General features: G+C 55.0%; 47 protein-coding genes, 1 tRNA gene, 1 other RNA gene and 1 pseudogene (1 of these 50 running past the window's edge). 38 read left to right on the forward strand and 12 right to left on the reverse strand.

From position 1 onward, the window contains the following. Positions 1–66 precede the first annotated feature (66 nt). The 3 genes from H586_RS0102870 to H586_RS19850 all read left to right on the forward strand — a co-directional run bounded on the left by H586_RS0102870 (position 67) and on the right by H586_RS19850 (position 1939). Positions 67–771 (forward strand): virion core protein, T7 gp14 family, encoded by a 705-nt coding sequence (locus H586_RS0102870; RefSeq protein ID WP_081701748.1) that lies wholly within the window; start codon positions 67–69, stop codon positions 769–771. Positions 772–1091: 320 nt separating this feature from the next. Further along, positions 1092–1415, forward strand: a complete 324-nt coding sequence (locus tag H586_RS20335) for a BRO-N domain-containing protein (RefSeq protein ID WP_034618496.1) — start codon at positions 1092–1094, stop codon at positions 1413–1415. Positions 1416–1549: 134 nt separating this feature from the next. Then, positions 1550–1939: a Rha family transcriptional regulator gene (locus tag H586_RS19850; protein ID WP_027181316.1), complete on the forward strand. Its 390-nt coding sequence runs from the start codon at positions 1550–1552 to the stop codon at positions 1937–1939. Here H586_RS19850 and H586_RS0102885 read toward each other — a convergent pair. From H586_RS0102885 to H586_RS0102890, 3 genes and pseudogenes are all read right to left on the reverse strand, one after another. Continuing rightward, a complete protein-coding gene (locus H586_RS0102885) occupies positions 1936–3501 on the reverse strand; it encodes a site-specific integrase (protein ID WP_162147941.1) in 1566 nt (521 codons plus the stop codon). The two genes, H586_RS19850 and H586_RS0102885, sit on opposite strands and share 4 nt — an antisense overlap. A gap of 57 nt (positions 3502–3558) precedes the next feature. Further along, a pseudogene (locus H586_RS21185) lies at positions 3559–3810 on the reverse strand (DUF6538 domain-containing protein); the annotation flags it as partial. A 72-nt stretch (positions 3811–3882) separates the two neighbouring features. After that, positions 3883–3978, reverse strand: a tRNA-Ser gene (locus H586_RS0102890). A 328-nt stretch (positions 3979–4306) separates the two neighbouring features. Between H586_RS0102890 and H586_RS0102895 the strand changes: the two genes are divergently transcribed. From H586_RS0102895 to H586_RS0102975, 17 genes are all read left to right on the forward strand, one after another. Continuing rightward, a complete protein-coding gene (locus H586_RS0102895; protein ID WP_027181318.1) occupies positions 4307–5299 on the forward strand; it encodes a Nif3-like dinuclear metal center hexameric protein in 993 nt (330 codons plus the stop codon). Between the two features lie 55 nt (positions 5300–5354). Next, positions 5355–6095: a zinc ribbon domain-containing protein gene (locus tag H586_RS0102900; RefSeq protein ID WP_027181319.1), complete on the forward strand. Its 741-nt coding sequence runs from the start codon at positions 5355–5357 to the stop codon at positions 6093–6095. 10 nt (positions 6096–6105) lie between these two features. Further along, an RNA gene (rnpB, locus tag H586_RS19910) (RNase P RNA component class A) lies at positions 6106–6466 on the forward strand. A 59-nt stretch (positions 6467–6525) separates the two neighbouring features. After that, positions 6526–7725, forward strand: coding sequence for a 2-C-methyl-D-erythritol 4-phosphate cytidylyltransferase (gene ispD / locus H586_RS0102905; RefSeq protein ID WP_027181320.1), 1200 nt, complete (start codon positions 6526–6528; stop codon positions 7723–7725). 113 nt (positions 7726–7838) lie between these two features. Then, positions 7839–9560: a long-chain-fatty-acid--CoA ligase gene (locus H586_RS0102910; RefSeq protein ID WP_034618553.1), complete on the forward strand. Its 1722-nt coding sequence runs from the start codon at positions 7839–7841 to the stop codon at positions 9558–9560. Continuing rightward, positions 9557–10069 carry a D-aminoacyl-tRNA deacylase gene (dtd, locus tag H586_RS20340; protein WP_081701763.1) on the forward strand — a complete coding sequence of 171 codons (513 nt, stop codon included), beginning with the start codon at positions 9557–9559 and terminating at the stop codon, positions 10067–10069. The genes H586_RS0102910 and dtd overlap by 4 nt, the downstream gene beginning before the upstream one ends. Then, positions 10035–11180 carry a PP2C family protein-serine/threonine phosphatase gene (locus H586_RS0102925; protein ID WP_011367662.1) on the forward strand — a complete coding sequence of 382 codons (1146 nt, stop codon included), beginning with the start codon at positions 10035–10037 and terminating at the stop codon, positions 11178–11180. The genes dtd and H586_RS0102925 overlap by 35 nt, the downstream gene beginning before the upstream one ends. Beyond that, positions 11161–11613 (forward strand): ATP-binding protein, encoded by a 453-nt coding sequence (locus H586_RS0102930; RefSeq protein WP_027181324.1) that lies wholly within the window; start codon positions 11161–11163, stop codon positions 11611–11613. The genes H586_RS0102925 and H586_RS0102930 overlap by 20 nt, the downstream gene beginning before the upstream one ends. Beyond that, positions 11595–11939: an STAS domain-containing protein gene (locus tag H586_RS0102935; protein WP_011367660.1), complete on the forward strand. Its 345-nt coding sequence runs from the start codon at positions 11595–11597 to the stop codon at positions 11937–11939. Before H586_RS0102930 ends, H586_RS0102935 begins: the two co-directional genes overlap by 19 nt. 63 nt (positions 11940–12002) lie before the next feature. Beyond that, positions 12003–13118, forward strand: a complete 1116-nt coding sequence (locus tag H586_RS0102940; RefSeq protein WP_027181325.1) for a FapA family protein — start codon at positions 12003–12005, stop codon at positions 13116–13118. Between the two features lie 26 nt (positions 13119–13144). Continuing rightward, on the forward strand, positions 13145–13900 hold the full coding sequence (locus H586_RS0102945; protein ID WP_011367658.1) for a motility protein A: 756 nt from the start codon (positions 13145–13147) through the stop codon (positions 13898–13900). 6 nt (positions 13901–13906) lie between these two features. Beyond that, positions 13907–14668 (forward strand): flagellar motor protein MotB, encoded by a 762-nt coding sequence (locus H586_RS0102950; protein ID WP_027181326.1) that lies wholly within the window; start codon positions 13907–13909, stop codon positions 14666–14668. Between the two features lie 4 nt (positions 14669–14672). After that, a complete protein-coding gene (locus H586_RS0102955; protein ID WP_027181327.1) occupies positions 14673–16385 on the forward strand; it encodes a CgeB family protein in 1713 nt (570 codons plus the stop codon). Continuing rightward, positions 16382–17803 (forward strand): glycosyltransferase family 9 protein, encoded by a 1422-nt coding sequence (locus tag H586_RS0102960; protein ID WP_034618500.1) that lies wholly within the window; start codon positions 16382–16384, stop codon positions 17801–17803. Before H586_RS0102955 ends, H586_RS0102960 begins: the two co-directional genes overlap by 4 nt. Positions 17804–17911: 108 nt before the next feature. Further along, positions 17912–19690, forward strand: coding sequence for a flagellar hook-length control protein FliK (locus H586_RS0102965; RefSeq protein ID WP_027181329.1), 1779 nt, complete (start codon positions 17912–17914; stop codon positions 19688–19690). A gap of 14 nt (positions 19691–19704) precedes the next feature. Further along, positions 19705–20505, forward strand: coding sequence for a flagellar hook assembly protein FlgD (locus tag H586_RS0102970; RefSeq protein ID WP_027181330.1), 801 nt, complete (start codon positions 19705–19707; stop codon positions 20503–20505). Positions 20506–20582: 77 nt separating this feature from the next. Then, on the forward strand, positions 20583–22226 hold the full coding sequence (locus H586_RS0102975) for a flagellar hook protein FlgE (RefSeq protein WP_011367652.1): 1644 nt from the start codon (positions 20583–20585) through the stop codon (positions 22224–22226). Positions 22227–22382: 156 nt separating this feature from the next. Here H586_RS0102975 and H586_RS0102980 read toward each other — a convergent pair whose 3' ends face one another. Beyond that, the gene (locus tag H586_RS0102980; RefSeq protein ID WP_027181331.1) at positions 22383–22763 is read right to left on the reverse strand and encodes a flagellar protein FlaG; all 381 of its coding nucleotides are present in this window, start codon (positions 22761–22763) and stop codon (positions 22383–22385) included. A 286-nt stretch (positions 22764–23049) separates the two neighbouring features. On the opposite strand from H586_RS0102980, the gene H586_RS0102985 reads away from it, so the two are divergent. Beyond that, the gene (locus H586_RS0102985) at positions 23050–23943 is read left to right on the forward strand and encodes a flagellin N-terminal helical domain-containing protein (RefSeq protein ID WP_011367650.1); all 894 of its coding nucleotides are present in this window, start codon (positions 23050–23052) and stop codon (positions 23941–23943) included. 98 nt (positions 23944–24041) lie between these two features. On the opposite strand, the gene rnc is transcribed toward H586_RS0102985, so the two are convergent. Beyond that, complete coding sequence (rnc, locus tag H586_RS0102990; RefSeq protein ID WP_011367649.1) at positions 24042–24731, reverse strand: ribonuclease III; 690 nt, start codon at positions 24729–24731, stop codon at positions 24042–24044. Between the two features lie 646 nt (positions 24732–25377). Here rnc and H586_RS0103000 point away from each other — a divergent pair. Beyond that, positions 25378–26442: a phosphotransacetylase family protein gene (locus H586_RS0103000; protein WP_011367648.1), complete on the forward strand. Its 1065-nt coding sequence runs from the start codon at positions 25378–25380 to the stop codon at positions 26440–26442. A 69-nt stretch (positions 26443–26511) separates the two neighbouring features. Here H586_RS0103000 and H586_RS20790 read toward each other — a convergent pair whose 3' ends face one another. Then, a complete protein-coding gene (locus tag H586_RS20790; RefSeq protein WP_011367647.1) occupies positions 26512–26688 on the reverse strand; it encodes a hypothetical protein in 177 nt (58 codons plus the stop codon). A 136-nt stretch (positions 26689–26824) separates the two neighbouring features. Here H586_RS20790 and H586_RS17940 point away from each other — a divergent pair, with 136 nt between their 5' ends. From H586_RS17940 to H586_RS0103020, 3 genes are all read left to right on the forward strand, one after another. Further along, positions 26825–28000, forward strand: coding sequence for an MFS transporter (locus H586_RS17940; protein ID WP_034618503.1), 1176 nt, complete (start codon positions 26825–26827; stop codon positions 27998–28000). A 125-nt stretch (positions 28001–28125) separates the two neighbouring features. Next, complete coding sequence (locus H586_RS0103015) at positions 28126–28491, forward strand: hypothetical protein (RefSeq protein WP_011367645.1); 366 nt, start codon at positions 28126–28128, stop codon at positions 28489–28491. 80 nt (positions 28492–28571) lie between these two features. Continuing rightward, positions 28572–31154 (forward strand): TIGR03960 family B12-binding radical SAM protein, encoded by a 2583-nt coding sequence (locus H586_RS0103020; RefSeq protein WP_027181333.1) that lies wholly within the window; start codon positions 28572–28574, stop codon positions 31152–31154. A gap of 125 nt (positions 31155–31279) precedes the next feature. Here H586_RS0103020 and H586_RS0103025 read toward each other — a convergent pair whose 3' ends face one another. Beyond that, positions 31280–33049, reverse strand: a complete 1770-nt coding sequence (locus tag H586_RS0103025; protein WP_162147942.1) for an STAS domain-containing protein — start codon at positions 33047–33049, stop codon at positions 31280–31282. A 210-nt stretch (positions 33050–33259) separates the two neighbouring features. Here H586_RS0103025 and H586_RS0103030 point away from each other — a divergent pair, with 210 nt between their 5' ends. The 12 genes from H586_RS0103030 (at position 33260) to H586_RS19860 (ending at position 49566) form a co-directional block, all read left to right on the forward strand. After that, entirely contained in the window at positions 33260–35878 is a 2619-nt protein-coding gene (locus H586_RS0103030; protein ID WP_027181335.1) for a M16 family metallopeptidase, read from the forward strand. Positions 35879–35999: 121 nt separating this feature from the next. Continuing rightward, the gene (ychF, locus tag H586_RS0103035; RefSeq protein WP_011367641.1) at positions 36000–37100 is read left to right on the forward strand and encodes a redox-regulated ATPase YchF; all 1101 of its coding nucleotides are present in this window, start codon (positions 36000–36002) and stop codon (positions 37098–37100) included. Between the two features lie 150 nt (positions 37101–37250). Beyond that, positions 37251–39974: an ATP-binding protein gene (locus H586_RS19855; RefSeq protein ID WP_051363832.1), complete on the forward strand. Its 2724-nt coding sequence runs from the start codon at positions 37251–37253 to the stop codon at positions 39972–39974. 198 nt (positions 39975–40172) lie between these two features. After that, positions 40173–40817 (forward strand): PAQR family membrane homeostasis protein TrhA, encoded by a 645-nt coding sequence (gene trhA, locus H586_RS0103050; RefSeq protein ID WP_027181337.1) that lies wholly within the window; start codon positions 40173–40175, stop codon positions 40815–40817. A gap of 128 nt (positions 40818–40945) precedes the next feature. Beyond that, positions 40946–42601, forward strand: coding sequence for a phosphoglucomutase (alpha-D-glucose-1,6-bisphosphate-dependent) (pgm, locus tag H586_RS0103055; protein ID WP_027181338.1), 1656 nt, complete (start codon positions 40946–40948; stop codon positions 42599–42601). Between the two features lie 150 nt (positions 42602–42751). After that, the gene (locus H586_RS0103060) at positions 42752–43165 is read left to right on the forward strand and encodes a response regulator (RefSeq protein WP_011367637.1); all 414 of its coding nucleotides are present in this window, start codon (positions 42752–42754) and stop codon (positions 43163–43165) included. 143 nt (positions 43166–43308) lie between these two features. Next, positions 43309–43692, forward strand: a complete 384-nt coding sequence (gene gcvH / locus H586_RS0103070; RefSeq protein WP_027181339.1) for a glycine cleavage system protein GcvH — start codon at positions 43309–43311, stop codon at positions 43690–43692. A gap of 18 nt (positions 43693–43710) precedes the next feature. Then, positions 43711–45042, forward strand: a complete 1332-nt coding sequence (gene gcvPA / locus H586_RS0103075) for an aminomethyl-transferring glycine dehydrogenase subunit GcvPA (protein WP_011367635.1) — start codon at positions 43711–43713, stop codon at positions 45040–45042. Further along, positions 45042–46487 carry an aminomethyl-transferring glycine dehydrogenase subunit GcvPB gene (gcvPB, locus tag H586_RS0103080; protein WP_011367634.1) on the forward strand — a complete coding sequence of 482 codons (1446 nt, stop codon included), beginning with the start codon at positions 45042–45044 and terminating at the stop codon, positions 46485–46487. Before gcvPA ends, gcvPB begins: the two co-directional genes overlap by 1 nt. Next, positions 46477–47859 (forward strand): dihydrolipoyl dehydrogenase family protein, encoded by a 1383-nt coding sequence (locus tag H586_RS0103085; RefSeq protein WP_011367633.1) that lies wholly within the window; start codon positions 46477–46479, stop codon positions 47857–47859. Before gcvPB ends, H586_RS0103085 begins: the two co-directional genes overlap by 11 nt. 132 nt (positions 47860–47991) lie before the next feature. Continuing rightward, positions 47992–49050, forward strand: coding sequence for an OmpA family protein (locus H586_RS0103090; protein ID WP_027181340.1), 1059 nt, complete (start codon positions 47992–47994; stop codon positions 49048–49050). An 84-nt stretch (positions 49051–49134) separates the two neighbouring features. Then, a complete protein-coding gene (locus tag H586_RS19860) occupies positions 49135–49566 on the forward strand; it encodes a hypothetical protein (protein WP_011367631.1) in 432 nt (143 codons plus the stop codon). A gap of 67 nt (positions 49567–49633) precedes the next feature. Here H586_RS19860 and H586_RS0103100 read toward each other — a convergent pair whose 3' ends face one another. The 5 genes from H586_RS0103100 to H586_RS0103120 all read right to left on the reverse strand — a co-directional run bounded on the left by H586_RS0103100 (position 49634) and on the right by H586_RS0103120 (position 56857). Beyond that, the gene (locus H586_RS0103100) at positions 49634–49846 is read right to left on the reverse strand and encodes a hypothetical protein (RefSeq protein WP_027181341.1); all 213 of its coding nucleotides are present in this window, start codon (positions 49844–49846) and stop codon (positions 49634–49636) included. 84 nt (positions 49847–49930) lie between these two features. Further along, a complete protein-coding gene (locus H586_RS0103105; RefSeq protein ID WP_027181342.1) occupies positions 49931–50269 on the reverse strand; it encodes an Hpt domain-containing protein in 339 nt (112 codons plus the stop codon). 139 nt (positions 50270–50408) lie between these two features. After that, positions 50409–51782, reverse strand: coding sequence for a sigma-54-dependent transcriptional regulator (locus H586_RS0103110; protein WP_011367628.1), 1374 nt, complete (start codon positions 51780–51782; stop codon positions 50409–50411). After that, the gene (locus H586_RS0103115; protein ID WP_011367627.1) at positions 51779–53524 is read right to left on the reverse strand and encodes a two-component system sensor histidine kinase NtrB; all 1746 of its coding nucleotides are present in this window, start codon (positions 53522–53524) and stop codon (positions 51779–51781) included. The genes H586_RS0103110 and H586_RS0103115 overlap by 4 nt, the downstream gene beginning before the upstream one ends. 195 nt (positions 53525–53719) lie before the next feature. Next, positions 53720–56857: an AsmA family protein gene (locus tag H586_RS0103120; RefSeq protein WP_162147943.1), complete on the reverse strand. Its 3138-nt coding sequence runs from the start codon at positions 56855–56857 to the stop codon at positions 53720–53722. A gap of 169 nt (positions 56858–57026) precedes the next feature. Between H586_RS0103120 and H586_RS0103125 the strand changes: the two genes are divergently transcribed. Continuing rightward, positions 57027–57671: the 5' portion of a D-2-hydroxyacid dehydrogenase gene (locus H586_RS0103125; RefSeq protein ID WP_011367625.1), read on the forward strand. 324 nt of this gene lie beyond the right edge of the window; only the first 645 of its 969 coding nucleotides appear in the window; its start codon is at positions 57027–57029; the stop codon falls past the right edge of the window.

Below are 57671 nucleotides of genomic sequence, written 5' to 3' on the forward strand. Positions count from 1 at the left end.
CTTCACAGCTACCTACCTCATAGCAACCCTTTAACAGTGTATCAAGATTGAGTAGGAGACAGGTCTATGTGTGAACCAGCTTCAGCTACAGCGGGAACCACAGCCGCAGTAGGTGGAACCACAGCAGGCACTACTGCCGCAGCGTCTACGATTACAGCGTCTCAAATGTTCATGTACTCCCTAGCCATTGCCGCCGCTTCTACAGCCGCCAACATGGTCGCTCAAAGTGAACAGGCGAATGCCATGAACTCATATCAAAGCGAAATGGCAGACAATTACAACAAGACAGCGGTCAAGAACGCCGAACTCGCCAACAAGGATTACATCGAACAGACAGCCGCTGAAAGCATTGCGCTCATGCAGAAGCAAGAGGCGGCAGCACAAGAAGTGCAACGGATTCAAAGGGAACGCCTTGAAAAGCAAGGGACGGCCTTAGCTTCAAGTGAGGCAGCAGGCCAGTCGCTCCAGTTCCTCATGGACGACTATCACAGACAAGAAGCCCTCTACAGGAATTCAGTAAAGCACCAACTTGATATGGACAAGGACGCATACGGCATATCCGTGAAAGGCTTCAGGAATACCGCCAAGAACCGAGGAACGGCTTCAGGTCGATACATCCCCAAGCCTGTCAACTTTCCTAATGTAGGTTCAATGGTCGGTGCGGCTTTGTCGATTGGAAGCAAGGGGCTTGGTTATTATGACCAGTACAAGCAACCGATATACGACCAGAACGGCAAATTCACAGGCCGCTATTCGCTGACAGGGAAATGATATGACAGCAACGGGACTGGCAAGCAGGAGAAGGATAAAGGTACGAAGACATGAACGAAGTGTGCAGACTGACACAATGGACACATAAGAGGTAGCCTTGTCGTTCTTCCTAGCTTGTCAGTCTTTTTATTGAAAGTGAATTTCAATTACAATTATTCGTGTATTTTTGTCTTTATCAGTGTTTTGTCTTCCCTCATGCTCTTAATGCCCTCAAGTGGCTAGGAGCGGGCTATTTGCTCCATATTTTGATTCTGAGGTGTTTTTGTCGTCTTCGCTTGTCATTCGTCGTGTTTTCTTTTTTAAGTCTTTAGAAGTGGAATATGGACGTTTTCCTTGTCGTCCTTGTTTCCGGTAAGGCGTCTGTGATTGCATTCGGTACCGTTCGCGTCCTCAAGGGTGAAGGTGGTGAAATCTGGTTCGTCGCCAAGGACGTATGTGATGCACTTGGTTTCAAATACGCCAGCGATGCTACCAAGTATCTGGATGAAGATGAGAAAGCTCTGATGAATAATCCGAGCTTGACCTCGAACCCCAACGGGCAAGTTACTCTCATCAACGAATCCGGCCTCTACTCCCTGATTCGCCGCTCCCGCAAGCCGGAAGCCAAGAGGTTCAAGAAGTGGCAACCTCGTGACCGTCCTTGAGAACAACAAGCCCATGACCACCAGCCTCAAGGTGGCTGAGGTGTTCGGGAAGAAACCTCGACTGCCCTACATCCTTCATTGAATCGAACTTTTGATTGAATGAGTATCCGGTGAAAGTTGGATTCGGAACCCGCATGGACCCCATGTACCTGATGACCCTTGATGGGTTCACCTTCTTGGCGATGGGATTCAACGGAGCGAGAGCCGCCGAGTTCAAGATCAAGTACATCGAAGCCCTTGAATGTTCGGTAGATTTTAGAAAGCCCAATTTTGGACTCTCTTCCTATTCCGTTCCCAACAAACGTCTTCCCTACCCCATGCACCTCATGACCTCGACGGCTTCACTTTCCTCGCAACGGGCTTCACCATTCCTGTCTTCCCGTTTCTCCTTCCCCTTAATCCTGCCAATCCCGCTGAAGATTCGACGCAGAAAGCCGCAAGTCAGCTTTCACATTTCGTTTCTAAGGCGCGTTTCGCCTCGTCCATATGAAATCCATCATGACGACTTCAAAAAGACGCTCTAACGGCTTTTAATCCATTGCTTTCCATGCGGCACAAGGGCGTCAAGCGTGATTTCCCTGTCCCAGTCCACTGGTTGAATGACATCGCGGAAGAGTGTGGATGCAGGGTAGCTGCCTTCATAGATTGCCGTGATGTCGTCGAACTCGCCTTTTTCGTGCCCTACGACTTCCTTCAGTTTGCGGCGGTCAATGTCGTGGAGCTTTGCCCAAGTGATGAACGTATGCCGGAAGGAATGGAAGGTAACGTTGCTGACTTCGCCTTCACCCGCGCCAACGCCGCAATCACGACGGAAGCGCGTGAACCACTGCGTCACGTTGGCGGAGACGTTGCCTTCGCGCTTGCTCAAGGTCTTGCGGGAGAACAGGTGTAGTTCGCCTTTTGACCTAAGTGCTTTCACGCGTTCAAGCAGGCCGAGCCTGATAAGGAACGGATGGACCGGGACAATGCGTTTGCCTGCGGCTGTCTTGAGTTCCTTGTCGCCTTCGTTGTTGATGTCGATGCAGGGAACGCCGTCGATTTCGCGGATGTCGTCCAGATGGAGCTGGCATATTTCTTCAACACGTGCGCCTGTAAACAGGGCGATAAGCGGTGCCCAGAATTGCCATGCTTTTGTGAACTTCTGCTTGCCCGTGGCCGTGCCTTGGTAAGGCGCGCTGTGGAACAGGGCTTTCAGTTCATCGCGGGTGAAAGCGCGGCGTTTGGCCTGCTTCGCCTTGAGGGTGTTCTTCTTGAAGGCCAACGCCACGTTGAGAGGCTTTGCCTTGTCCACGTAGCCCTCAAGCTCTGCCCAGTTGATGAATGAGCGCACATTGTCAAAGCGCGTCTTGATGGATTTTGGCTTGAGACGGTGGTTCTCAGGAATGTCCATTTTCAGGAGCTGCACCTTGCTCTTGCCCTTGTAATGACAGCGATAGCGGAGCGAGGGCAGCTTGACCAGTTCCTCGCGGTATTTCCGCATGTGGTCGCGGGTGATCTCGTGTGTCGGCAGTTTTTTGCCATTGGAAACCATTTCCGCGAACTGCCGAAGCTGCGGAGCCAAGTCCTTCACACTGGTGACTTTCCATTCACCGCTTTCCGTCTTGGTCTTGATGTACTTCTCAACGGCTTCGGTGATGGTGGGCGATTTGCGGGAAGGAGCGGCAGGTTGCTGCGTGACGACAACAGTCTTGCCTGTTTCAGCTTCCGAGAGCTTGCTGGCAAGCGGTGAAAAGTCAATGGAGCCAGCTTCGTCATACGCCTTGGCAATGCCTTTCATAAGGGCGTCGCACAGCTTCTTGTAGTCCGTGGATTTCTCCGAGACCTTGATGCCTTCCTGCTCCAGAATCCCGCTGACAAGATTCTTCACGCCGCGATAATCGGCATGTGCCGCCTGTTCGCGAATGTCCGAGGCAATGCGCTGGCGGGAAGCTAAGTGCTTTTCAAGCTCATTATCCTGCCAAGGTCTTTCCCGATTGACGCGCAACTCAAATTCATAGTTGAGCGTCTCCTTCATTTCCCTGTCTACAAGTTCCCGAATCTTTTCATCGGTAAGATGGTTTTGGAGTGTTTCATTCGCTTCAGTCATGGCCTTTCGGTTTCTGTTTTCAAGAGTAGTCGATTTCGTTTTCAGTCGTCGGATTTCCGAAAAGATGTCATGCGCCTTGGATGCCAGCCGCATAGCCTTTGGACGGGCTTCCTTCAGGTGCGAAGTGCCAAGGGAAAGACGATACTCAGTCCTTCCCAGCGTCGGCTGAAGGTCGGCTGGAATACGTATGCGGAAATATAATCCGCTTGGACGAGGAAGCAAGTAGGCAGGTGCGGCTGCGTTTGAGGCCGAATTTGAACCAATGGCAGGAGAACAAAACGACACAGGCTTATACCCCTTGTGTACCACCGCTGTGTACCAGCCGGTGCTTTGGGATATAAGCCTGCTAAAAATTCAGCTATTACAGCTGCTTATATGCGCTGGCGGAGAGGGTGGGATTCGAACCCACGTACGGGCTATTAACCCGTAACTCGATTTCGAGTCGAGCGCGTTACGGCCGGACTTCGCTACCTCTCCGCGTAAGAACGCTTGTGACGTTCAAGAGGCGGCATATTTAATTTATTTCCAAACACCATGCAAGCGAAAAAATGATTTTTTCGGAGCAGGAGTTATTTCAGGCACCTGCGCTTCATGCAATTCTTGACCTATCGAGCACGATAGTATATCTATTTCTGTCGTATTTTTGGGATCGGCGCACAGCTTTTTTTGATGCGCCCACCGGGCAGATTTTATTGACTCCTGCCAAGCACTGGGAGTCCGGCTGCTGGAATGCCAACGTGTTGCGCGGTGCTTTCACGTATACAAACGTCGAAGCGCCTTCTTTTTTTCGACGGAGAAGGTTCATATGCACCTGACTGACTTTATTCATATGATTGAACGCATAGCCCCCGTTTGCGGTGCTGCGGAATGGGATAACAGCGGTGTGCAGGTGGCTTCGAGGTGCACGGAAATACACAGCGTTGCAGTTGCGCTTGACCCTTCGGAAGCCAATATCGAAAAAGCAGTATCTCAGGGTGCCGATTTTTTTCTGACACACCACCCGCTTGCGTTCAAGCCTCAGCCGCTCTCAGGCAATGACAGTTATTTCAGGTCGGTTTCACAGCTTATCACAAATGATATCTGTCTGTATTCGGCGCATACCTCGCTGGATGCCAACCCCGCTGGCCCCGTCGGCTGGCTGGCAGAATCCCTGAAATTGCAGAACTGCAAAACGCTTGAGCCTACCGCCGCGAGCATGCAGCACAGAATCATCGCCCCCTCTGCGGACAGCGGCTCCATACCTGCAGTGATCGCCGGTTCCATCCGTTGCCGGCACATACAGGGTATCGGGCACGAATTCGAGTTTGACACTGAAGACATCGTTTATGAGACAGCAGCAGATCATATCAGGCAGGTTCTGCCCGCCGGAACGTCTCTTCTGAAAGCAGAGGAACGCGCCGGCAGGCGCGAACTGGGGCTGGGCATATCTGGTTCCCTCCCCTGCCGGCTGAGCTGGCACGAGTTTGTACAGCTGCTGGAAAAAAGTGTAGAAAGAACATTCTGGACAACATGCGGACCTGTTCCTGAAACTGTGGAAACAGTGGCGTACTGCACGGGGTCCGGCAGCTCTCTTGCCGAGACTGCCTTTGCCCGTGGCGCCGATGTTTTTATTACCGGTGACGTGAAATACCACACAGCACTGGACACGACAGGCTGCATCATTGATGTAGGTCATTTTTCACTGGAAGAAGAAATGATGCGCCGGTTTGCCGCCCTGCTGGCCGCCGGAGCACCCGATCTGGATATAACGTTCCTGCCTTCGCAGGATCCCATACGGCTTCATCCGGTTCACGGCTGAGCCGCAAAAGCCCCGGCTCCGCCGGATATTTTGAAGCCATCAGGAGGACACGACATTGAGCCTGTACCTTAAGCAGATTGAACAGCTTGTAGCATTGCAGAAGGTCGATAATGAAATTCTGGCCATCCGCAAAGACCTTGAACAGGCACCTAAAGAAGTTGAAGCCCTTATGGGTCGCTTCAACGCGCTTGAAACCCAGCGCAATCATCTGCTGGACAAGATAGAGCACCTGCGAGAACAGGAACGCCGTATCGTTACTGAAATTGAAGATGACTCTCTGCGGGTAAAGAAAAGTAAAAGCAAGCTGATGCTTGTGGGTAACACCAAAGAGTATCATGCAATGATGCGCGAGATGGACAACCTTGAAAAGGTAAACCGTCTGCGTGAAGAAGAAAAGATTACACTGATTGAAGAGCTGCAGCGTCAGAATGAAGCCATAACACAGCTGGAAGAAACATACACGGAAGTAAAAAAAGACCTTGAAGCCAAGCAGGCAACTCTGCAGGCGCGGCTTGAAGAGGCTGAAAAAGAGCTGGCCAAGCTTGATAAAAAGCGCGCTGCCGCCGGAAGTGTAGTTCCGGCTCCGGTGCTGGCCCGCTATGAATTTATCCGTGAACGCCTCGACCATCCTGTCATTGTTCCCGTGGTGGATGGTATATGTTCCGGCTGCCATATTGCCATTCCGCCCCAGAGCTTTATCGATTTGCAGAAAGGTACCCAGATTCTCAGCTGCACCAACTGCCAGCGGCTGATATACTGGTGCGAACATTTCTGCGATGATACTTCAGCAGAATAAAATGTATTCGGGAGCAGGACGAGCTGCCGCTGCGTGTCATTTGTACACGGAGAGGAAAGTCCGGGCTCCGCAGGGCAAGACGCTGGGTAACCCCCAGGTGAAGTGATTCACGGACAGTGCCACAGAAAACAAACCGCCTGCCATGCAGGTAAGGGTGAAACGGTGGGGTAAGAGCCCACCAGAGGTGACGGTGACGGCACCTGCTAGGTAAACCCCGTCTGGAGCAAGACCAAATAGGAAGGCGCCAAGGCCGGCCCGGCCGATGCCTTCGGGTAGGTTGCTTGAGGCTGCAGGTAACTGCAGCCCTAGAGGAATGGCAGCTGCTTCCCTTTATGGAAGAACAGAACCCGGCTTATAGTCCGGCTCCCGTCTGTACCAACACACAGGGGCGCTCATTGCGCCCCTGTTTTTTTCACAGAGAGACATAACCATGCACACATGGGCACTTCTTCTGGCGGCAGGCCAGAGCTCCAGAATAGCGGCAGCATGTCCGGGCGTCCGCAAACAGTTTCTGCTTTGGCAGAACGCCCCTCTTTTCTGGCATTCCGCAGTCATGCTTTCCCGCGTCAGTCGCATGCGGGGTATAATTTTTGTTTTTCCTGAGGACATGCTGGAAGAGGCAACCGCCATGGTCAGGGAACTGGATGCAGGCCGGGCACTGGGCATACCATGGAAAGCCGTATCAGGCGGTGTCCGTCGGCAGGATTCCGTCGCCAGAGGTCTCGGGCAGCTTCCGGCAGAGTGCGATACGGTGCTTGTGCATGATGCAGCAAGACCTTTTGCCAGCGCGTCACTTACCAACAGCATTCTGGATGCGTTGCAGGCCGGAGCTGAAGGAGTGGTGCCGGCACTGGCCGTTACCGACACTATAAAGGTGGTAGAAGACGGCGCGGTGCTTTCAACTCCGGACAGGACAAAACTCGTGGCCGTTCAGACTCCACAGGGTTTCAGCCTTCAGGCGCTGCTCGGTGCGCACCGTCATTGCGCAGAAAAAGCACTGGCCGTCACCGATGATGCATCCATGCTCGAACTGCTCGGACAACATACTGTCATAACAGTGGAAGGTGAGGCATCCAACATAAAAGTGACGCATCCGGAGGATCTGACCATGCTGCATTCTTCAGAAAAAAAGAATATGCAAGTCCCCTGTGTCGGATGGGGATACGACGTGCACCGGTTCGGTTCTGACGGCCGTCCCATGAAACTTGGCGGTGTGCCCATAGCAGGCGGCCCGGGCGTTATGGCGCATTCAGACGGTGACGTGCTGCTGCATGCCCTTACAGATGCCGTGCTCGGCTGCATGGGGCTGGGAGACATCGGCATGCTGTTTCCCGACACAGATGCGGCGTACGATAATGCTGATAGTGCCGTCATGCTGAACGAGGTGCTTGAAAAAGCCAGAAATGCAGGCCTGCTGATTACGCACGTTGATCTGACGATAATAACGCAGATTCCCAGAATCACACCATGGCGCGACCAGATACATAAAAATATCTGCAGAATCACCCGCCTGGACGCATCTTCTGTCAACCTGAAGGCGACAACAGAAGAAAAACTGGGCTTCACCGGGGAAAAGAAAGGGATAAAGGCAGTTGCGGCCGTGACCGCCCTGCGCCGAGTCTCTTCCTGACCGGCTTTTAGTTTTCCGCCTCTTGCACCCTGCGGTTCAACAATATAACATACAAAGACAACTCAGAAAATACGGAAATGCCCAACCAACCTGAACAGCAGCAGACGGCTATGATGACATCTGAAAATTCCACCGGCTTCCCGTGGCTTACCCATTACGACGAAGGGGTGCAGCCGAGCATTGAGTATAAAAAACACGCTCTCTTCGCTTTTCTGGATGAAGCAGCCGCGGAACACCCGCGCCGTACGGCCATCATATTCCGCAATTACAGGCTTAACTACAGAAAACTCAATGAGCTTGTGGAGATTGTTGCCGCAAATCTGCGCGCGCAAGGTCTGAGAGACGGAGACCGTGTTTCCATAATGCTGCCCAACCTGCCTCAGACGGTTATTGCCTTCTGGGCTGTACTCAAAGCAGGCGGCGTGGTGGTGATGACCAATCCGTTGTATATGGAAAAAGAACTGGTGCACCAGATACATGATTCCGGCGCCCGTTTCATGATCACACTGGATCTGGTCTGGCCGAAAATCAGTGAGCTTCGCGACAAACTGGGCATTGAGAAAATTTTTGTCACTAAAATTTCCGAAGCACTCCGCTTCCCGCTTAATATTCTTTACGATTTCAAATCACGTCGCGAGGGCACAGCAAAACAGGTTCCGTTTGACAACGAAACCCTGCTGCCGTGGAAAGTTCTTCTGAAAGGCAAAGAACGCTTCTGCACCCGGATCGATGACCCTGCCGAACGTCTGGCCCTTCTGCAATACACGGGCGGAACAACCGGCATCGCCAAAGGGGTCATGCTCACACACCACAATATCAGCGTCAACGTGCAGCAGTGCTGTGCCATGCTGCAGGAGCTGGTACACCAGAAACATACTTTCATGGGGCTGCTGCCGTATTTTCATGTATACGGGCTCACAACCTGCCTCATTTTTCCCACTTCTCTGGCGGCCACTATCATTCCCTTCCCCCGATATGTCCCCAAAGATGTTCTTGATGGCATAGCCAAACACAAACCCACCATTTTTCCGGGTGCTCCTTCTGTCTACATTTCACTTATGCAGCAGAAAGATGTTTCAAAATATGATCTGACCTCCATTGATTACTGCATTGCCGGTTCCGCTCCCATGCCTGTGGAACAGATGAAGCGGTTCAAAAAACTTACCGGTGCGGCCATCATCGAAGGCTTCGGACTTACAGAGGCATCGCCCATTACACATCTCAACCCCATACGCGGTCTCAATAAGCCGGGTTCCATCGGCGTTCCTTTTCCGGATACCGAAGCCCGTATTGTGGATATGGAAGTCGGTTCAGTGCCGCTGCCCCCCGGTAAAATCGGGGAGCTGATCATTAAAGGACCGCAGGTCATGCAAGGTTACTGGAACCGTCCGGACGAAACAGCAGGTACGCTCCGCAACGGCTGGCTGTACACCGGTGACATTGCCACCATGGACGAAGACGGCTATTTCTTTATTGTAGACCGCAAAAAAGATATGTTTATTGTGGGAGGCTACAATGTTTATCCCAGAGAGATCGACGAGGTGCTTTACGAGCATCCCAAGGTCAAGGAAGCCGTCAGTGTGGGTGTGCCCCACGCCACCCGCGGTGAAATAATCAAAGCCTACGTGGTACCCAAGTCAGGAGAAACCCTGACAAAGAACGAAGTAATAAGCCACTGCAGGGCTAAACTGGCCAACTACAAAGTGCCGCGGCAGGTCGAATTCAGAGAGGAATTGCCCAAGACGATTGTGGGCAAGGTGCTGCGCCGCGCTTTGCGCGCCGAGGAAGAAGAAAAGCTTCGGAAAAAGAAAAACACAAAAAGTGATGATCAATGAAACTGCTTCTTCAACGTGTAAATCAGGCCAGTGTTACTGTTGATAACGAGGTGATCGGCGAAATCCAGTGCGGCCTGCTGGTTCTTGCGGGCTTCGGAGTACAGGATCACCCCGCCCTGCCCGAAACGGACATGTGGAGTGCACTGATCCGTAAAATGCTTGACTTGCGCATCTTCCCTGACGGGCAAGGCAAAATGAACCTCGGTCTGCGCGACTATGGCGGCGAGTTGCTTCTGGTGCCGCAATTCACGCTATATGCCGATTGCCGCAAAGGCAAAAGGCCGTCCTTTACCGATGCAGCGCCCCCTGAGGTGGCACAAAAACTTTTTGACCGGCTGGTGTGCGATGCGCAGACCCTGCTGCAAAAAAAAGTAAGCACCGGTCGGTTTGGTGCGGAAATGTATGTGCAGCTTACCAACTGGGGGCCGGTAACCATCGAACTTTGCGGAAACGCCACCGGGGAACAGAACAGCCATGCCCGACAGCAGCTCCATCCTGATCGTCGATGATTCGCGTTCTGTCCGCAATGCGCTGGCTTCGCTGCTCAGAAAGAGCCATGCCATAGAACAGGCGGAAAACGGGGAACAGGCGCTTGCGTCCTATGCGCGCAACCGCCCCGATATCATCCTGCTGGATCTGAACATGCCCGGCATGAACGGTCTGGAAGTGCTGCGCACCATCCGCGAAGGCTTCGGTGATGATGAAACATACATTCTCATTCTCACTGCCGACGACAGTTCGGGCACCAAAACCCGCGGCCTCAGCCTGGGTGCCAACGACTTTCTTTCCAAACCATTCGATATCGCAGAACTGAGGGCAAGGGTGGGCGTGGCCGAGCGCCAGCGAAAGCTTACCCGCCAGCTCGTTGATTACGCCCGTCGCATTCAGAATGAGATAGACCTTGTGGCTTCTCTGCAAAGTAAACTCCTGCCCACTGCAACGCCCTACCTGCAGGGAATTCATATTGAAAGTCTGTACGAGCCATCCGGTGAAGCCAGCGGTGACTACTATGACTTTTTTCCGGTGCAGGAAGGCAGAAAAATCCGGACGGTGGTGGCCGATGTGTCCGGCCACGGCGCCCGCGCAGCATTTATCATGAGCATAGTACGCACGGTATTCCGCATCACACAGTCGCGCTATATGCCGCTTGATGAAACCGTGGCCCTGCTGGAAAATCATCTGATGGATGCCATAGGGGACGAAGAGGACTTTGTCACTGTATTCACTGCCGATGTGGATTTCACGGATGAACGGCTTGACTACATCAACGCCGGTCATTGCCCCGGCATCCTCCGCCAGCCTTCGCAAGAGCCTCAGCTGCTCACAGGATCAATGCCCCTGCTGGGCTTTCTCAAGGCACCGGTAAAAATGCGCAGCATTCCTTTTACAAAAGGAAGCGGGCTGCTGCTTTTCACGGACGGTTTCTATGACTGGAAAAAGCAGGACGGTACGCTTTTTTCTCTGGAAGATTTCATAGCCGCGGCTACCGGCTGTCTGGGACGCGACGAGCATGTGCTGAAAAAAATCACCACCACACTGGAAGAAGCCGGCGGCGGAATGCCGGCTTACAGAGATGATCTTACGGCATTGTGGATTTTTAATGAAACAACAGCCAGTTAAATTTACTTTTTGCACCCGCGCCGAGGCGCAGGCATGCCGCGCACTTGTAAAAGGCATAGTGCAGGTTGTCTCGCAGTGGATAGTCAGACAACAGCTGCTAGACGACCTTGATCTGCTGCTGACTGAAGCCTGCGCCAATGCTGTGCGCCATGCTTATCCGCCGGACAGCCCCGGGTGCGTTGAAATTGCCGTCAAACTGCTGCCGGGCAAGGCTGTGGTCTGCTCCATATCAGACTGGGGCGAAGGCTTCAGGCAATGTCCTCTGGACCTGCAGAAACCCATTCCGCTCTGCCCACCTGAAGCCGAAAGCGGCAGAGGACTTTATATTATTTCCAATCTGGTGGATAAATTTGCTATTCTGCAGAAAGACAACAAAAATACCCTGCGGGTAACAATCAACTTAGGGAGTGAAGCATGGGCGGCCTCAGCGTAGAGCAACAGGGAGATATTCTGCATCTCGGTGTTGACGGGGAACTGACGCAGCAGGTGGTGCCAGCCATCAGAAAACAGTGCGACAAGCTGCTTGAAATCGGCGTATTCACGCACCTTGTCGTAGATCTGTCAGGAGTCCCTTTTATTGACAGTTCCGGCATCGGCCTGCTTGTTTCCATAAACAGCCGGCTAAAAGGCGGCGGCAAGCATATGCTTTTGTACCGTCCGTCCGATCAGGCGGTAAAGACTCTTGATCTTGTGCAGCTGCTTGATTTTTTCACCATCATACATACCGAAGACGAACTGCTGACGGTGGTGGGCTCATAGGACAGACGACATGCCGCCGGACTGACGGCCGGCAATGAACATCTCAGGCCGGAAGGAGTGCCCATGCCGTGGTACTTAGAGCATCATTTTGATCCTGATTTCGACCACATGCATTTGAAACCCCGGGAAACGGAGTCGGGTAAGGTGGACCACTACAATCTGGGGTACGCCCAGAATGTGGTGCATGGACAGCTGCTGGCAGAACTGAAAGAGGTTTCGCAGGAAGAGACCGCCGGACTGGACAGCAGATATGTCTATGAAAAGCCGGTACTGCCCTGCGGTCCAAACTGTGCAATTGACCCTGCCAACAGCCATGCCATCGTCGCCGCCGCCAACGGATACGTTTTTTATAACGAAGGGCTGATAACCGTAAAAAAGATGCTTAATGTCCGCCGCGATGTGGACTTTCACACCGGAAATGTCGTTTTTGTCAACGATATCGCAGTACATGGCAGCGTGCGCACCGGATTCGAAGTGCATGGCAACAATGTACTGGTCAAAGGGGTTATCGAAGGTGCCAGAATACATGCCCGCGGCGCTCTTGCCAGCGAAACCGGCGTCAAAGGGCAGAAAAGCGCGCAGTTGTATGCTGCCAAAGCCATCCGGCTTCCTTTTTGTGAAAATGCCCTGCTGCGCACGCACGGCAATGTCATGATTGACACATCATGCCTGCACACTGATGTATATGTGTCGGGCAGTCTTGTGGTAAAAGAGCGTCTTCAGGGCGGCACCGTATACACCTCCGGCCTCGTCTATGTTATGGAGCAGCTGGGCGGCGGTCAGGGAACGCCTACACAGTTTGTTATGGGCTACGACCCGTTCCTGTTCAGCAAACTGCGAGATGTGGAAGCAAGCATCAAGAACCTGAAAAGTAAAGTCGATTCACTGGAAACGCTGTGCGCCAAAAGCCCGGAACACCGGACAGAATTTTCGCCGCTTAAGAATGAAGCCAGCAGAAAATTGCAGGCCATGCACCGCATCCGCACGGAAATTTGGGAAAAATTTGACGCACAGGACGTGCCACCCGGCTGCAGAATACTGGTTCCGGGAAAAGTGCGCCCCGGCGTTGAAATCAGCATCGGCAGAGCATTTCTGAAGGTAAATGACTATCTGGAAGATGTTCGTTTCTGCCTTGAAAATGAAGAAATTGTAATTCACTCACCTGCTGTGGATAAGTAACTTAACACGGAATTAGTGCGAAGATTATGGATATAGGAACAATTATCGGCATTGTCGGTGCTATCGGGCTCATCATCGGTGCCATCGTGATGGGCAGCGGCCTCGGCGGATTTATAGACATACCTTCGGTTGCCGTTGTTGTGGGTGGAACTATCGCCGTTGCATTCGTCATGTTCCCTATCAAAACGGTGCTCAGTTCCATCAAAGTGGCCATGAAGTGCTTTTTTGCCAAGGCGCCTGATCCTGTCGAATCCATTCAGCAGATCATCAGTCTGGCCGAAAAAGCCCGCAAAGAAAGTCTGGTCGCTCTGGAAAAAGTTTCTGTGGACGATCCGTATCTTAAACGCGGCGTCCAACTGGTGGCCGACGGGACGGAAGAATCGCTGGTCAGGTCTGTCATGGAGATAGACATCAGCATTATGAAACAGCGACACAGACGCGGGCAGGAAGTATTTAAAGGGCTCGGAACCTACGCACCGGCCTTCGGCATGATAGGTACGCTTGTCGGACTGGTACAGATGCTGCAAAACCTCAGCGACCCCGCGTCCATCGGCCCTGCCATGGCCGTTGCTCTGCTGACTACGTTTTACGGTGCGGTACTGGCCAACGTGTTTTTTTTACCCATGGCCAAACGTCTTGAAGAACGCTCCAATGAAGAAGCACATAATATGGAGCTGACCATGGAAGGCGTGCTTTCCATACTGAACGGCGATCACCCGAGCATTGTGCGGGAAAAGCTGGAATCTTTTCTTCCCCCGAGCCAGCGCTCGGCCAAGAAGTAGGAAACGATGGCTGCAGAAGATAAAAAAGCTCCACCGCCACCGAAGCGGCAGGACGATACCCCCTGTGAAGAGGGGCTGCCGCCGTGGATGGCCACCTTTGCCGACATGATGTCGCTGCTGCTCTGTTTTTTTGTGCTCCTTTTGTCGTTCGCTCAGCAGGATGCAAATAAATTCAAAACACTTATGGGTTCGATAAAAGAAGCTTTCGGGGTACAGATAAAGCGTAAGGAAGCCAGTTTTGCGGCATTCTCACCTTCGGAGTTCGAACGCAAGGACGTGGAGCTGGACAAAGAGAATAAAGAGCTGCTGGGGATGGTTCTCGAAGTAAAAAACTTTGTCATTCAGGATCCCGAGCTTAAAAAGACCGCAAAGATAGCCACTGAAGACGCCGGCGTTGTCATCAGAATACCCTCTTACGCGTTATTTGCTCCCGGATCGGCAAAGCCGCTGCCCGATGCCGCGTCAAAAACCGCCACAGTTGTCAGAATACTGCGTGAACGCAATCTGGACCTTGTTGTCCGTTGTCACACAAGCGATGAAAAAGCAGAGGAAGAATCGCTGTATCCCAGCAACTGGGAGCTGTCTTCAGCGCGGGCGGCCGCCGTACTGCGTCTGCTGATAAAAGAGGGAGACATACCCCCGTCGCGTATGAAAGCCGTGGGGTATGCCGATTCACAACCACTTTTGCCCAACAACACCGACGAAAACAGAGCCATCAACAGCCGGATGGAGTTTTACTTTCACGCTCCGAGCGTGAAAAGCTGGTAGCCCGATGCAGCAACGTACCTCTTATTCCGCCACGCCGCTGTATTCAGCCGACGGGACGCTGTGTGATATTGAAATAAGCGTCGGCACCCGGCGGTGGAAAATGCTGGGTGCTGCCGGCGCGCCGCGGGAGTTGTCCATACTGGTATCTTCACCTGCCCGTAACTGTGCGGCTCTGCTCCCTGTCTTTATCGGCAGCGGGACCGGGATTGCCATCAGAAAATTCATGGAAAGCTATGACGGTCCGCTTGCTGTTGTCGACAAAGAACCGGACATTGCAGACCATACGGGAATCAGGCAGCATGTGCTCGCCCGGGCCGGCAGTGTGTGGATTGACTCTGACTCGGCCGACGATGCGCTGCGCCAGCTGACACTCTGGCAGACGGCGAACGGCGCGGCTCCGCTGCGGGCCATGCTCAACCCCGCATGGCTCAGGCTGGACAGATCATATTATGCGGCAGTGCACGAGGCCGTGACTGCGAGCGAGAAAGCTGATTTCTGGGGCAAGGTGGCCTACCCTCGTTTCCAGAGCACCACACCGCGCATTCTGCTGATCACCAGTCAATATTTTCTGATGGGCGAAGTGGTGGCCGCACTGAACAGGATGCAGGTGCCGTATGAGTTGCTGGCACTTGATGATGACAGTCTGGGACAAAACGAGTTTGTCGAGCGCCTGTTGAAGGCCGTTGTCAGCTTCCGACCTGATTTCGCCCTTACCATCAACCATCTGGGGGTTGACAGAGAAGGTGTGCTGACCGACCTGCTGGCCCGTCTCCAGCTGCCGCTGGCATCTTGGTTTGTGGATAACCCGCACCTTATCCTGTACATGTACAAACGGCTGGTTTCCCCGTGGACGGCACTTTTTACATGGGACGCCGACAATCTGGAGTCATTGCGCCGCCTTGGCTTTGCGCATGTGTTCCATCTTCCGCTGGGTACCGATGTCACGCGCTTTGTCCCGCTGCAGAATCCCGTTGCCTCCCACCCTCTGCGTGCCGATGTTTCCTTTGTCGGCAACTCCATGGTGTACAAGGTGGCCCAACGCATGAAAGCCGGGCGCTTCCCCGCTGTCATGCTGCGCAGCTACAAGACGGTGGCAGCAGGCTTTTCCAACAGTGATGAGCGCTGTGTGCGTACCTATCTGGAGCAGGCCAGACCGGACATTTTTGCCGCATATCTGCAGCTTCCCGCCTCTGAGCAGCGCCTTGCATATGAAACCATGATCACCTGGGAAGCAACAAGACAGTACCGTAACAGCTGCGTCAGGCAGACGCTGGCGTTCCATCCGCTCATTGTCGGTGACAAGGGCTGGCGCACGGCCCTGCGGCACGAACCCGCTACCTGGCGCGCCCACAGTGAACTGAGCTATTACACCGACCTGCCCTGGTTTTATCCGCTTTGCACCATCAACTTCAACTGCACCAGCAAACAGATGAAAGGAGCTGTCAACCAGAGAGTTTTTGATGTTCCGGCATGCGGCGCTTTTTTGCTGACCGACAAACGGAAACAGATGGACGAACTGTTTGAGCCCGGCAAGGAGGTCATTTTTTATTCCGAACCGGAAGAAGCCCCGGAACTGATACGTTTTTACCTGAAAAACTCCGCTGCCAGAGCAAAAGTTGTCGCAGCAGCCCGCAGCCGCATACTTGCCGCCCACACATACGAACACAGGCTCCGGCAGCTGATGAACGACATGCGGACAGCATTCGGCAGGCCATGAAAAATCCTCCCGTGCTGGTTATTCAGATGCAGCGGCTGGGCGATCTTGTGCTCAGTTTTCCTTTGCTGGGCTGGCTGAAAATGCGTTATCCGGACACCCCGATCTGGGTTGTGGCCGAGCCTGTTTTTTTCAAAGGTCTGATGACACTGTCTCCGGAAGTAACGTACTTCCCTCCGGAAGCCGCCCCTGCACTGGCAAAAGAGTCTTATACGGCCGTTATCAACCTGAGCCACCGGCCCGAAGCGGCAAAACTGGCCGGCGCGGCACGGACTGAAGAGCTTTACGGCCTGTACCAGTCGAACGGCGCCACACGCATAAAGGGGGACTGGCATCTGTACCGTGCCGGTCTGACTCACAACAACAGGCATAATGCATTCCACTGGGCCGACCTTAACGCACTTGACTGCATCGGGACATCCATGCTGCAAAAAACAGCCTGGCCCCCCATGCGGTACGCCAGCGGCTCGGAAGGCCGCATAGGCCTTTTTCTTGGCGCCAGCGAACAAGATAAACATCCCGATGCTGCTTTCTGGGCGGCCTTTGCGGAAAAACTGCTCGCAGCAGGATTCAAGCCTGTACTCCTCGGCGGAAAAGCAGAAATGCCGCTGGCGGCACGCACGGCAGCCATCCTTAAAGCCCCCGCCCTGAACATGGCCGGCCGTTTTTCGCTGCCTGAATTTGTGGAAGTTCTGCGCTCGCTGCGGCTTCTTGTCACACCGGACACCGGTCCCATGCATGTGGCGGCATGGACAGGCACACCCACGCTCAACCTTTCTCTGGGACCTGTCTCTGCCTGGGAAACCGCCCCCTTTCCTCCGGGGCATTTTGTTCTGCAAAGCACTCTCAGCTGTGTAGGCTGCTGGCGCTGTAAACACCCCCGCCCCTACTGTCACGACCAGTTCAGTCCGGAACGCATTGCATCGCTGGTACGCATGATTCTGAGCCGCACCCCAGCCGCTCTTTCCACCCTGCATCTGCCGGGCCAGCGTCTTCTGCAAAGCTCACGCAGTACCGCGGGGCTTTTCCGGCTTGTTCCTCTCGATATTTCGGGAAGAAAACTGCAACCGGCATATGGCAGGGACTTTCTGCGCCGGTTCTGGCAGGCTTATTTTTTTCATACCCTTGCTGACGGCAAAAGCGAAAGTCTGCATACCGCCTTCAGCGCACTGGCAACCGCCATGCCGGCAATTGCAGAGCGGCTGCCCGCCGCATCCCTGCAACTCAGCCGTATCCTTTCACTGGGTCTGCGCAAAGGGCATCATGCCTTGGGCGACAGTTTCTGGCTGCAGTTTCCTCCTTTTCTGCGTCCGCTCACAGGCTATCTGCAGCAGGCTCTTAGTAATGAAGACTACAGCCGCCCGGCCTACGCGCATGCTCTCAAGCTGGTGGAAACCCTCTTCGCGGCATTGCCGCGATAGGAAACTTCTTCCGCGGGATGTCTTGCCATAAAACGCAATGCACCGTTTTATCTAAATAAAAAAATCTGGAACGCCTTTTGTATTCTATGCTGCCAAAGGAGTTTCAGTATGCAAGTTTTTCCCGCTTTTGCCGCAGACCCCAAAGCCCCGTCCGGAACGGGTCCGTCTGCGCGCGGTGACTATACCGCTTTCGCAGCTGCGTTGCATGCTGCCGTCGAAGCTCCCGCATCCTCCGCTCAAGGAGGGTTTAATTCGGCTTTCCGTTCTCTCAGTGCTGTTATAAACGGCGACTCGGTGGTGCCTGACTCTCTGGACACCCCTTTTGTGCCTGAAAAAGCTGCTGCAAGAGCCAACGATCTTTTCTCTTCCGTGCCTGCATCTCCCGATACACTGAAAGATCTGCGCGATGCGCTTGCCGATTTAGGGGTTTCCGAAGAGACCCTCGATAAAATGATGACGCAGGCCTCTGCATCCGGCGGCATCAGCTGGAACCAGCTCATGCAGATGCTGCAGCAGGACATTACATCCAGAACGGCTTTCCCCGCAGCGGAATTTGATGCTCCCACCCGGAACGCATTTCAGTCTCTGCTTCAGAAACTCGGCTTTACCGACAAGGAAGTGGGGCAGCTGACCGAAGAAGTGCAGGCTGGTAATGTTTTCGGTTCATGGCAGGCGATTACCCGCAAGCTCGATGCCGCACCGGATTCAGCGGTCTTTTCTCTGGACCGTTCGGAGATGCAGGCCCTCGGCATTGCCATGCGGCTGCCCTCCGATGCTCTCAAACGCCTGCAGTCTGCAATGGGCAATGCAGAAAGCATGACCATCACCCGTGACGGCCTGAAGCAGGCTCTGTCGGAAATCTCCGGAACAATTTCTCAGGTGCAGGATTCCATTGACAATAAAGTCGACCAGCTCAGAGACATCATACGCCCTGCTATGAACAAGGCTCTGGAGGACACAACAAAAGCCGCGCAGGCCGACAATCGGCAGACAAAAGAAACAGGCAACAGCCTGATCATAATGCGCGATACCACGCAAAGCAAAATAACCGAAAGACTGCAGGCAGAAGCCCATCCCTCCCGCGGGGCTGCGGAAGCTGCCGCAGCGGCTGAAAAAAACCGACAGGGTTTACGCGACATCAAAACCGCAGAAAACGGCACAGCTGATGCCGCGAGCACGGATGCTGTGTCCGGAGACGGGCTGCAGCGCACTGCAAAAGCTGTGGAAGGCAGCAGTTTGTCCGACAACGGGCGCGAGCAGCAGCACGGGCACGAAGGCAGCAGAGACAAAGAGTCGCTGCACTTCAGAAACGCCGCCGAACAGCTTATCCGCCACGCCGAAGTGCGTTCAGCCGAACCTCTGCTGCCCGGCGCGCAGCAGCAGCGGGTAACACAGCAGGAACTGCAGCAGCAGGCCGCGGACAAAGCCCGGTCCGAAAAAATACTTGAGCAGGTGGAAAAAGGCCTCATCCAGACCATGCGCAACGGCCAGAACAGAATGACCCTGCGCCTTGATCCGCCTGAACTGGGGCGCATAGCCGTGACGCTGAGCGTTGTTAACAAAGAGGTCACAGCAGTCATCAGGCCGGAATCGCCCGAAGCCGTGAAAGCCGTTAATGACCAGCTGCATCACCTGCGGGCCAGCCTTGAAAGGCAGGGCCTGAAAGTGGAACGGCTGGAAGTACAGCAGCAGATGCAGGATACGTTTTCTTCACCTTCGTGGCAGGGGGCCGAGCAGCACAACGAAACCCGTCAGAAGCACCAGTGGCAGCAGCGCGAACAGCGTCTGGCAGCCATACGGCGCGAAGGCTCAGCTTTGGCCCAGGAAATGCAAAGTCCTGCCCATAAGGCAAGAATTACCACCTCGTCTGTGGATATCATAGCATAATAAAGGGTTCAGTCATGGCTAGCAGTGGTCTCATAGGTCGCGCCGAACAGGAATTTTTCACCAATGATCCTTACGCCAAGCGTAAAGGGGCGGATCTGGGCAAGGAAGACTTTCTGACCCTTCTGGTGACCCAGCTTTCGCATCAGGATCCGCTGAACCCCATGGACGACAAGGAATTTGTAGCCCAGCTGGCCCAGTTCTCCAGCCTTGAACAGCTGACAAACATCAGCGGCGGCATAGACAATCTGAACGATGCCTCCAATCAGGGGCAGATGATCAGCGCCGTGGGCTTTATAGGCAAGGAAGTCCGCGCTGCGGGTAACAGTCTTTCGCTGGAAGACGGCAAGGCCAGCTCTGTGTACTTTGCGCTTAATGCGCCCATCGTCGAAGGCTATGTGAATATTTATGATTCTGAAATGAACCTTGTGCGTACCGAAGCACTGGGTGCAAAGCAGGCCGGTGAATACGAATATGTCTGGGACGGCGAGGACTACAGCGGCAAAGGCATGGCCGACGGTCCTTACTACATTACCATGGCAGCTGCCGCGGCCGACGGCACACCGGTAATGGTCTACACCGAAGTGAGCGGCAAGGTGGCCGGCGTACAGCGCGACGGCAACGATTCGTGGCTCCGCCTTGATGACGGCCGTTTTGTCAAATTCACCGAAGTCCGTGAGGTTGTTAACACAAGCACAGTGGACAACGGCAACGCAAATGACGGCGATGACGGTGACGACGGCACAGGCGGTGACGGCACCGACACAGGTTCCGGCGACGGTGAAGGCGACGCAGGTACGGACGCCCAGAACGGATAACGCAAAAAAGAAAGGGATAGCGGCTCAGGCCAGCGGCCCGGGCTTTTCGCCATACGCGAATATATCAGGAGGTCAAAATGAGTCTTACAGCTTCCATGTGGACAGGGATTTCGGGCTTGCTGGCCCATGGAGAAAGGATGAACGTCCTTGGCAACAACATTGCCAACGTGAATACCGTGGGCTTCAAAGGCGCCAGAATGGACTTTGAGGACTTCATCAGTCAGGACGTCAATACCGCATCGGGCACGCGTCAGGTGGGCCGCGGGGTAGGCATAGGCACCATTTACGGCGACTTCAGTCAGGGTTCGTTTGAAACCACCACGGAAGCGACTGACCTTGCCATAGGCGGACGCGGCTTCTTTGCCGTATCGCCCAAAGGTGAAGAGACCGCATACTACACCCGCGCCGGCAACTTCCGCTTCGACAAGGAAGGATATCTGGTAGATCCCCACGGCTATGTGCTGCAGGGCTGGCAGATTGAAACTCCCAGACCTTCTCTGGCCACCAGCACAGCTGGCAGTGTCAGCTCGACATCCAAAATCAAGGGCGCCGGTGTCCCCAAAGATATCCAGCTGCCCGGTTTCACCGCGGAACCCAAGCACACATCCAATGTGACCATCATCAGTAACCTTGATGATGCCTCCGGCGGTGACAACAGCACCAACGCGGCCAACCCCATGTTTGCCCTTTTCAACAGCTGGGACGGCACTGCCGAGCCTCCGCTCAGTGAAAACAGCTTTGCCTATCAGACCACCATCAAGGTGTACGATGAAGGCGGCACCGCCCACAACCTGACCATCTACTACGATCAGGTGGCAAGTGACACCATTTCCGGTGAAGGCAGCGGCCAAAAGCACTGGGAATATATCGTCACCATGGATCCCGCAGATGAACAGCGCAGCATCAACGGTATCGATTTCAAGGGAACCCCCGCAGCAGGCATGCTTATGGCCGGCACCCTGACGTTTGACAGCTCAGGCCAGCTTATCGACCAGAGCGCCTTTACGCCGGGCAGCAGCGCCACAGGTTCGATGAAAGATCTGAGCAACTGGAACCCCACCACGTTCTCCACCAACGGCTACCCCATGTTTGTGGCCAACTTTTCCGGCATTTCCAATGCAAGCTATGTCACGCCGAACCCTGATCCGGCCGCGCAGCCGTATATCATGGAACTGAATCTGGGGCTTAAAAACTCCGACCCGTCCACATGGGCCAGTGCCGGGGTGTCCAACGCTTCGCTTGTGGGAACCAACGTCGCCAACCTGCCGTCGCTGGGCAACCAGGCAGAACGTCAGTCGTCTGCAACCACCAGTTTTTCGGGCTCTTCGTCGACCCCGACACGCTATCAGGACGGGTATACCTTCGGCTTTCTGCAGAATGTCACCGTCACACGCGACGGCATTCTTCAGGGACGCTATTCAAACGGTGCAGTTCTCGATCTCTACCAGATCACGCTCTACGACTTCCAGAGCAAGGACAACCTCCGGCGTGAGGGCGGCAACCTGTTCAGCGAAAGCAATGCATCGGGACTGGCGGCCCCCGGCCCTGCCAATGCCAACGGCTACGGCACGGTCAACTCCAACTCGCTTGAGCAGTCCAACGTTGACCTTGCCAAGGAGTTCGTGAACATGATTACCACGCAGCGTGGCTTCCAGTCCAACAGCAAGGTGATCACCACAACAGACACCATGCTCGAAGTTGTTATTCAGATGAAGCGTTAGCAGAAGGCTGCAAACCTCCTGAGACCCGCTGCAAAAAGCCCCGAAACTTTTTGCAGATGCATACAAAAAAGGCTCCCCCGGAAACGGGCGGAGCCTTTTGCTCTATCGGCAGTAAAAAGGAGCCGTATCGTATACGATGCAGAACGCGGTAACACTTCAGTATGATTTGTTAAGGAGCGTCCCGATGCGGGAATCCCCTTCCTGTGCCAGACGCAAAACGCCTTCCGCAGGAATGCGCATAAGCACCCTGTCAGAATCTTTATCTGTCACCGTCACATTGACCGAATGACCCGTGGTATCCACGGTAAACGTGAATCCTGCCCCTTTTTCGGCAAGGCGCTCCTGGATGCGCTTTACGGCTTGCTGTACCTGAGCCACATCAGGGGCAGTATCTGCCGCTTCACGTCCGGCTGCTGCCTCATTCATTGCAGGCGCCGCCGCCCGCTGTTTCGGCTCTGCTGCCATTTCTTTTACCACGCGGGAGAACGGGTCCTCCGCACGCATCAGCTTGCTGGCGCTCAGTTCTTCAATTTTCATGACCGGACCTCCGGGCTGTGCCCGACAAAGTCGGAACGATTGCTCCCCTTCATTATTCCTATCGACAGCGCAGCGTATCACTTTAGGCAAGGGTGAAAAAAATTCCACAATCAGTTCCAACAGGCCGTAGTTTCGTCACTTCCCGAAGGGAAAAAATGTCCTCCCTAGCAAAAAACCGACGCAGGCTATTTTATCGCACATTTTAATGTGCTGTAATTAATAAATAAAAAGCTTTTGGCACCACCTTTGCTCAAAACACTGCAGCAATCCATAAGGAGGTCACCAAATGTCTTTGGTCATAAATCACAACATGATGGCTATGAACGCCACCCGTAACCTCTCTGAAAGTTACGGGCGCCTTGCCACTTCAACCCGCAGGCTTTCTTCGGGGCTCAGAGTCGGCACTGCGGCGGATGACGCTGCAGGTCTTGCCATCCGCGAATTGATGCGCGCAGATATTTCCACCATGCAACAGGGCATCAGAAACGCCAACGATGCCATCTCGATGATCCAGACAGCTGATGGTGCGCTGCAGGTCATCGACGAAAAGCTCATCCGCATGAAAGAGCTTGCCGAACAGGCCGCAACGGGTACTTACAACTCTGACCAGCGTCTGATGATCGAATCGGAATATCAGGCAATGGCATCTGAAATCACCCGTATTGCCATGGCCACGGACTTCAACGGCATACACCTGCTCAACGGCACGCTTTCCGGCACCCACGACGGTACCGGCCTGCAGCAGACCGGCGCCATGAAGATTCACTTCGGCACCGGCAACGACTCCAGCGAAGACTACTATTACATCAAAATTGCCGGGTCCACAGCATCCATGCTGGGCATAGGCAACCAGGCCGACCCCAGAGTGGCAGGCGGTTACACCATTTCCACCCAGTCCGCCGCGCAGGGTGCACTGACCGCCATCGATCAGGCGATTATTTCCAAGGACAAAATCAGAGCGTCTCTGGGCGCGCTGCAAAACAGGCTGGAAAACACCATCACCAACCTGAGCATCCAGTCCGAAAACCTTCAGGCTTCCGAATCGCGTATTTCGGACGTCGATGTGGCCACTGAAATGACGGAATTCACGCGTAACCAGATTCTTACGCAGTCGGCTGTCGCCATGCTGACGCAGGCTAACTCGCTGCCTCAGATGGCCATGCAGCTTATCGGCGGCTAGCAACACTAGCACCGCCCCACATCGGTTTTCGGGTGACCAAAGACAGAATGACCGGGGAGCTCCCCCTCCCCGGTCATTTTACCGATGTTCATCCGCAATCAGGCGCTTTCGCCTTCCAGCAGTTCAAGAGCAAGTCCGGCAGCCTTCTGCTCGGCTCTTTTGACGCTTTGCCCTTCTGTTTCCAGCGCTCTGCCGTCCGGCAGCAGCAGCCTGACCTTAAAAATTTTTTCATGCTCCGGCCCGCTGCTGCCAAGCAGCGTATACACCGGCCGTTCCTTAAACAGACGCTGGGTAAGCTCCTGCAATGTGCTTTTGGCATCTTTGGTGCGGGCTGCCTCGGCCCCCTGCGGCCAGCGCGAGCTGAAAACATGCAGCACCGTCTTGCCGGCCGCGGCATAGCCGCCGTCCAGAAAAATCGCCCCGAGGATCGCCTCAAAGGCATCGCTGAGTACAGAGCTGCGGGTTCTGCCCCCCTGACTTTCTTCACCTTTGCCCAACAGCAGATAGGTATCCAGCTTCAGCTCACGTGCCAGTTCGGCCAGCGAAGGCTTGCTCACCAGCCGTGCCCGCATGCGGGTCAGCTGCCCTTCTCTGGCTTCGGGAAAGCGTGTGAACAGCTGCTCGGAAACTGTCAGTTCCAGAACTGCATCGCCCAGATATTCCAGCCGTTCGTTATGCTCTATCTCCGTACCGCGCTCGTTAGCGTAGGAACTATGCGTCAGCGCCGTTTCCAGCAGACGTACATCTGCAAAACGGTAACACAGCACATCCTGCAATTTTTCAAACATTTTCAGAATTCTCCATATAAAAAAGCCGGAACGTCTTCGTTTACCGGCCCATTGCGATAGCGCAACCTTGAAAAAACATCCGTCGCCAGAAAAGCCGGATGCCGGTGCAGTACACGGCAGCTGCTGCCACGCACGGAATACTCGGGAAAAATAAGTCCGGTCAAGTGACTGGCACACACCGGTTCCGGCAGACCTTGCAGCATAAGATGTATTGCAAAAAAGCACCACCCTGCAAAACAGCTGCGGCAGACAAGATATACGCCGTGTATTGTCTTTCTCCTATGTCAAAAATATGGCGAACCGCTGTACTCAAGGTACCTCCGGTGCCCTGCGGCAGGCTGTACGCTGCCGGCCAGCCCTGCGGAAAACAAAAGCAAAGCCCTTGTCGCCGCGGCAGCCTGAAGATAAGGTGAACGGGCAATCTGCACTTCGGCTGCCGGCACAAAATAAACGGTGCTTTGCCTGCACTGAAGCTTGCACTTGATTTTCCGCCATAAATAGCGGCAAAATATATATTGTTCCTCAAGGGGAAATGCACACGGCGGACAGCCGGCAGGAGTCTGACCGGCCGGAAGACCGCCGCATGCGGGTAACAAACATCCGCCCCCGAAATATCATACGGTCATAACCCGCACAGGAGGTCGCTATGGCTGCCGGAATATACATCGGTTCCACATCCGGTTACTCCGGAAAAAACATGGTCGTCATGGGGCTGGGCATGCGGCTTCAGAAAGACGGCTACAATGTAGGTTATATGAAACCGGTGGGCGCCGTTCCTCAGGAAATGGACGGAGTCATGGGCGATGAAGACGCTTTTTTCGTGCAAAGTGTACTCGGGCTGGAAGAGCCCGCCGAGCTTGTCACGCCCGTGGTTGTCACGCAGGACTTCCGCGTCAGAGCTTTCAGCGGTCAGTGCGGCAACCTTATGCCTTCCATCGCTGAGGCATACGACACCCTGCAGCAGAAACGTGATGTCATGCTGGTGGCCGGATCCGGCAGCATGTATTCCGGCAGATACTGCAACGTGGACGGTATACGTGTTGTCAAGGAACTCGGGCTCAAGGCAGTGATTATCGACAGACTGCACAAAGAGCTGAACTACGACTACCTTGTAGTACTGAAAGACACTCTCGGCGACAGTCTTGCCGGTGTGATTCTGAACGACATACCCGCAAACTACATCAATGAAGTCGACGGTCTTATCAAACCGTTTCTTGAATCAAACGGTGTCAAGGTACTCGGCGTCATTCCCAAAGACCCCCTTATGGGCGCAATCAAGGTGGGTGATCTGGCAGAAAGGCTCGGGGGTAAAGTCATTTCCGCTCAGAATAAAGCGGACAAAGTTGTGGAAAATTTTCTTATCGGCACCATGCAGGTGGAAAACTTCATGACCCACTTCCGCAAAAACAAAAACTCCGCCGTCATTGTGGGCGGAGACAGGTCCGACGTGCAGCTTGTCGCCCTTGAAGGCAACTGCCCGTGTCTGGTGCTTACGGGCAACCTGTATCCTAACGATATCATTCTTACCCGCTCGGAAGTGCTCAATATTCCGATAGTCGTGGTACGTGACGACACCTACACCGTGGCTAAAAAAATGGAAGTCATTCTTTCGCGCCACAAGCTGCGTGATGTCATTAAAATCAGACAGGGCGCCCAGCTTGTCAGCTCTTCGCTGGATTTTGCGTATCTTAAGGAAGTAATGGGCATATGACGCAGCGACAGTCTGCCTGAACGGGAAAAGGGGCCGTCAGGCCCCTTTTTTTGCTGCACCGGCAGCCAGTCAGAATTTTTCTGCCGACACAGGATACAGATTTACACGTCCTCGGGCTTCATACACAGGCTCACCTTTGGCAACCTGTGCTATCCTGTTGGAATAACTCTGCCCGGCACTTACGCACCCCCAGGTCAGCGCCGCCAGCAGAAGCAGCCGGCCCATGGCAGTCATTACTCTGAACACGGTTCCTCCTGAAGTCAGGCTGTGCATCAGGCATTTTTTGCCTGCCGCAGTTTCTGACAGGAGTGCTAGCAACTTTCATGCACAACGGTGCCAGTGGCATCCGCAAACATATTCAAGCCGTTTTTCGGGAATTCCATTGCACACTTCATCCTCCCCCTCTTTTTCAACAGCGTTTCCCTGGGTGCTGTTCGTCACGCTGATTTTTTTCATCAACTACCTGCCGCGCAGTCTTGTTTCTCCGCTGCTGGTACCCATGGAAGCAGAGCTCAACATGAGCCATTCGCAGGCCACCGGCCTGCTCTTGCTGTTATCGGCAGGCTTTTCCGTCAGCATGGCTCTTTCCAGCGTGCTCAGCAGGGTGCTCGCTCACCGCACTGTGGCTGCCCTTTCAGCAGTGGCAGGAGGCCTGGCGCTGGGTACTTTCGCTTTTGTGGAAACACGTGTGCAGGCAGGAGCGGCCATACTCTGTTTCGGCCTTTCGGCGGGGCTTTACTTTCCTTCCGGCATGGCCACGCTGGCCGGTCTGGTGCGGCACAAAGACTGGGGCAAAGCCATCGCGGTGCATGAACTTGCCCCCAATGTCAGCTTCATTGCCGCTCCGCTAATCGCCTCGCTGGCGCTTGCCTTCATCTCATGGCGCGAAGTTCTGTGCTTGACAGGTGCGGTGTCTTTCGTGCTGGGTCTTATGTTTCTGTTTTTCGGCAGGGGCGGAGAAAAACAGCGCGAAGGCAATCTGCCTGTCTCCTGCCGCAGCCTGCTTGTCCGCCCCAGACTGTGGCTTTTTGTTGTGCTTATCGGGTTAAGCATAGGCGGCGAGTACGCCCCCTTCAGCGTTCTGCCGCTTTATCTTGTCAATGAAAAAGGCATCCCCTTTGACACCACCAACTCCATTTTAAGCGCTTCGCGCCTGGCCTGTCCCTTTGTGGTACTGGCCGCCGGAATTGTAGCTGACCGGCTGGGCACAAAAACGGCCGTCAGGCTGTACCTCATATTTCACGGCGTCATGCTGTTCGGGGTCGGGCTGGCCTCCGGCATGCTGCTGACGGGCAGCATTATCATGCAGGCCTTACTCACAGCGTTTGTCTTTCCCGCTGTATTCAAGCTGCTTGCAGAAGCGTTCACACCGGCAGAACAGGCAACGGCCATGAGCCTGATCATGCCCATGGCCGCAGTGCTGGGCACAGGCATCATTCCGGCCATACTGGGAATGTGCGGAGACGCCGGCAGCTTCGGAGCCGGTTTCATTGCCATGGGACTCATGAACTTTGCCGCGCTGGGAGCGCTTGTAAAAACAGCCGGCAGCAGGGGGTAACGCGCCGCGGTATCCCATCTGTCTCTTGCGCTCAAAACTTGACAGTTACGGCATCAGCCCCTACGTATGCCGGAACTTACACTGCGCTGTGTAAGCGCAACGCAAAACGAAAAGGGAGCAAACCAATGGCTTACGATATCCGTCTTGTAAAACTGATCACCGGCGAACTGGTTCTTGGCAAACACGATGCGGAAAATGACAAGCTGCTCGAAGTAGCCACGCTTCAGACAGTGCCCACCCAGCAAGGCGTGCAGATGATGATGCTTCCTTACGGTTACCCTTTCGAGCAGGATTTCACAGGTGAAATATCCTGCAAGCATGTGCTGTACGAGTACAAATCCGCCCCCGAAGATCTGAAGACAAAATACATGGAAGCCATCAGCAATCTGACGCTTTCCACCGGTGGTCTGGGCGGCCTTAATCTGGGAGGAGCCTCTGCCGGAGCCGGCGGAAGCAAGCTTTCCAACGTATCTGAACTGCTCCGTAAATAAACGCGTTTTTCTGCGCGGTCTGTTGTACTTTCAGGGGGTGACCTGCCGGTCACCCTTTTTCCGTCTACCCAGAGGATATCATGCGTCAACTGCTTTCGCTTTTGCCCCGCCCCAGCCGCTATGCCGGCATAGAGGAAGGAACCGTCACCAAGGACCCCGCAACAGTGGATATGCGTATCGGGCTGGCCTTTCCTGACATGTACGAAGTGGGCATGTCGTATCTGGGCCAGAAAATACTGTACGGAGTGCTTAACCAGCGGCCGGAATTCTGGGCGGAACGGGTATACACTCCCTGTACGGAAGCCGCCGATATTCTGCGTACGCACAATGCCCCCCTCTGTACGCTAGAGTCGGATACGCCGCTGAAGGATCTGGATTTTCTCGGATTCAGCCTTACGCATGAACTGTGCTACACCAACGTTTTGTACATGCTTGATCTGGGCGGTATTCCGCTGCGGGCTGCAGACAGGGGGGATGACCTTTCCGCCTGGCCGGTTGTGGCCGCCGGCGGAGGGTGTACGCTGGCAGCCGAACCTGTGGCAGATTTTTTTGACCTGATGGTTCTGGGCGAAGGCGAAGAAGTCATGCTGGAAGTGCTTGACCTGCAGAACAAAGCCCGCCTTCTCGGGTGGAGCCGCTCGCAATTTCTCTACGAAGCCAGAAATATTCCTGGAATTTATGTTCCCTCACTTTTCAGCTATAACAGTGCGGACGGCACACTGACCCCGAAGCATCAGGACTATACCCGTGTCACCAGACGTGTCATTCCCGATATGGACACGGCGTTCTTTCCCGCCAGTCAGCCGGTGCCCTTCGGCGCCGTGCATAACCGGCTGGCACTGGAAATAGGCCGCGGGTGCACCCGCGGCTGCCGGTTCTGTCAGGCGGGCATCATCTACCGCCCGGCGCGTGAACGGTCGGTGGATCATCTGCAGAACCTGCTGGAAGAATGCCTTGCCTCCACCGGCTATGATGAGCTGTCTTTTCTCTCCCTGAGCACAGGAGATTTTTCGGCGCTCAAAACGCTGTTCATGAGCACAGTTGACCGCTGCGCCAAAGAACAGGTTTCGCTCTCGCTGCCTTCGCTGCGTGTGGGTTCCATTGACGACGATATCATGGGGCGCATGGCGGAAATACGCCGTACCGGCGCCACGCTTGCCCCAGAAGCAGGCAGCCAGCGTCTGCGTGATGTCATTAACAAAGGCATTACGGAAGAAGCACTGATGCTGCACGTCCAGAAGCTTTTCCAGCACGGCTGGCAGCAGGTCAAACTTTACTTTATGATAGGCCTGCCCACCGAAACGTATGAAGATCTTGATGCTATCGTTGATCTGTGCAGAAAAGTACGCGGAGCCGCCGGCAGAGTGCGCCGTCTGCAGGTGACTGCGGCCATATCACCTTTTGTGCCCAAGCCTCACACCCCCTTCCAATGGGAACGGCAACTCACGCTGCCCGAAATACGTGAACGCATCCAGTACCTGCGCGATGCCTTCAAGCGTGAAAAAAGCATGAAGATGCGCTGGCATGAACCGGTAATGAGCGCTCTTGAAGGCATTTTCTCACGCGGAGACAGACGGTTGTCCGGCGTGGTGGAAAGCGCCTACCGGAAAGGCGCCACATTTGCCAGCTGGGTTGAAGGTCTGTCGCTCGATCCGTGGATGCAGGCAATGGAAGAGCATGGGCTTTCGCCCGACGAATACACACGGGAACGCGCCGCAGACGAGCCGCTGCCGTGGGATCATCTGCACAGCGGCACAACAAAGGAATTTCTGGCAAAGGAACGTGAGCGGGCCTATGCCATGAAAATCACAGAAGACTGCCGTTACGGAGCCTGCCGGCTTTGCGGCGTATGTGATGTGGGCAAAAAGGAATCCGGTCTTGACCGGCTTACAGATACCACATCATACCGCAACCGGCTCAACAGACAGGAACGCGATCAGCAGGCGCACACCCCCCTGACGGACGAAACCGGCAATGTGCTTCCCTCCGCCAAGAATGAACCGCCGAAACTTGCTGACGAACTGAAGGTGAAAGCAGGACATTTCCGCGTCTGGTACTCCAAAGAGGATCGGGCTGTTGTTCTGAGCCAGCTTGAACTCCAGAGTCTTTTTGAACGGGTCATGCGCAAGGCATCCCTGCCCATGACTTTTTCTCAGGGATTCCACCCGCTCCCGCTTATATCGTTCGGCAGAGCCCTTCCTGTAGGCGTGGCCAGCCGTGCGGAATGGTTCAGCATATACCTGCGCACTCCGCATACGGCAGAACAGGTGCGTCAGGCGCTGTACGGCAAACTGCCTGCCGGAATGGAAGTGCTCTTTGTGGAAGAACTGTTCAACCAGAAAAAAGTCATTCAGTCGGTGACAGAAACCTACAGGCTGGATTACACGGGCCCCGAAGAAAAAAAAGCTGCATTCTTTGCCGCGTGGGAAGCATTCAGAAATCTGGACGAACTGGTCTGGACACGGGAAACCAAAAAGGGACCCCGCTCCACGGATATCAGGCCCATGTTCCGCAACTTCAGCATGATCGGCGGGACAAGCATGGCTCTGGACATGGACTGGTCACAGCAGTATCTGTCACCGCTGGCTCTGGTCAAAGTCATAGTTCCTGATTCGACCATTCTGGACTTTTCCCTGATCAAGCTGTCGCAGGAATTTGAATAGATATACAACAGCCAGCCCCTCAGCATCTCAGAGGGGCTGGCTGCGTTAATCTGCCTGTCCGGCAAATCTCAAAAGTAAAAAACTGTTCAGAAGCAGGTCGGCTGCATAATCATCATCTGCCGCGCTCAGTCGCCGGACCCCGTAAACGTTTCAAGCCCCCTGCGCTTCATGGCGGCATCGTCAAAACCTGCCAGCACAAGAGTCTGCATCAGACCCGCGGAAGGCAGCCCCTCGCTTTCCAGGCGCCCACCTCTTTCCTTGGCCTGGGCAGCTGCTGCACACAGCAGCTGCACCAGCGTAAGATCTGCCGATTCCAGCTGCTGCGAATCAATACGCAGCACTTCGTAGCGTGAAAGAGCCTCCTGAAAAGCCTCCTGCAACTGGGCGCTGCGCTCGATGGTGATATCACCGGCAAGCTGCAATACGCCCGCGTTGCCGTCCTGCGCCGGTCCCACTGCAAATCCTGCAATCATTTCAGCCTCTCCCTTATGTTTGGCATCCTGCAAGGACGCAGACTGCAACCCGGTATCGCTTTCTGCCACCGGCATGGCCAGATCAAACACAACGCCGCCGGCAGGAGTCTCATCAGGCAAGGCTTCATTCAGGTAAGATAAATCGGGCTGCTCTTCCGTATCGCGGAAAAACTCTTCGTCGCCCTGTGGCTCCGCTTCGTAGGCAGCCCGCAGGGGATGCTCTTCCGGCAGTTCATTCAAAAGAAGCTCTGCCTCATCTTCCATGAAACTGTCCTCGAACTCCGCCACCAGTCCGGCCTCGTCAGCGTCTGCTGTCTGTCCCTGCGCAACTGCACAGTCCGAGGCGGCCGTCGCATCGTATGCAGTATTTTCAGCCCCCGCAGGATCGGCGGCATGCAATTCGACAGCCATGCAGAACGGGTCGGCAACTTCCCCGCCGTTCCCCTGAGAAACAACCGCTTCAATGTCCCAGCCTTCCAGCGGTTCCTTGTCCTCGTCAGAAGCGGCGCGCAGTTTCTCCATGGCATTGTCGTACTGCCTTACCAGTTCATCCACACTGTCCTTGTGCGGCTCTCTGACGGCGTGCAGCAACGCATCTTCGGCATCCTTCACCACAGCTGCCTGCCACATGGCTTCTCCGGCAAGCAGGTCCTGCAGGTCAACGGGGTGCACCTTTTCCGCTGCAATCTGAAACACCGCGGCGATAAGGTCTTTTTCAAGAAAAGAAGCATACAGAACACATAAAACGTCGGCCGGCTCGTATCCCACCGGCACAGTACGCCCGCCGATGGCCAGAATGTAACCGCTCTTCTGCAGAAAACCGAGCAGCGCCTGAGGTGAAAGATCCTTCCGGTTCAGATCTTCTTCATAGATAAACTCAAGAACATACAGGTTGCTGCCGGTTTTTCCCGCAAGGTGCAGGTCGGGGCAGTGGCCTTCAAACACCAGCGCACCGTCCGGAGCGTACACCCGGTATTGCGCCGGGCACTGTGTTCCTCCGCCGTTTTCTTCAACCCCGCCGGCGGCATCCAGCACGGCGGCCAGCGCTTCCGCTTCAGCACTTTTTTCGCTCCTCGCGGCCTGCTCGCTTTCAGATGTACCTGAGGGAGTCAGAAGGACCGCCAGAATATCAAAGGCCTTTTCCACGCGCGCGGCTGTCGATTCATCCGGAACCAGCGTCCCTTCGCGCCACATGTCAAGAAAAGACTCCAGAGCCCGTGCCAGCGTGAACGCACGGCGGTAATCCAGAAAGCCTGCAGAGCATTTCAGCGCGTGCGCAGCGCGCAGCAGACCATCCAGCAGTTCATGGTCGGCATCCTTTCCTGCCACTTCCAGTTCCAGAAGCAGAACTCCCATTGCTGCCAGATGATTCTGGGCATCATCAAAAAAAGCCTGACGAATGTCTTCCCTGCTATTTGGCAAAAAAATTCTCCATTCCTGCATGACAGATAAACCGTGCACAATTTCCACCACTGCAAATTACCACATAGCATGCCGATGCGCCAGCGCATGATAGTGCCGGACAGGCCGCGCGACTTTCTTGCCTTGTCCCGCAGAAGGATTACCTGTAAAACTCTGCACCGTACGATGAGGAAACACCTTGCAGCGCCTTTGCGGACCAAGGAGACACATATGAAAAAACAGCGAATTCTAGCCTTTTTTATCGGAGCAGCCTTAATGTTTTTTTCTTTTCAAGCCGCTCATGCCGCCAGTGTAACCAGACTGGCCAACGGTCTGACTGTACTGATTCAGCAGGATGACCGTTTTCCGCTTGCCTCGCTCAGGCTGTATGTCCATGCGGGTTCAGCCTATGAAACACCGCAGCAGGCAGGCATAAGCCACCTGCTTGAGCACATGGTGTTCAAAGGGACGGAAAAACGCCCCGAAGGCGGGGTTGCCGGAGCCATCGAGCAGATAGGCGGCAACATCAATGCCGCAACAAGCTTTGACTATACGGTATATCTTACAGATGTACCCTCCGAACACTGGCGTCTGGGCATGGACGTACTCAAGGATATGACTTTCGGTGCAAAAATCAGCCCTGAAGCGCTGGCTCCGGAAAAAGAGGTTGTTCTTGCCGAACTGGAGCGCGGAGAAGACACCCCCGGCAGTCTTCTCTTCAAACGTCTGACGGCAAAAGTGCTGGCCCGGACCCCGTATGAACGCCCCATCATCGGGTACCGCGAAACAGTGAGCGCGATAACCAGCAAAGACATTCACGACTATATCGACCGCCTGTACCAGCCGCAGTCCATGCTGTTGGTGGTATGCGGAGCCGTGAACGAACAGGAAGTTCTGGCAGAAGCTGAAAAGCTTTTCGGAAATCTTGCAAACACCCGGACTTGCGTGCCCCCGCAGCCGGTCACACCGCCCGTTTCGCCCGCCGCCCCCGCACTGACTGCGGAGCCGGGCAAGTGGAACAAGGTCTACGCGGGATTCGCCCTGCCTATTCCCAACTTTCATGATGCCCGGATTCCTGCCGTCGAAGTACTTGCCCAGATGCTGGGCGGAGATAAAACCTCTCTGCTTTACAGAGAGTTCAAGTACGACAAGCAGCTTGTGGACGATATCTCAGTCTCTGCCTATTCCTTCGAGCGCACAGGACTTCTGCTGATTACGGCCATACTTGATCCGCAGAAAACAGAGGAATTCACCCGCGAGCTTTCGGCGGCACTGGCGCGGCTGAGTGCGGACAGTTTCACAGACAACGCTCTGGCGCGGGCAAAGCTCAATCTGGAAGACGAACTGTTCCGGTCCAAGGAAACGCTGTCCGGTCTGGCTTCCAAGCTGGGACATTTTTATTTTTTTGAAAACGGCGAACAAAGTGAACTGAACTATCTGCAAAGCCTCCGTCAGGTAGAAAAAACATCGGTTCAGGACATTCTGGACACTTTTTTCACTCCCGAAAGGCTGAACGGAGTGCTGCTTACTCCGCAGAATGCCGGACTGAACAGCGATGACCTGACAGAGCTGTTCCGCGACGGCTGGCCCGCCAAGGGCAGCGGGCATGCCGCCCCCGCGGAAAAAGGTGACAACGGGCAGCAGCAGGAAGTGATTGAACTGGGCGACGGGCGCACTGTGGTGCTCATTCCCGACGAGACACTTCCTTATACGGCGGTCGATCTGGTGTTCCGCGGCGGTGATGCCCTGCTGGATGAAGACAGGCAGGGTCTTGCAGCCCTTGCAGCCAGAGTGCTGACCAAAGGCACCCAGCAGATGGACAATGCCGCTCTGGAGGCTTTCAAGGCAGACAGAGCAGCCAGTCTGGCCGCTTCTGCAGGCAGATCGTCTTTCACCATCAGCGCGCGCTACCCGGAAAGATTCAGTGCCGACATCACCGGTCTGTTCCGCAACGTTGTCACCGCTCCGGCACTGGCTGCAGAAGAAACCGCGCGTGAAAAAGACAACCAGATTGCATCCATAAAGGCCCGTGAAGATCAGCCGCTCGGGCTTGCGTTCCGCAGATTGTTTCCGTTTCTTTTCCACAACAGTGCTTACGGATACCTGCATCTGGGTGAAGAGCAGCGTCTGGCCGCCTACACCGCGGAAGATGTGGCCGGATTCTGGAAAGTGCAGCGGACACAACCATGGGTGCTTGCGGTATGCGGACAGTTCGACCGCGAAGAGATTCTCGGGCTGGCACGCAGCCTGCCCGCCCCCTCCGGGCCTGTCGCCGTACCTGCGGTGCCGCTGTGGTCTGCTGAAACACAGCTGGATATCTCGCTGGAGGACAGAAATCAGGCGCATATGCTGATGATATTCAAAACCGTGCCCATAACGCATGAAGACACCCCGGCGCTGGAGCTGCTGCAGACAGTTCTTGCCGGACAATCCGGCCTGCTTTTTACAGATCTGCGCGACAAACAGGGGCTTGGCTACACTGTGACGGCGTTCCCGTGGCAGTCGGAACATGCCGGTCTGCTGGCTTTTTATATTGGCACCGACCCTGAGAAACTTGCACAGGCCGACGCCGGTTTTAAAAAAGTAATCCGCGATCTGCAGGAGGCCCCCCTGCCAGAAGAAGCCATCCGCCGCGGTAAAAACATGCTGCGGGGCGACTACTACCGGGGCAGGCAGAGTCTTGGCAGCCGCAGCAACGAAGCCGCCCGCCTTGCCGGCTCGGGGCTGCCTCTTGATTTTGAAAAAGGACTTATCGAAAAAGCGGAAAAAGTGGATGCCACCGCCCTGCAGGAGGTGGCCCGCAGATATCTCATTCCGCAGGATGCGTATATCATCAGGGTACTGCCCTGACATTCCGGGCCGGTTTGGCGCAAACCGGCCCGTTTTTTTCTTTGTCAATCATCACAAAAACGGCTAAGAAGCCGCCCGAAGGCTTCCGCGCCTTTCCATATTTTTTTCCGGAGAATAAACCATGGCACTTAGCATCGGCATCGTGGGCCTGCCCAACGTAGGCAAATCCACCCTTTTCAACGCGCTGACCAAAGCACAGAATGCGGAGTCGGCAAACTACCCCTTCTGCACCATTGAACCCAACAAGGCCACAGTGCCCGTGCCCGATGCCCGCATCGACAAGCTGACCGCCATGGCCAGACCGCAGAAAACCATCAATGCCACCGTCGACTTTATCGACATAGCCGGACTTGTGCGCGGTGCAAGCAAAGGTGAAGGGCTGGGCAACCAGTTTCTGGCAAATATCCGTGAATCGGCAGCCATTCTGCAGGTTGTGCGTTGCTTTGACGACGAGAATATAACCCATGTAGACGGCACGGTTGACCCGCTGCGCGACATTGAAACCATTGAAACCGAGCTGCTGCTCGCAGATGTGCAATCCGCTGAACGCAAGCTGGACAGAACCCGCCGCCAGTCCAAAGGTGACAAGAGCATGACGGCTACCGTCAGCGCTATGGAACGTCTTGTGGACCATCTCAACGCCGGCAACCCCGCATCCACCTTCGCCGAAAAAGACAGCGATGCCATCAGCGCACTGTACAAGGAACTCGGCCTGCTGACCGCCAAAAAAATCATCTACTGTGCCAATGTGGATGAAGAAGGTCTGGCAGAAGACAACCGACACGTTGTCACCGTCAGAGAGTTTGCAGCCTCGCGCTCATGCGACGTGGTCAAAATATGCGCCAAGGTGGAAGAAGAGCTGCAGGGGCTTGATGAAGCTGAGCAGCTTGATTTTCTGGCCTCCTTCGGCATTCCGGAAAGCGGGCTGACCAAAGTGATACACACCGGCTATCATACGCTGGGACTCATCAGTTATTTCACCGTGGGCGAAAAAGAAGTGCGCGCATGGACCATCAAGGAAGGATGGAAAGCCCCTGCCGCAGCCGGCGTCATCCACAGCGACTTCGAGCGCGGCTTCATACGGGCTGAAGTCATAGGATACGACGACTATGTAAAGCACGGTTCCGAAGCGGCCTGCCGCACAGCCGGAGTCCTTCGCGTGGAAGGCAAGGAGTACGTTGTCAGCGACGGGGATATTATTCACTTCCTTTTCAATGTGTAATACATTCCCCGGAGGTGCTTTGCGGCACCTCCGGGGCTGTCAGGAATTCCGCAGGAATCTGGCCTGATCCGTGTTTCCAGATATATTCACGCCCCGACCGTCTGTTGCGCCGAGCAGCTGCTGCGGTGCTCTTAACCCAAAGGGGCAGCGATGAAATCCTCTCCGCCTGCACACACCGGCCTGCAACGCGGCAGGCTCCTTTTTCTTCTTCCCGCTCTGGCTCTGGCGGCTTTTATCGTCTGCCTCATCAGCTTTGTGTACATATCTCAGCGGCAGACTCTGGAGGCCAGACAACTGCGCATAATGGCGCAGGCCGAGCGGCAGGCGTCGGCCATCAGCCATCTGATAGGGGAAATCAAGCTTGATGCCGCCCTTCTGTTCCGGCAACAGGACTTCATAGATTTTTCGGACAGTACCCCAAAAAGCGTACAGCCCGGGCAGACGCACCCCGCCGGACGGGAGGCAGTCCGGCGCCTGCTGACCGATTTTATCGCTTCCAAAGCCCTATCAGGGGAGCGCCTTTACAACCGCATTGTTCTTTTTTCCTCTACCGGGCGGATGCTTATGGACACATCTGCAAACAAAGAGCCGGTACATCTGCCTGCGGGCATAGCACGCGCACTGGCAAGCGATGTGGATTACCCTCTCGTTTTTTCTCTTACCCCTGAAATCAAAGAACTTACATTCGCTGTGCCTCTGGTTACAGACAGCACACGGGCCGGATACGCCGTGGTGTTCTGCAACACACGGGCCGTCACGTCCTTCCTTGAATCACTATGGGACCTGAACGATGCCTACATACTGTTATTACAGGGACAAAGCGGCATAGCCCTGCACCGTGCAGAGCAGATATCACCGGAATGGATACGACAGGCTTCACGGCTGGAACCGGGCCTGCTGTACACGCTGTCTTCCGAGGGCGAACCGGAAATGCTGCAGCACGGCGCCGCCACCAGCAGAGAAACCGGTATACGCCATCATGTTGACAACTCGCCTTTTGATCTGCTGCTGGTCTTCAGCGGTCCGAGCATAGGCGGTGCTGTGTCGCCCAACGTCACGCTGGTTGCCGTTGCCCTGCTGGCCGCCATCATCGCGGTTTCATTTTATCATGTTTTCAGGTCGACCATGCGGGCACGTGAACACAAAGCCCGTGCGGAGGCAGCCGCCGCAAGCGAAAAACGCATACTTCAGCAGAATGCCTTGCTGAACGCTGAAATCGAGGAAAGGATCAAGGCAGAGCATGCTCTGCGGGAAGCCAAGGAGCTTGCGGAAGAAGCGGATAAGGCCAAGGGCGAATTTCTGGCCAATATCAGTCATGAGTTCCGCACCCCCATGAATGCCATCATCGGCATGTCCGAAGTCATACTGAAAACAGAACTGTCTGCCCCGCAGCGCAACCACTTGACAGTACTGAATAAAGCAGCTCATTCTCTGCTTGATCTCCTTAACACCATTCTTGATTTTTCACGCTATGAATCCGGCAAGGCAACACTGGCGCTGAGTCCTTTTATGCTGCATGCCCCTTTTACACAGGTACATGAGATGTTTTTAAGCGCAGCGGCAGCCAAAGGTCTGCCCCTGCAGCTGGAACTGGCACCGGACATGCCCCGTGCAGTGGAGGGTGATGAAGGCAAAATACGCCAGATACTTGTCAATCTGGTCAGCAATGCGCTCAAATTCACTGATACGGGCAACATCACAATTACCTGCAAGGCATTTCCTGCTCCATCAGGCCGCGCAGACATATGCTTTTCCGTTTCCGATACAGGCATCGGCATTGAAAAAGAAAAACACAGCGCTATTTTCGACAGCTTTACGCAGGCTGACGGGTCTTATACCAGAACATACGGGGGGACAGGGCTGGGCCTTTCCATCTGCAAACTGCTTGCAGACATGATGGGCGGAAGCATAACCGTGCGGAGCGCCCCCCGGCAGGGAAGCACCTTCACCGTCTGTCTGCCGCTGAAGGCAGTGCCGGAAGAACGGGTCTTTCCTGCGGCTGAAAATCCGGCGGTCCGCCCTTCCAAGGCCGCCAGCCCTCTTTCTGTTCTGGTGGCGGAAGATAACGAGTTCAACAGAGAGGTCATCCGCGAGATACTGGGACTCAGCGGACACAGCAGCACGCTGGTGCAGAACGGTGAGCAGGCGTTGCAGGCCTTGAGCACGCAAGATTTCGATGTGGTTCTGCTGGACATCCAGATGCCGGTCATGGACGGTGTGCAGACCGCACAAAAAATCAGATCAGGGGCGTGCGGCAACCGTAACGCCGGTATTCCCATTATCGCCCTGACGGCCCACAGTATGGAAGGTGACAAAAAAAGGTTTCTCCAGGCCGGTATGACGGAATATCTGGCAAAGCCTGTCACCCCCGACCATCTGAATCATGTGCTTGGCAAATACGCCCCCCTGCCGGCAGCAGCATCAACCGGCCAGTCTTCCGCCGCACATGGATTCCAGCCCGCCGCCGGCAAAGGAAGTACGGCACAGGCGGATGCAGAGATTCCGCCGCCTGACCTGTCTCTTGCGCTCTCCATGCTGAACGGCAAACAGAAAGTACTTACCGTGATGCTGGGAACTTTTGTCAGAACCATGCCGGACAGGATAGCCGCGCTGCACGACGCTTTGCAGAAAAAAGACATACAGGCGCTGGCCGAACAGGGACATGCCCTGAAATCAACGCTGCACAGCATAGGCTCACTGCCGGGGCGCAGCGTAGCGGAACAGCTTGAAAATGCCGGACGTTCAGGCAATACTGAAGCGGCAGTCACTCTGGCCCCCAGACTTATTCATGTACTGGAATTTATGACAGAGCATCTGAGACGGCAAATTGACAGTTCGCAGTCCCATCATCAGCCTTCTTCCGGAGGACGGTGACAACACCCTGCAGAACTGTATTTTCTGATTTCAGGCACGCTTCGTGCTTTTTGAAATGCAAGCCTGAGACTCAGGAATGCCGTATCAGCCAGAGAATCAACAGACCAGAACCCGTCAGTAAAACAGAATTCACGGCGATGCGGAATTCGGAGTTCCCGGGCTTTTTCTTTTCCGCCTGCGCCGCACAAGGAGAACAGCATGCCCCTTCGTGATCCGGTAAGCGGTCTTACCCATTGCATCGGTGCCGTTCTGGCACTCATCGGAACCATAATCCTTATTGTGCGTGTGGCTTCGCCGGAACTGACGCGGCACATAATTTCCTTTTCCGTTTTCGGCGTCGCCATGGTGCTGCTGTACACAGCCAGCACTCTTTACCACTGGCTGCCACTCCGGCAGGCGGGAATCAAGCTCCTTCGCCGCATCGATCACTCCATGATTTTTATATACATCGCGGCAACATATACACCGATATGCCTTATTCCCCTGCAGGGGGCGTGGGGCTGGTCGCTGCTGGCCTGCGCATGGGGGTTTGCGCTTCTGGGAGTGTTTGTCAAAATCTACTGGCTGCATGCCCCTCGCTGGCTTTCAACGGCACTCTATCTGGGTATGGGCTGGATGGCGCTGGCCGCAGTATACCCGCTGGTCACCTCATTAAAATGGGGGGCACTGGCATACCTTTTGGCAGGCGGACTTCTGTACAGTGCCGGAGCCCTCATCTATGCATGCAAGCGGCCGAACTTTTTTAAAAATTTCGGCTTTCATGAGTTGTTTCATATTTTTGTGATGGGCGGCAGTTTCTGCCATTTCATGGTCATGTACCGCTATATAAGCGTACTCCGCTAGCATACAGCCAACCTGCCAGCCTCCCTTGATAATTTTTCAGCCGTACTTGAATTATCATTACCGCTGACAGTATATTGCCAGCGTAAACAGTTCTTTCACGCCGTCAGGCAGAACGTAAGGAAAATGACATGACTACTGCCGCCAAAGCCGGCCAGTTGCCTGCTCACGACGAGCTTATAAACATAGCACGGCTTGTAAGCGACTTTTACACCGTCAGCCCGGACCGCCAAAACCCTGACGAACGCGTGATGTTCGGCACTTCGGGACACCGCGGCACTTCAGGCACCGCCAGCTTCAACGAAGCGCACATTCTTGCCGTGACACAGGCGGTATGCGACTTCCGGCGCGATAACGGTTTTTCCGGCCCTCTTTTTATGGGCATGGATACGCACGCCCTGTCCGAACCGGCGCGTTGCGCTGCACTGGAAGTTCTTGCCGCCAACGGGGTGACCACTTTCATCGAACCGGAATCCGGCTATACCCCCACCCCCGTAATATCGCATGCAATCCTGACCCATAACGCCGGCAGAACAAGCGGTTTCGCCGACGGCATCGTCATAACGCCGTCGCATAACCCGCCGCAGGACGGGGGGTTCAAATACAATCCCCCGCATGGCGGCCCTGCCGAAACCGGCGTCACAAATGACATAGAAAAAAGAGCCAACCTGCTGCTCGCTTCGGACAACAAAGCAGTCCGGCGGATACCGCTTACAAAGGCTCTGGCGTCGGAGTACACAGTCCTTCACGATTTTGCGGCGCACTACATCAACGACCTTGGCTCTGTCATCAATATGCAGGCCATTGCCCGTTCAGGCCTCCGGCTGGCAGCCGACCCGCTGGGCGGAGCGTCTGTAACCTACTGGGACCGCATAGCAGAAACATACGGACTGAATATTGATGTGCCCAACCGTCAGGTGGACCAGACGTTCCGGTTCATGCCGTATGACAGGGACGGCGCCATCCGTATGGATTGCTCTTCACCGTGGGCCATGAGCGGCCTGCTGGAACTGAAAGACAGCTATGACCTTGCTTTCGGCAACGACCCCGATGCCGACAGACACGGCATTGTCACTCCTGCCGGACTGATGAATCCCAATCACTATCTTGCTGCGGCCATTGCCTATCTGTTCCGGCACAGACCCGCATGGAAGGCAACGGCGGGCATCGGCAAAACACTGGTGAGCAGCAGCATGATAGACAGAGTCGCCGCCGACATGGGCAGAACGGTCATTGAAGTGCCTGTGGGCTTCAAATGGTTTGTACCGATGCTGCTTGACGGCACGGCGGGTTTTGCCGGAGAAGAAAGCGCCGGGGCATCATTGCTGCGGCAGGACGGAACAGTGTGGACAACCGACAAGGACGGTATTGCCCTGAACCTGCTGGCGGCGGAAATCACCGCGGTGACCGGCAATACGCCTGACAGACTTTACAAAGAGCTTACCGGACGCTTCGGCACGCCGGTGTACAGACGTCTGCAGGCGCACGCCGACGGACGGCAGAAAGAAGTGCTGAAAGCCCTGAACCCTGAAACGGTAACGATAACAGAGCTTGGCGGCGATCCTGTGGAAAAGGTTATAACACACGCACCGGGCAACGGGGCGGCCATAGGCGGCCTGAAGGTAGTCTCCGCAGGGGGCTGGTTTGCCGCCCGCCCTTCGGGAACTGAAGATATCTATAAAATCTATGTAGAAAGCTTCAGAGGAGAAGAGCATCTGGAACAACTGGCCGGAGAAGCACAGGCAATTGTCAGTAACGCATTTGCCGCTGCGGGTATAAAAAACTAATACAATAGCACGTTGACGCATACAGGCACAAGAGGCTACCTTGCCGGAGCGGCATTTTCAAAAAGACACGTTGCGGAACAGGCGCACCCCGCAGCTGCCACTAGCGGCTGCGCCGACAGACAAAAGTTCCGGCCTACAGGGAGAGTACCTATGAAGTTTCTTATCGTCGATGACGATTTTGATAGCAGGCGCCTTGTCCAGAAAATTCTGCACCCTTTCGGGTATGTGGACGTGGCAACAGACGGAGAGGAAGGCGTTGAGGCTTTCAGAACGGCCCTCAAAGACGGTGAACCCTACAGCCTCATCACGCTTGATATCCTGATGCCCAACATCGACGGCCAGCAGGCTTTGCGTGAAATCCGCGAAATTGAAAAAGAAATGGGTGTTTCTGCAGAAAACGCTGTTAAAGTGATCATGATATCCGGCCTGGATGACTCCAAGGAACTGCACGACGCTTTTTTTCTGGGAGAAGCCACAAGCTACATTGTCAAACCCATCAGACGCCAGCTGCTGCTGGACGAAATAACGTCACTCGGCATTGAACTGGATCAGGCTGTGGCCTGACCGGCTGCCCGCCGTTTTATCTTCTGCTCTTTCCGGCCATGCGCATAAGCGCCATGGCCGTTTTCATTTTATTTGCCTTGCCCCGCACGCGTTGTGGATGTAAAAAGCGAACCAACCACACCAACTTTTTCAGGAGAAGAATCATGAATATTCCCGCAGAACTGAAGTTCTCGAAAAGTCATGAATGGGTCCGCCTTGAAGGCGATGAGGCAGTTATCGGCATAACCGAGTTTGCTCAGGAACAGCTGGGCGATCTTACTTTCATTGAACTGCCCGCCGCAGGCGATACCCTGACAGCAGGCGAAGAAATGGGGTCCGTCGAGTCCGTCAAAGCCGCAAGTGAACTGTACGCACCTGTCTCCGGCGAAGTGACAGAGGTGAACCTGCACCTTGAAGATGCTCCCGAAGCCGTAAACGAATCGCCCTACGACAAAGGCTGGATGCTGAAGGTCAAAGTGTCTGCCGTGGCTGACAGTCTGCTTTCCGCAGAAGAATACGCAGCCCTCATCGAAAGCGAAGCGCACTAGGCCGCAAGGAGAACTTTCATGCCCTACACTCCGCACACTCCCGAAGAAATCCGCCAGATGCTGGATGTCATCGGGGTGAAAAGCATTGATGACCTGTTTGCTGAAATACCGCCCGAAATGCAGCCGCGCAGCTTTGATATTCCGGAAGGAATGAGCGAGATGGAAGTCTGCGCCCGCATCCAGCGCATGGCCGCAAAAAACCGTATAGATCTTGTCAGCTATCTGGGAGCTGGGTTCTACGATCATCACATTCCCAAAGCTGTGGACAACCTTGTTTCGCGGGGTGAGTTTTATACGGCGTACACCCCCTACCAGCCCGAAGCATCACAGGGAACCCTGCAGGCCATTTTTGAATACCAGACCGCCGTCTGCCGCCTGATGGAAATGGAAGTGGCTAACGCCTCGGTATATGACGGCGGTTCGGCCATTTTCGAGGCCATGATGATGGCCGCCAGGGCAACCAGACGCAGCAAGCTTGTCATTGATGAAGCCCTGAGCCCCATCTACCGCACCATGCTTGCCTCGTACACGTCCAACCTGAATATGGAACTGGTGACCGTTGCGCACAACGAAGGCCGGTCGGACAAACAGGCGCTGATGGATGCCGTAGACGATAAATGCGCTGCTGTGGTGGTACAGAACCCCAACTTCTTCGGGGCGGTGGATGATTTTACCGAACTGTTCACCCACGCCCGTTCCTGCAACGCTCTGGGAGTGATTTCCGTTTATCCGGTCATGCAGTCTGTGCTCAAAACCCCCGGTGAGATGGGCGCGGATATCGCCGTTGCAGACGGACAGTCGCTGGGGATGCCCCTGAGCTTCGGCGGCCCCTATCTGGGCATAATGACCTGCACCAAAAAACTGGCGCGGCAGATTCCGGGCAGAATAGCCGGACGAACAAAAGATGTGGACGGCAAAACCGGATATGTGCTGACGCTGCAGGCACGTGAACAGCATATCCGCAGGGCCAAGGCCACTTCGAACATATGCTCCAATCAGGCGCTGTGCGCGCTGAGAGCTATCATCCACATGTGCCTGACAGGCCCTGAGGGCCTGGTCCGCACCGCAGAGCTGAGCATGGAGCGCGCTCATTATGCCGCAGACAGACTCACGGCTCTGCCGGGCGTTTCACTGCTGCACGATGCCCCGTTCTGCAACGAATTCGCTTTGCGGCTGCCGGTCAGCGCCTATGATGTTGTGGACCGGCTGGTAAACCATGGTGTCGTTCCCGGTTTCCCGCTGGGCGGATACTACGCCGGCATGGATGACGTGCTGCTTGTGGCATGCACTGAAAAGCATTCATTTGAACAGATCGGCATAATGGCTGAACTGGTGGGAGGCATGCTCTAATGAAGACCGTATTTTCACAGTCTGTACCGGGCCGCATGGCCTGCGTTCCCCCCGAAGCAGAAGAGCACGCAGCCGACTTCATCCCGAAGAACCTGCTGCGTACCCGACGTCCCGCTCTGCCTGAGCTGAGCGAACTTGATGTGGTACGCCACTTCACCCGCCTCAGCCGTCTTAATTACAGCGTGGACAGCAATTTCTATCCTCTCGGGTCGTGCACCATGAAGTACAACCCGAAATTCACCGAACCGCTGGCCGCTTTGCCCGGCTTTACCGAACTGCATCCTCTGATGGCACAGATTAAAAGTGCAGGCCTGTACACGCAGGGAGCTCTTGAAGTCATGTACGAAACAGAGCGCCTGCTGTGCGAAATCAACGGGATGCATGCATTCACCCTGCATCCCATGGCCGGTGCTCATGGTGAACTGACCGGCGTAATGCTTATCGCGGCCTATCACCGTGATAAGGGGAACAAAAAAACAAAGATCATCTGCCCTGATTCGGCCCACGGCACCAACCCTGCTTCCGCTGCGCTGGGCGGCTACGAAGTGGTCAACGTGGAATCAAAAGACGGCATAGTCGATCCGGAAGCTCTGGAGGCCGTGCTGGACAACGACGTGGCCGCCGTGATGATGACCTGCCCCAACACGCTTGGACTGTTCGAAAAACACCTGCCAAGAATTGTGGAAAAACTGCGCTCGGTTGATGCTCTGCTGTATTATGACGGCGCCAACCTGAACGCGATCATGGGTAAAATGCGCGTAGGCGATGTCGGATTTGATGTCGTGCACCTGAACCTGCACAAAACATTCGGCACCCCGCACGGTGGCGGCGGCCCCGGCAGCGGTCCCGTTGGCGTCAGCGAGCGGCTGGAACCCTATCTGCCGGTTTCCCGCGTTGACAGACTTCGCGACGGACGCCTGTTCCTCAACTACGATTACCCCAAATCCATAGGGTACATGGCTCCCTTTTACGGTAACTTCGGTGTGTACATCAAAGCGCTGGCCTACATCATGCGTCTGGGCAGAGAAGGAATACCCAAAGCCGCCGAACTGGCTGTGCTGAACGCCAACTACCTGCGCAAAAAGCTGGAACAGTATATAACCATACCCTATAACCGCATATGCATGCATGAATTCGTGGCTTCCGCCTGTGACAAGGCTGAATGCGGTGTGCGTGCGCTGGATATAGCCAAAGGTCTGCTGGATAAAGGCTATCATGCTCCGACGATTTACTTCCCGCTGATTGTCAAAGAATGCCTGATGTTTGAACCCACAGAGACTGAAAGCAAGGAAACGCTTGATACGTTTGTGGATGATCTTGCAGCCATACTGAAAGAAGGTGAGCAGAATCCCGAAGCTCTGCATCAGGCTCCGCTCACCACGCCCGTCCGCCGGCTTGATGAAACACTGGCCGCGCGCAGCATGGTGCTGACAGATGACGCATGAACAATATGATCTGGTCATTATAGGGGCCGGTCCCGGCGGAAGCCGGGCGGCCCTTGACGCGGCAGCGGCGGGTATGCGCACGGCACTGGTGGAAAAAGCTGACGCCGGAGGAACATGCCTTAACTGGGGATGCATCCCCACAAAGTTTCTCCTCGGAGGAACAGCCGCCGTCCCGCTGCTGCAGATTCAGAAAAAATACAAGGCCGCCGGTGGCGATGTACACCTGTCGCTGGCGGCGCTGCATCAACGTAAAGACCGTTTTATCAAGGGAACACGCCAGAATCTGGTGAAGCAGCTGACGCAGGCCGGAGTAAACTTCATTACCGGCGCGGCAAGCTTTGCCGGACCCCGCACTGTGGTCGTGGAAAAAGAAGACGGTTCCTCTCTGCTTGAATTTGAAAACCTCATTCTTGCAGCCGGCTCTGAACCGGCCTCTTTTCCCGGTCTGATTCCGGACGGAAACTGCGTGCTGCATTCTTCGCACATACTGCAGCTCGAAACACCGCCGCAAAGTCTTATTATTGTAGGCGGCGGAGCCATTGGCCTTGAAATGGGCGACCTTTTCGCGCGGTTCGGCACACAGATAACCATTGTCGAAGCACTGCCGCACCTTGTGCCGGCAGAAGACGGCGATATAGCAGACGCTCTTACCAAAGCGCTGAAGCGCGAAGGATGGACCGTACATACCGGTCGCCGTGTACGTTCGCTGGTCACTGACGAGGAAGGCGCGTTGCTCACTTTTGAGGACGGCACAGCCATCCGTGCGGATAAAGCTCTGATGGCAGCCGGAAGAAGCCCCGCCACTGCCGCTCTGCACCCTGAAAAAGCAGGCATAATGACAGACGGCAGAGGCTGGATAAGTACTGATAATTTTCTGCAGGCAGCAGAAAATATATACGCCGTCGGCGACGTGAACGGGCGCACCCTGCTGGCCCATGCAGCGGAACATCAGGCACGGTACGTTGTTTCACGGCTGCGTGGTCTGACCGCCGCGGAATACCCGGCTCCTGTCATGCCTTCGTGTGTCTACGGGCACATGGAGGTTATGCGCACCGGTGCCACCGCCAAGGAACTGACGGCACAGGGCATCTCCGTGTCGGTCTCACGCGCTCCGCTGGCTTCTAACGCCATAGCGCAGTCCTGCGGGGCCACTCAGGGGTTCGTAAAAGCTGTCTGGGCTGCCGGCAACGGCACTCCCGAACTGCGGGGAATCGCTGCCACGGGGCACGGAGTCTCGCATCTGGTTGGTTTGGCCACAGTCATGGTACAGCAGCGATGGCGCCGTGAAAATATTCACGACATAATCTATGCGCACCCTACACTGGACGAAGCTCTTGAAGCCGCACTGAGCGCTCCGCTTGAAAATGCGTGAACAGGAGGCAGCACAAAAAGTGCTGCCTCTTTTTTCTTTTAGTGTTGTCACAATAAAGTATTCGCGCTATGTTTTTCACCATCAGTATCGGCCGTAACTAATTTTTTCATTATTCCATCTGGAGGTATAGTTATGAAACTAACACTCAAACCTGTCTTCATGTTCCTGCTGGCCATGCTGATCATGGCTCCGGCATTTTCCCATGCAGCGGACATGGAGTACATCCCCAAAATTGCCAGCTTCGACTTTTTTGTCGATGATTCCGGCTCTATGATGATGACTCATCAGAAGCTGGATAAACCGAAAATCGAAGTGGCCAAAGACGTGCTCAGCAAGATCAACAATGCAATACCTGCGCTGAAATACAACGCAAGCATGCATATGTTTGCTCCTTACGAAGAAGTGGTACCTTACGGTCCCTACTCCAAAAGCGGCTTTGAGCAGGGCATCATGAGCCTGAAGGCCGACAAGGAGATCTTTGCCCGCCGTACCCCCATGGGGGACGGTCTTAACATGCTGCGCCCCGCAGCGGACAATATGGCCCGCAATGCCGCTGTCATCATAGTCAGCGACGGCGAATCCAACTTCGGCAGCGACCCCGTTGCTCAGGCACAGGCACTGTACGAAAGCGCTCCCGGTCTCTGCCTGCATGTGGTTTCCGTTGCCGAAACTGAAGCAGGCAAAGCCGTGCTTGACCGTATTGCCGCGCTGAAAGGCTGCTCCGTAACTGCCGATGCAGCAACCCTGCTGGCTGATGAGCAAGCACTGAACGGCTTTGTCAAAGACGTCTTCTACGACACCCGTGAAGTGAAAAAGGCACCTGCCCCCGCTCCGGTTGTCACCCCCGAAACTGAAGAAGTCATCGTTCTGCGCAGTGTCCAGTTTGCTTTTGACTCTGCAGAAATCAGCAATGAGGCCGAAGATGTGCTGACCGAAGCCGCAACGCTGATCGAAGAACATGCCGGCAAGCAGGTTACTCTTGCAGGTCACACCGACAGCACCGGCCCCGAAGCGTACAACCAGAAGCTCTCTCAGCGCCGAGCTGAATCGGTTAAGGCATTTCTTGCCAAAGAGGGAGTTGACGCCAATCGCATCAAGGCCGTAGGATTCGGCGAAAGCGAACCCAAGTTCGACAACAATACCGCCGAAGGAAGAAAGCTGAACAGAAGGGTTGAAATCACCTTCAAGTAAGGCTTGTAATCGCTAATAAAAACAGCCCGGCGGAATCCCGCCGGGCTGTTTTGCATCAACACGTTTGCCGGAGACGACAGCAACATGAAACTGTTCATGGCCCTTACACTAAGTATCACCTTGCTTGCCGCCACCGCTTTTGCAGGTCAGGACCCTTCATCTGCGGTAAATCTGCCGCCGGAAAATCCGGCAGTAGCCGCTAAACTGGCCGCCTTTGCCAGCAGTAAAATGCAGGCAATCTGCGCCAACATAAAACCTTCTCCCGATGCCAAGGAACTGGTGCAGGAAAATGGTGAATATGTGGCCAGATACCTGCTGGTTAACACCGACAACATGACCACAAAGGTCAAACGCTCGGCTTCATCCGGAAAATACGTGGGAATCATCCGCTATCACGAGCTCGTATTTGAAGCCCGCGGCAAAACTCCCTCAGAGGCTCTCGGTGGAAAATTCGACATGGTTAAAATGCGTCGGATAACAGAGATAGTGCGCTACAGCAAAGGCACATGGCTCTAACCCCTCCTGCCGAGAAAAAAGGGACCGGAATTCCGGTCCCTTTTTCAATTGTCTTTCCCGCCTGAAATCATTCATCATATTCAAAGCAGTCTTCAGGGCAAAAGGCGATCAGTTCTGCCACCACAGCGTCAGGTGCCACATCGGAAAGCAGCATGGGACGCTCGTCTCCCTCCACCCATGCCACATGATCCGGTGCAAGCTCAACACAGGCCCTGCACCCGCTGCAACCTGCGGTTATAAGAGAAAAATCTTTATCTGTATCGCGTCGTTCACTGCCCATGGGAACCTCCCTTATGGCCTGTAGAGTGTGCCATACCTATACTCAGATAAGAGCAGCAGCAGAACCTGACAAGAGGTACACCCGTCAGCTCAGGAACAGACTGACTTCATGCCGCAGGCAACATGCCTCCGTTTCAAGATTTTCCCAGGCTTTCTGCAGCAGGCTTTCTGCAGCGCCCTGCGTCATGGCAGCCTGTTCAAGACTGGCTGCGCAATGCTGCAACCCTGTGGCATAAATGGTTCCGGCAACTCCCTTCAGTGCATGGGCAGAGCGGTACAATTCGGTACGGCTGTCCCGGGAATACATGGTACTCATACGAAGCAGACGCTCGTCGAAGTCACTCATAAATATGGTCAGAATTTTCCTGACCGTATCTTCATTGCCGAATTTATTGCGCAGACGCGGGTAATCGATACAGCTCATAAAAAAGATAACCGTTTTGCTAAAAAACTATCGCACGGCAGAGGCACGGACAGCAATCATGGCGCACCAAGCCCCGTGTCAAAAAAATACACATCCGGACAAGCCATGGGCCGCCGGGCAGCCCATGACGGAATCTGAATCAGCTGCGCCGTGTCAGACCGAACTTCTTAAGCTTATATTGCAGTGTCCTGCGGCTTATACCTAGCGCATCGGCTGTTTTTTCGCGATGTCCGTTATGCGCTTCCAGCGCCTTGAGCAATGTTTCGCGCTCGGCATCGTCAAAAGACGGCACAAGAGCTGTGGAAACCATGCGCTGCGGTAAGGGGTCTCTGCGTTCTTCGACCTGCAGCAACTGGGCGGGCAACGACTCGGGCCCCAGAATATCAGACCTGCTCAGAATAAGAGCACGTTCAAGCACGTTTTCCAGTTCACGCACATTACCCGGCCAGTGGTACGCCATAAGTGCATCCAGAAACTCCGGACTGACGCTGCGTACTTCCTTGCGGTTTTTGCGGCTCAGTTTATCTACAAGCCGGCTTACAAGCAGCGGAATATCATCAATGCGTTCACGCAGCGGCGGGGAAACCACCTCAAGCACGTTCAGGCGGAAAAACAGGTCTTCGCGGAAATCCCCCTGTTCGATAGCTTTACGCAGGTCGCGGTTTGTGGCTGCCACAATGCGCACATCCACATCAACGGGCCGGACGGAACCCAGCGGTTCGATAACCCGTTCCTGCAGCGCACGCAGCAGTTTTGCCTGCAGTTCAACGGGCATTTCACCTATTTCATCCAGAAAGAGAGTGCCACCGCGTGCCAGCTGAAAACGGCCGGGCTTATCCTTTACGGCACCGGTAAAAGCGCCTTTGACATAGCCGAACAATTCGCTTTCCAGCAGGTTGCCCGGCAACGCTGCGCAGTTGACTTTCACCAGTGTTTTTTCGCGGCGCAGGCTTGCATCGTGCAGAGCTTCGGCAATCAGTTCCTTGCCTGTTCCGGATTCACCCATAACAAGCACAGTAGCCTCGCTGGGACCGGCCTGTCTGATAAAATCCAGCACCCGCAGCATGGCGGGGCTTGAACCCACAATTTTCTGAACAGGGTCTCCCTGCCCCAGCTTCTGGCGCAGATTCTGATTTTCTGCCAGCAGCAACGAATACTCCCATGCCTTTTCGAGCACTGCTGCCAGCTCGTCATTGTCTGCGGGCTTGCTCAGGTAGTCAAAAGCTCCTTTTTTCATGGCTTCAACAGCAGACCCGACAGTGCCGTATGCTGTAAGCATCACCACCGGCAATTGCGGATTGATATCCAGAATACGGGCCAGCGTCTCTTTGCCGTCCATACCCGGCATGCGCATATCCAGCAGAACCACATGCACAGAATCGGTTCCGAGAAAAGATAGCCCGTCTTCTCCGCTTGCGGCTTCAAAAACCTGCCATCCGTTGTCTTCCATAACCGCACGGACCATCAGGCGGTGGCCGGGCTCGTCGTCAATAACCAGCAATCGCTTGATCATGAATCCCTCTCAGCGTCAGCTTCATTGGTATCGTCAGCAACGTCATCGTCATGGTCGGGAAAAAACAACCCCACAGTGGTTCCGTGACCCGGAGCAGTATCGATTATCGCCTTGCCGCCATGGTCGCGCATGGTCTTGTGCACAAGGGCAAGCCCGAGCCCTGTTCCTTTTTTCTTGGTGGTGTAAAAAGGCTCAAACGCCTGTTCAGCCTGTTCTTTAGTCATTCCGTTGGCCGTGTCGCGCACAAAAAGCCAGACACCGTCTTTTGCCAGCCCCGATGCCACATCCACCTGTCGGGCACCACCGTCAGTTTCCTTCAGCGCGTCCAGGCTGTTCAGTACCAGATTGAGTACCGCCTGCTTCAGGGTATCCTCATCTGCCCAGACCTCTTCAGGCCCCAGACTGACAACCATATTGACCTTGCGTTCGTCCAGATCAAAGCGGACCAGATCTTCCACCTCGGAAACAAGTGCACGCAGCCGGACAAGCCGCGGGGTAACGCGTCGCGGACGCGCAAGATACAGAAGATCGGTGATGACCCTGTTCAGACGGTCAGCCTCGCGCACCATGGTCTGCGCGTAAACTTCTTCCGGATGTCTGTCCTTGAATTTTTTGGCAAAATACTGGGCAAACCCGCGCAGCGCGCTCAGCGGGTTGCGTATTTCATGTGCCACACCGGCAGCCAGCGTTCCCACTGCAGCCAGTTTTTCAGCATCGCTCAGGCTTTTTTCCAATGTACGTATCTGGGTTCTGTCACGGATAATCACAAGGCGCGAAGCATCGTCTGTTTCGCTGCTGCCGGGCATCCGTACACTCAGAATTTCAAGATGCGCTCCGCGGACACTGTCCTGACGCCACCCTGCCGTTTCCGTTTCCGGAGCCGCAAGGCAGCGCAGAATATCGTCGGGCAGATCATCCAGCAGTTTGCCTGCCAGTCCCTCTCCGCGCGCCTGCAATATGCCGTTTGCCGCCGGATTAGCCGCCAGAATGGTGCCGTTTTCACCAATGGTGACAAGCCCGTCGGGCAGATTATCCAGCAGCTTTACCTGAAAACGCTCGAGCTGACGTGCTTTGCCTGCCATTTCTCTGCGTTTGATAAGCCCCATGGCCAAAGCCCATATCAGTACAGCGGCTCCCAGAATATAGGCAGCCTGAAAAAGAGCATTCTGCCGGAATTTCCGGTAGATGGCTTGATGCTTGGCCATATCCAGCCCCACCACGAGAAACGCGGGTAGAGGCTCGCCGGTTTCCGCCCGCGCAATACTCATGCTGCCGGTGTTACCGGGAATAATCCTTTTGCCGTATACATAAGCGCTGGCCAGCCCGAAGCCGACTCTGCCATGCCACTCGCCGGTCTGTGCCAGAGTGCGCAACGCATCAGGAGGAAAAAGGATGGTTCCGGACTCTCCGCTGCTGCGCGATGTGAGCACGCGCCCGCCGTGCTTGTCGATAAGCCCGACAAACAGCACTTCTCCGCTCTGTTCCAGTTCACGGAAAAATTCTGCTGCTCCTGCGCCGAATGTTGCCCCGCCCTGCGCATCTGTCGTCATATTGCGCCGTAACGAACTGTCCACAGCCTGAAGCACAGAGCGCGACGCAAGAATGAGGTGCTGGGTTCCTGCCTCTTCCTGCTGCGAAAGCACCTGCCCGGTGGAAACAATAAGACTCAGTCCCACCGTTACCAAAGTAAGAACAGCGATGATGAGCGTGCTTCGTTCACGTTTATAATCAGCTACTTCCATTATGCCTTCCTGCAATACGTGTCGAAGCACAGCACATGAAAAACACGTGCCAAAACACCGCACATCATAATATACTGTTATTAAAAATTAAAAATGGCTCTCCGCACAGATGCACAAAACATATGCGCAATATCCTGCACAAATATATGCACAACTAACCTGGGGGTGCAAACACATTTTGCACACCTGAATGCATCACCGGTCAGGTGCAGCTTTTTCCAGTAGTTTATCTGCGGCTTTCAGCGGTACGGAAATAACCCCGCGTATGATGTTGAAAACACCTCCGCCAATGTTACCGATGGTCCGCGGCAGAATTTCAAGATGCTTCACGCGCACATTGGGGTCATACATGGAGCCGGTTAACTTTACGGGAAAGCTTGGAATTCCGACAAATGACACCACTGCGGTATAGTTAATCCTCTCACGGGGGAGGTTGACCTCTCCTTTACCTGTCATGGAAATCAGCTGGCCGGAAAGTGAGAAGTCATCATTGCGGAGCACTCCGTCGTCCAGCAGGCCGGTAGCAGATGCCCGAGAAAAGGAATACTGCGCAGGGGCAGCTCCCCCGTCTTCCTGCCGGCGCAGCCGGTATGCCCCGTCGCGGACAACAAATCCCCATTTTCCGTCGAGAGACGCCGGAATATCAGCGGAAGAGTCAATCATCCCTTCGGCATCAAAGGAAATATCCGCCACTCCGGTAACAAAAGAATCACCGGCAAAACGGGTAGTCAGTTTTCCGAAGTCTACTTTTTCGAACGAAAACGCAATCTTGGACTGCAGCGCACCGTTATCTTTTATATCCCCGCGGAACATTCCGCTAACCGTGCCGTCGTACAGTGTGGCCCGCAGAGGCTCCATGGCTACCCTGCCGCCTCCGGCGCTCAGCCCTGCCTGCACATCGGAGTACGTCATATTCCGGTATACAAGGTGGTCCAGTGCGACACTGCCCTGCAGCGTCACATCGCGCAGGAATGAAAAATCCAGCGGCTCATCCTTTTCCTCTCCGCCTTTATCCGGCAGATATCTGTCCAGATCAAAGCTGTCCGCCCGCACATCCACTTTGAAAACGTCTCTGCCAGCAGACACTGCCAGCGCACCGGAAAACACTGTCCGGTCGAGCACCCCTTTGTCCAAACGCAACTCGAGCTGTTCGGGGCGATACACGAAACTGCCGCCAACCGCGGCTCTGCTGAACACCCGCGGATCCGAAGGACGATAGGCATCCGGCCCCCACAGTGCGGCAACAAGGCGTGAAGGCGAAAGTCCATCTGCAGAAAACACCCCGGTCCACGGGCTGCTGCTATAGATATCGTCACATGCAACGTCAAAAAACAGTTTCTCACCCCACACTTCCGCGCGTCCCTTGCGGAATGTCAGGGTACCGGTTTCAAAATCAGCGCCAAGCGTGCCGGACACAAACATTTCAAGGGGGCTGTCACCGCGGGGCAGACGGACCGTGTCTTTTTGCCGGACAGATACGCGGGCTCCGGCAATCTGGCGCGGAAGCAATGTATCCGGTTCCAGCAGCACGGGGCCGTCAAGCTCGAAAGCGGACGAAACGCCGGCACTTGCAACTCTGGTACCTTTCAGCCGCCATGCATAAGGCATAAGCCCCCTCTGTGCATCAGGGTCCGCGCTTTCACCTTGCATATTCAAGGTAAAATCAACCGACCGGAAGGCGGAAGGTTCCATTGCAAAACGGCCATCGGCCTCACGCCGGGTGCGTACGGCAAAAAAGCCACTGGCAAGCGACACATCCAGCCTGCCGGACAGATCGGCCAGAAGCCCCTGAATGGTCGAGGCGTCCGCCGTCACATCCGCTTTGGCCGCAAGCACTCCCCCTGCGGCAGGAAAACCCGCCAGCAGTCTGGCCGGTGTGGCGATATCCACGCCGTTCACATCCAGCTTCAACCCGAAATCATCCCGGATATCAAGCACGGCATGCACTCTGCCATTGTAGAAAGAGTTCACGGTGTAAGAGGTGTAGGTGCCTTTTTCAGACGGCCAGCAGCGGAAAGAAAGTCCCTGCCCGCTGAAATTCCACACGCTGAAGCTTTCCGCGGCAATACGGATATCGTAGCCCACAGATACCCCGCCGGCATCATCAGGTCCGAAGACCAGCACCGGCGGCAGACTGACATCCGCCACCGGCAGCGTGGCGGGCGGGACCGGCGCAAGCTCGGGAAAAACAGCATTCACATCCAGATGTTCGGCTGCCACATCTATATAAATGACCGGAGCGGAAAAGTCGGAGACGGCCCCTTTGCCGCGCAGGACCATGCCCAGCACCTCGGCCCGCAGGTCGGAAACTTCCAGCCCCTCACGGTCGAGGCTGAACAGCAGTGAGCCTTTCAGGTCATCAAGCGCATGCTGCAGACTGTCCGGCAACTGCTGCCCGAACTCGAACCAGAACGGCAGGCTCAGATGCTCCACATCGGCTCGGCCGGACACCACGGGCGTTCCGGACAGTGCACCGGCAACGGATATGTCGCCGCTTACCACGGCGGCATCCAGTGCCGCTCTGGTTACAGAAACCGCAAACTCGCCGCTGGCATTGTCGTAGCTCACAGCGGCATCCAGCGCAGTATCAAGCCGCCTGCCCATGATGGTGACAACCCCTCTGGCAGCAACATCAGAAACAAACCCCGCTGGGGAACCTCCGGAATCGAGCCCCAGTTCTCCCTTAAGGGCAATATGCTGCACGGCTGCAGCCTCCGTGAGCTCTACATCCGCCTCCAGAGTAAAAAACCGCCGGTCACCTCCGTCGAAAGCTGCGTCAAGGTTTGCGGCAGCCAGCGATACACCGCGCAGCCCGTCTGTAAAAAACAACTGGCCCTGTGCAATGTACACCCCGTCATACCGGGCATTTTCGAGCCGCAGAGGTATGGAGCCCCAGACACCTGAAGAAACCTGCCGCTGCCTGCCCGCGCCCATGAAGGCGGAGATGACCTGCCAGTTTGAACGTCCGTCTGCCTGACGCACCAGCCGGATGACAGGACGGTCTATGGCGGCCTGCCCCAGCTCTATGACGCCTTCGCCTATGCGCGAAAGAGAAAAATCCAGACGTACGGTTGCCGCGGTGAGCAACGGGGCATCACCGGAAAAGCCCTGAGGCTGCTCCAGCACCACATCGTGTACCGATATCCCCGGACGCGGAAAGACACCCACATCAACCGCACCGTTAATGCGGCAGACAACGCCCAGCTCACGCGAAACCATATCTTCCAGAGATCTGCCCAGCGCTTCGCTGTCCACCAAAACACTGAGACCGGCAATGCAGAGGAACAGCACCGCAGCCAGTCCCCCCGCTATATAATATAAAGTACGCAACACGTTGAAAGCTCCGTCGGAAAACCCTGTATTCGTCAAAGCAAAAAGATAAGACATGCCAGAACAAAATGCCAACTCTTTCAAATTGACACCGCAGGCGGAATAAGGTCCCATCCTGCTTTCCGGTATCATCGCCAAGGCATTCAGTACCACTACCTACAAGGAGAAAGCCATGCGCATCACTGTGCTTGACGGATACACCCTGAACCCGGGGGACCTTTCCTGGGCAGAAATCGAAAAACTGGGAGAAGTTACTGTTCATGACAGAACGCATGGACAGGATATTGTGAAACGGGGCGGGCAGGCGCAGATACTTTTGACCAACAAAGTCCGTCTGACCGCCGAAACGCTGGCGATGCTGCCGCAGCTCCGGTTCATATCGGTTCTTGCCACCGGATATGACGTGGTGGACATAGCCGCAGCCGCAGCCAGAGGCATACCGGTATCAAATGCGCCGGGATACGGGGTGGAAGCCGTCGCCCAGCATACCATGGCACTGTTGCTTGAATTATGCAGAAAAACAGCGCGCCACGATACGCTTGTCAAGCAGGGAGCATGGTCTCAGGCCCCTGACTGGTGCTTCTGGGAAGGAACGCAGCAGCAGCTTACCGGAAAAACCATGGGGATTGTCGGGTTCGGCAATTCAGGACGTAGGGTTGCGGTACTGGCCGACGCTTTCGGCATGGATGTCATAGCCTATGCTCCGCGCCCCAAGGAAGCTCCGGCACTCAGAAATTTCAGATTTGCCCCGCTGGAAGAACTGACGGCACAGGCGGACGTCATCAGCCTGCACTGCCCGCTCACCGCCGACAACCGT

It is taken from the genome of Oleidesulfovibrio alaskensis DSM 16109 (genome assembly GCF_000482745.1).
In the GTDB taxonomy this organism is placed as follows: Bacteria; Desulfobacterota; Desulfovibrionia; order Desulfovibrionales; family Desulfovibrionaceae; genus Oleidesulfovibrio; species Oleidesulfovibrio alaskensis.

What these genes read in the sequence shown, in the direction of transcription:
- H586_RS0102930 (WP_027181324.1), top strand. Translation starts at nt 11,161, where the DNA reads ATGAAACAACAGCCAGTTAAATTTACTTTTTGCACCCGCGCCGAGGCG.
- H586_RS0102935 (WP_011367660.1), top strand. Translation starts at nt 11,595, where the DNA reads ATGGGCGGCCTCAGCGTAGAGCAACAGGGAGATATTCTGCATCTCGGT.
- H586_RS0102970 (WP_027181330.1), top strand. Translation starts at nt 19,705, where the DNA reads ATGGCTAGCAGTGGTCTCATAGGTCGCGCCGAACAGGAATTTTTCACC.
- H586_RS0102975 (WP_011367652.1), top strand. Translation starts at nt 20,583, where the DNA reads ATGAGTCTTACAGCTTCCATGTGGACAGGGATTTCGGGCTTGCTGGCC.
- H586_RS0103115 (WP_011367627.1), bottom strand. Translation starts at nt 53,524, where the DNA reads ATGGAAGTAGCTGATTATAAACGTGAACGAAGCACGCTCATCATCGCT.
- trhA (WP_027181337.1), top strand. Translation starts at nt 40,173, where the DNA reads ATGCCCCTTCGTGATCCGGTAAGCGGTCTTACCCATTGCATCGGTGCC.
- H586_RS0103090 (WP_027181340.1), top strand. Translation starts at nt 47,992, where the DNA reads ATGAAACTAACACTCAAACCTGTCTTCATGTTCCTGCTGGCCATGCTG.
- H586_RS19850 (WP_027181316.1), top strand. Translation starts at nt 1,550, where the DNA reads ATGGACCCCATGTACCTGATGACCCTTGATGGGTTCACCTTCTTGGCG.
- H586_RS0103020 (WP_027181333.1), top strand. Translation starts at nt 28,572, where the DNA reads ATGCGTCAACTGCTTTCGCTTTTGCCCCGCCCCAGCCGCTATGCCGGC.
- ychF (WP_011367641.1), top strand. Translation starts at nt 36,000, where the DNA reads ATGGCACTTAGCATCGGCATCGTGGGCCTGCCCAACGTAGGCAAATCC.
- H586_RS0102955 (WP_027181327.1), top strand. Translation starts at nt 14,673, where the DNA reads ATGCAGCAACGTACCTCTTATTCCGCCACGCCGCTGTATTCAGCCGAC.
- H586_RS0103110 (WP_011367628.1), bottom strand. Translation starts at nt 51,782, where the DNA reads ATGATCAAGCGATTGCTGGTTATTGACGACGAGCCCGGCCACCGCCTG.
- pgm (WP_027181338.1), top strand. Translation starts at nt 40,946, where the DNA reads ATGACTACTGCCGCCAAAGCCGGCCAGTTGCCTGCTCACGACGAGCTT.
- H586_RS0102985 (WP_011367650.1), top strand. Translation starts at nt 23,050, where the DNA reads ATGTCTTTGGTCATAAATCACAACATGATGGCTATGAACGCCACCCGT.
- H586_RS0102910 (WP_034618553.1), top strand. Translation starts at nt 7,839, where the DNA reads ATGACATCTGAAAATTCCACCGGCTTCCCGTGGCTTACCCATTACGAC.
- H586_RS0102940 (WP_027181325.1), top strand. Translation starts at nt 12,003, where the DNA reads ATGCCGTGGTACTTAGAGCATCATTTTGATCCTGATTTCGACCACATG.
- H586_RS0102945 (WP_011367658.1), top strand. Translation starts at nt 13,145, where the DNA reads ATGGATATAGGAACAATTATCGGCATTGTCGGTGCTATCGGGCTCATC.
- gcvH (WP_027181339.1), top strand. Translation starts at nt 43,309, where the DNA reads ATGAATATTCCCGCAGAACTGAAGTTCTCGAAAAGTCATGAATGGGTC.
- H586_RS0103085 (WP_011367633.1), top strand. Translation starts at nt 46,477, where the DNA reads ATGACGCATGAACAATATGATCTGGTCATTATAGGGGCCGGTCCCGGC.
- rnc (WP_011367649.1), bottom strand. Translation starts at nt 24,731, where the DNA reads ATGTTTGAAAAATTGCAGGATGTGCTGTGTTACCGTTTTGCAGATGTA.
- gcvPA (WP_011367635.1), top strand. Translation starts at nt 43,711, where the DNA reads ATGCCCTACACTCCGCACACTCCCGAAGAAATCCGCCAGATGCTGGAT.
- H586_RS0103000 (WP_011367648.1), top strand. Translation starts at nt 25,378, where the DNA reads ATGGCTGCCGGAATATACATCGGTTCCACATCCGGTTACTCCGGAAAA.
- ispD (WP_027181320.1), top strand. Translation starts at nt 6,526, where the DNA reads ATGCACACATGGGCACTTCTTCTGGCGGCAGGCCAGAGCTCCAGAATA.
- H586_RS19855 (WP_051363832.1), top strand. Translation starts at nt 37,251, where the DNA reads ATGAAATCCTCTCCGCCTGCACACACCGGCCTGCAACGCGGCAGGCTC.
- H586_RS0102980 (WP_027181331.1), bottom strand. Translation starts at nt 22,763, where the DNA reads ATGAAAATTGAAGAACTGAGCGCCAGCAAGCTGATGCGTGCGGAGGAC.
- H586_RS0102950 (WP_027181326.1), top strand. Translation starts at nt 13,907, where the DNA reads ATGGCTGCAGAAGATAAAAAAGCTCCACCGCCACCGAAGCGGCAGGAC.
- H586_RS0103060 (WP_011367637.1), top strand. Translation starts at nt 42,752, where the DNA reads ATGAAGTTTCTTATCGTCGATGACGATTTTGATAGCAGGCGCCTTGTC.
- gcvPB (WP_011367634.1), top strand. Translation starts at nt 45,042, where the DNA reads ATGAAGACCGTATTTTCACAGTCTGTACCGGGCCGCATGGCCTGCGTT.
- H586_RS0103030 (WP_027181335.1), top strand. Translation starts at nt 33,260, where the DNA reads ATGAAAAAACAGCGAATTCTAGCCTTTTTTATCGGAGCAGCCTTAATG.
- H586_RS0102925 (WP_011367662.1), top strand. Translation starts at nt 10,035, where the DNA reads ATGCCCGACAGCAGCTCCATCCTGATCGTCGATGATTCGCGTTCTGTC.
- H586_RS0103105 (WP_027181342.1), bottom strand. Translation starts at nt 50,269, where the DNA reads ATGAGCTGTATCGATTACCCGCGTCTGCGCAATAAATTCGGCAATGAA.
- H586_RS0102965 (WP_027181329.1), top strand. Translation starts at nt 17,912, where the DNA reads ATGCAAGTTTTTCCCGCTTTTGCCGCAGACCCCAAAGCCCCGTCCGGA.
- dtd (WP_081701763.1), top strand. Translation starts at nt 9,557, where the DNA reads ATGAAACTGCTTCTTCAACGTGTAAATCAGGCCAGTGTTACTGTTGAT.
- H586_RS20335 (WP_034618496.1), top strand. Translation starts at nt 1,092, where the DNA reads ATGGACGTTTTCCTTGTCGTCCTTGTTTCCGGTAAGGCGTCTGTGATT.
- H586_RS0102870 (WP_081701748.1), top strand. Translation starts at nt 67, where the DNA reads ATGTGTGAACCAGCTTCAGCTACAGCGGGAACCACAGCCGCAGTAGGT.
- H586_RS19860 (WP_011367631.1), top strand. Translation starts at nt 49,135, where the DNA reads ATGAAACTGTTCATGGCCCTTACACTAAGTATCACCTTGCTTGCCGCC.
- H586_RS0103015 (WP_011367645.1), top strand. Translation starts at nt 28,126, where the DNA reads ATGGCTTACGATATCCGTCTTGTAAAACTGATCACCGGCGAACTGGTT.
- H586_RS0103100 (WP_027181341.1), bottom strand. Translation starts at nt 49,846, where the DNA reads ATGGGCAGTGAACGACGCGATACAGATAAAGATTTTTCTCTTATAACC.
- H586_RS0102960 (WP_034618500.1), top strand. Translation starts at nt 16,382, where the DNA reads ATGAAAAATCCTCCCGTGCTGGTTATTCAGATGCAGCGGCTGGGCGAT.
- H586_RS0102885 (WP_162147941.1), bottom strand. Translation starts at nt 3,501, where the DNA reads ATGACTGAAGCGAATGAAACACTCCAAAACCATCTTACCGATGAAAAG.
- H586_RS0102895 (WP_027181318.1), top strand. Translation starts at nt 4,307, where the DNA reads ATGCACCTGACTGACTTTATTCATATGATTGAACGCATAGCCCCCGTT.